General features: G+C 52.4%; 47 protein-coding genes (2 of these 47 only partly in view). 35 read left to right on the top strand and 12 right to left on the bottom strand.

Going from position 1 to position 57,671, the window contains the following annotated elements:
• The 3 genes in view from H7F20_RS02540 to H7F20_RS02550 are tightly spaced (at most 7 nt apart) and all read right to left on the bottom strand, a layout consistent with a single transcriptional unit that may run on beyond the window.
• Positions 1-4,780, bottom strand: partial view of a T9SS type B sorting domain-containing protein gene (locus H7F20_RS02540; RefSeq protein WP_185784564.1) — the 5' portion only. Its footprint begins 3,563 nt before the window's first position; 4,780 of the gene's 8,343 nt are visible here — the first part of the coding sequence; the start codon lies at positions 4,778-4,780; its stop codon lies off the left edge, out of view.
• Positions 4,780-6,930: a type IX secretion system membrane protein PorP/SprF gene (locus H7F20_RS02545; protein ID WP_255443958.1), complete on the bottom strand. Its 2,151-nt coding sequence runs from the start codon at positions 6,928-6,930 to the stop codon at positions 4,780-4,782. The genes H7F20_RS02540 and H7F20_RS02545 overlap by 1 nt, the downstream gene beginning before the upstream one ends.
• A 7-nt stretch (positions 6,931-6,937) precedes the next feature.
• A complete protein-coding gene (locus H7F20_RS02550; RefSeq protein WP_255443959.1) occupies positions 6,938-9,190 on the bottom strand; it encodes a gliding motility-associated C-terminal domain-containing protein in 2,253 nt (750 codons plus the stop codon).
• Positions 9,191-9,488: 298 nt separating this feature from the next.
• Between H7F20_RS02550 and H7F20_RS02555 the strand changes: the two genes are divergently transcribed.
• The 4 genes from H7F20_RS02555 to H7F20_RS02570 all read left to right on the top strand — a co-directional run bounded on the left by H7F20_RS02555 (position 9,489) and on the right by H7F20_RS02570 (position 12,497).
• A complete protein-coding gene (locus tag H7F20_RS02555) occupies positions 9,489-11,177 on the top strand; it encodes a glutamine--tRNA ligase/YqeY domain fusion protein (RefSeq protein ID WP_185784565.1) in 1,689 nt (562 codons plus the stop codon).
• A gap of 374 nt (positions 11,178-11,551) precedes the next feature.
• Positions 11,552-11,929 (top strand): YtxH domain-containing protein, encoded by a 378-nt coding sequence (locus H7F20_RS02560; protein ID WP_185784566.1) that lies wholly within the window; start codon positions 11,552-11,554, stop codon positions 11,927-11,929.
• A gap of 9 nt (positions 11,930-11,938) precedes the next feature.
• Positions 11,939-12,289 carry a competence protein gene (locus H7F20_RS02565; protein ID WP_185784567.1) on the top strand — a complete coding sequence of 117 codons (351 nt, stop codon included), beginning with the start codon at positions 11,939-11,941 and terminating at the stop codon, positions 12,287-12,289.
• On the top strand, positions 12,282-12,497 hold the full coding sequence (locus H7F20_RS02570; protein WP_185784568.1) for a DUF6327 family protein: 216 nt from the start codon (positions 12,282-12,284) through the stop codon (positions 12,495-12,497). The genes H7F20_RS02565 and H7F20_RS02570 overlap by 8 nt, the downstream gene beginning before the upstream one ends.
• Before the next feature lie 80 nt (positions 12,498-12,577).
• On the opposite strand, the gene H7F20_RS02575 is transcribed toward H7F20_RS02570, so the two are convergent.
• Positions 12,578-13,507 carry an SPFH domain-containing protein gene (locus H7F20_RS02575; protein ID WP_185784569.1) on the bottom strand — a complete coding sequence of 310 codons (930 nt, stop codon included), beginning with the start codon at positions 13,505-13,507 and terminating at the stop codon, positions 12,578-12,580.
• Positions 13,508-13,631: 124 nt separating this feature from the next.
• Positions 13,632-15,143 carry a glutamate--tRNA ligase gene (gene gltX, locus H7F20_RS02580; RefSeq protein WP_185784570.1) on the bottom strand — a complete coding sequence of 504 codons (1,512 nt, stop codon included), beginning with the start codon at positions 15,141-15,143 and terminating at the stop codon, positions 13,632-13,634.
• 218 nt (positions 15,144-15,361) lie between these two features.
• Between gltX and H7F20_RS02585 the strand changes: the two genes are divergently transcribed.
• The 5 genes from H7F20_RS02585 (at position 15,362) to H7F20_RS02605 (ending at position 22,845) form a co-directional block, all read left to right on the top strand.
• The gene (locus tag H7F20_RS02585) at positions 15,362-18,883 is read left to right on the top strand and encodes a DUF4175 family protein (protein ID WP_185784571.1); all 3,522 of its coding nucleotides are present in this window, start codon (positions 15,362-15,364) and stop codon (positions 18,881-18,883) included.
• Entirely contained in the window at positions 18,873-19,295 is a 423-nt protein-coding gene (gene ybeY, locus H7F20_RS02590) for an rRNA maturation RNase YbeY (RefSeq protein WP_185784572.1), read from the top strand. The genes H7F20_RS02585 and ybeY overlap by 11 nt, the downstream gene beginning before the upstream one ends.
• Before the next feature lie 2 nt (positions 19,296-19,297).
• Positions 19,298-21,166, top strand: a complete 1,869-nt coding sequence (gene mnmG, locus H7F20_RS02595) for a tRNA uridine-5-carboxymethylaminomethyl(34) synthesis enzyme MnmG (protein ID WP_185784573.1) — start codon at positions 19,298-19,300, stop codon at positions 21,164-21,166.
• Positions 21,167-21,480: 314 nt separating this feature from the next.
• A complete protein-coding gene (locus H7F20_RS02600) occupies positions 21,481-22,104 on the top strand; it encodes a class I SAM-dependent methyltransferase (protein WP_221898679.1) in 624 nt (207 codons plus the stop codon).
• A gap of 234 nt (positions 22,105-22,338) precedes the next feature.
• The gene (locus H7F20_RS02605) at positions 22,339-22,845 is read left to right on the top strand and encodes an OmpH family outer membrane protein (protein WP_185784575.1); all 507 of its coding nucleotides are present in this window, start codon (positions 22,339-22,341) and stop codon (positions 22,843-22,845) included.
• 49 nt (positions 22,846-22,894) lie between these two features.
• On the opposite strand, the gene H7F20_RS02610 is transcribed toward H7F20_RS02605, so the two are convergent.
• On the bottom strand, positions 22,895-23,293 hold the full coding sequence (locus H7F20_RS02610; protein ID WP_185784576.1) for a DoxX family protein: 399 nt from the start codon (positions 23,291-23,293) through the stop codon (positions 22,895-22,897).
• The gene (locus tag H7F20_RS02615; RefSeq protein WP_185784577.1) at positions 23,290-24,456 is read right to left on the bottom strand and encodes a DNA polymerase III subunit delta'; all 1,167 of its coding nucleotides are present in this window, start codon (positions 24,454-24,456) and stop codon (positions 23,290-23,292) included. Before H7F20_RS02615 ends, H7F20_RS02610 begins: the two co-directional genes overlap by 4 nt.
• Before the next feature lie 108 nt (positions 24,457-24,564).
• Here H7F20_RS02615 and pgk point away from each other — a divergent pair, with 108 nt between their 5' ends.
• The 3 genes from pgk (at position 24,565) to H7F20_RS02630 (ending at position 28,473) form a co-directional block, all read left to right on the top strand.
• Positions 24,565-25,755: a phosphoglycerate kinase gene (gene pgk, locus H7F20_RS02620; RefSeq protein ID WP_185784578.1), complete on the top strand. Its 1,191-nt coding sequence runs from the start codon at positions 24,565-24,567 to the stop codon at positions 25,753-25,755.
• 138 nt (positions 25,756-25,893) lie between these two features.
• Positions 25,894-27,471, top strand: a complete 1,578-nt coding sequence (locus H7F20_RS02625; protein WP_185784579.1) for a LysM peptidoglycan-binding domain-containing protein — start codon at positions 25,894-25,896, stop codon at positions 27,469-27,471.
• 15 nt (positions 27,472-27,486) lie between these two features.
• Complete coding sequence (locus H7F20_RS02630) at positions 27,487-28,473, top strand: DUF4837 family protein (protein ID WP_185784580.1); 987 nt, start codon at positions 27,487-27,489, stop codon at positions 28,471-28,473.
• A 135-nt stretch (positions 28,474-28,608) separates the two neighbouring features.
• Here H7F20_RS02630 and H7F20_RS02635 read toward each other — a convergent pair whose 3' ends face one another.
• The 4 genes from H7F20_RS02635 to tatA form a co-directional block, all read right to left on the bottom strand.
• Positions 28,609-28,779, bottom strand: a complete 171-nt coding sequence (locus H7F20_RS02635) for a DUF6747 family protein (protein WP_185784581.1) — start codon at positions 28,777-28,779, stop codon at positions 28,609-28,611.
• A 181-nt stretch (positions 28,780-28,960) separates the two neighbouring features.
• Positions 28,961-29,131 (bottom strand): DUF6747 family protein, encoded by a 171-nt coding sequence (locus H7F20_RS02640; RefSeq protein ID WP_370588461.1) that lies wholly within the window; start codon positions 29,129-29,131, stop codon positions 28,961-28,963.
• A gap of 12 nt (positions 29,132-29,143) precedes the next feature.
• Positions 29,144-31,693 carry an OmpA family protein gene (locus H7F20_RS02645; protein ID WP_185784582.1) on the bottom strand — a complete coding sequence of 850 codons (2,550 nt, stop codon included), beginning with the start codon at positions 31,691-31,693 and terminating at the stop codon, positions 29,144-29,146.
• A 265-nt stretch (positions 31,694-31,958) separates the two neighbouring features.
• Positions 31,959-32,141 (bottom strand): twin-arginine translocase TatA/TatE family subunit, encoded by a 183-nt coding sequence (gene tatA / locus H7F20_RS02650; RefSeq protein ID WP_185784583.1) that lies wholly within the window; start codon positions 32,139-32,141, stop codon positions 31,959-31,961.
• A gap of 109 nt (positions 32,142-32,250) precedes the next feature.
• Between tatA and H7F20_RS02655 the strand changes: the two genes are divergently transcribed.
• The 12 genes from H7F20_RS02655 (at position 32,251) to H7F20_RS02710 (ending at position 45,316) form a co-directional block, all read left to right on the top strand.
• On the top strand, positions 32,251-33,120 hold the full coding sequence (locus tag H7F20_RS02655; protein WP_185784584.1) for a M23 family metallopeptidase: 870 nt from the start codon (positions 32,251-32,253) through the stop codon (positions 33,118-33,120).
• A gap of 4 nt (positions 33,121-33,124) precedes the next feature.
• Positions 33,125-34,621 carry a GH3 auxin-responsive promoter family protein gene (locus H7F20_RS02660; protein WP_185784585.1) on the top strand — a complete coding sequence of 499 codons (1,497 nt, stop codon included), beginning with the start codon at positions 33,125-33,127 and terminating at the stop codon, positions 34,619-34,621.
• Between the two features lie 187 nt (positions 34,622-34,808).
• Positions 34,809-36,476 carry a hypothetical protein gene (locus H7F20_RS02665; protein ID WP_185784586.1) on the top strand — a complete coding sequence of 556 codons (1,668 nt, stop codon included), beginning with the start codon at positions 34,809-34,811 and terminating at the stop codon, positions 36,474-36,476.
• 3 nt (positions 36,477-36,479) lie between these two features.
• Positions 36,480-37,472 (top strand): hypothetical protein, encoded by a 993-nt coding sequence (locus H7F20_RS02670; protein WP_185784587.1) that lies wholly within the window; start codon positions 36,480-36,482, stop codon positions 37,470-37,472.
• Between the two features lie 11 nt (positions 37,473-37,483).
• Positions 37,484-38,494, top strand: a complete 1,011-nt coding sequence (gene rfbB, locus H7F20_RS02675; RefSeq protein ID WP_185784588.1) for a dTDP-glucose 4,6-dehydratase — start codon at positions 37,484-37,486, stop codon at positions 38,492-38,494.
• Position 38,495: 1 nt separating this feature from the next.
• On the top strand, positions 38,496-39,362 hold the full coding sequence (gene rfbA / locus H7F20_RS02680) for a glucose-1-phosphate thymidylyltransferase RfbA (protein WP_185784589.1): 867 nt from the start codon (positions 38,496-38,498) through the stop codon (positions 39,360-39,362).
• Between the two features lie 7 nt (positions 39,363-39,369).
• Positions 39,370-39,915: a dTDP-4-dehydrorhamnose 3,5-epimerase gene (gene rfbC / locus H7F20_RS02685; RefSeq protein WP_185784590.1), complete on the top strand. Its 546-nt coding sequence runs from the start codon at positions 39,370-39,372 to the stop codon at positions 39,913-39,915.
• Positions 39,912-40,709 carry a dTDP-4-dehydrorhamnose reductase gene (gene rfbD / locus H7F20_RS02690; protein WP_185784591.1) on the top strand — a complete coding sequence of 266 codons (798 nt, stop codon included), beginning with the start codon at positions 39,912-39,914 and terminating at the stop codon, positions 40,707-40,709. The genes rfbC and rfbD overlap by 4 nt, the downstream gene beginning before the upstream one ends.
• On the top strand, positions 40,706-41,851 hold the full coding sequence (gene wecB, locus H7F20_RS02695) for a non-hydrolyzing UDP-N-acetylglucosamine 2-epimerase (protein WP_185784592.1): 1,146 nt from the start codon (positions 40,706-40,708) through the stop codon (positions 41,849-41,851). Before rfbD ends, wecB begins: the two co-directional genes overlap by 4 nt.
• Positions 41,838-43,049 (top strand): UDP-N-acetyl-D-mannosamine dehydrogenase, encoded by a 1,212-nt coding sequence (wecC, locus tag H7F20_RS02700; RefSeq protein ID WP_185784593.1) that lies wholly within the window; start codon positions 41,838-41,840, stop codon positions 43,047-43,049. The genes wecB and wecC overlap by 14 nt, the downstream gene beginning before the upstream one ends.
• Before the next feature lie 24 nt (positions 43,050-43,073).
• A complete protein-coding gene (locus H7F20_RS02705) occupies positions 43,074-44,447 on the top strand; it encodes a flippase (RefSeq protein ID WP_185784594.1) in 1,374 nt (457 codons plus the stop codon).
• A complete protein-coding gene (locus H7F20_RS02710; protein WP_185784595.1) occupies positions 44,438-45,316 on the top strand; it encodes a sulfotransferase domain-containing protein in 879 nt (292 codons plus the stop codon). Before H7F20_RS02705 ends, H7F20_RS02710 begins: the two co-directional genes overlap by 10 nt.
• Here the strand turns inward: H7F20_RS02710 and H7F20_RS02715 are convergent.
• Complete coding sequence (locus H7F20_RS02715) at positions 45,308-46,396, bottom strand: glycosyltransferase (protein WP_185784596.1); 1,089 nt, start codon at positions 46,394-46,396, stop codon at positions 45,308-45,310. The two genes, H7F20_RS02710 and H7F20_RS02715, sit on opposite strands and share 9 nt — an antisense overlap.
• Positions 46,397-46,505: 109 nt before the next feature.
• Between H7F20_RS02715 and H7F20_RS02720 the strand changes: the two genes are divergently transcribed.
• From H7F20_RS02720 to purD, 11 genes are all read left to right on the top strand, one after another.
• A complete protein-coding gene (locus H7F20_RS02720; protein WP_185784597.1) occupies positions 46,506-47,699 on the top strand; it encodes an O-antigen ligase family protein in 1,194 nt (397 codons plus the stop codon).
• Positions 47,692-48,927, top strand: a complete 1,236-nt coding sequence (locus tag H7F20_RS02725; RefSeq protein WP_185784598.1) for an O-antigen ligase — start codon at positions 47,692-47,694, stop codon at positions 48,925-48,927. Before H7F20_RS02720 ends, H7F20_RS02725 begins: the two co-directional genes overlap by 8 nt.
• Positions 48,920-49,432, top strand: a complete 513-nt coding sequence (locus H7F20_RS02730; protein ID WP_185784599.1) for a DapH/DapD/GlmU-related protein — start codon at positions 48,920-48,922, stop codon at positions 49,430-49,432. Before H7F20_RS02725 ends, H7F20_RS02730 begins: the two co-directional genes overlap by 8 nt.
• A 179-nt stretch (positions 49,433-49,611) precedes the next feature.
• Complete coding sequence (locus H7F20_RS02735) at positions 49,612-50,361, top strand: hypothetical protein (protein ID WP_185784600.1); 750 nt, start codon at positions 49,612-49,614, stop codon at positions 50,359-50,361.
• Positions 50,358-51,560, top strand: coding sequence for an O-antigen ligase (locus H7F20_RS02740; RefSeq protein ID WP_185784601.1), 1,203 nt, complete (start codon positions 50,358-50,360; stop codon positions 51,558-51,560). The genes H7F20_RS02735 and H7F20_RS02740 overlap by 4 nt, the downstream gene beginning before the upstream one ends.
• On the top strand, positions 51,538-52,524 hold the full coding sequence (locus H7F20_RS02745) for a hypothetical protein (RefSeq protein ID WP_185784602.1): 987 nt from the start codon (positions 51,538-51,540) through the stop codon (positions 52,522-52,524). Before H7F20_RS02740 ends, H7F20_RS02745 begins: the two co-directional genes overlap by 23 nt.
• On the top strand, positions 52,521-53,276 hold the full coding sequence (locus H7F20_RS02750; protein ID WP_185784603.1) for a WecB/TagA/CpsF family glycosyltransferase: 756 nt from the start codon (positions 52,521-52,523) through the stop codon (positions 53,274-53,276). The genes H7F20_RS02745 and H7F20_RS02750 overlap by 4 nt, the downstream gene beginning before the upstream one ends.
• A gap of 50 nt (positions 53,277-53,326) precedes the next feature.
• Positions 53,327-54,637, top strand: a complete 1,311-nt coding sequence (locus H7F20_RS02755) for an undecaprenyl-phosphate glucose phosphotransferase (protein WP_370588462.1) — start codon at positions 53,327-53,329, stop codon at positions 54,635-54,637.
• A gap of 209 nt (positions 54,638-54,846) precedes the next feature.
• Positions 54,847-56,148 (top strand): UDP-glucose/GDP-mannose dehydrogenase family protein, encoded by a 1,302-nt coding sequence (locus H7F20_RS02760; protein ID WP_185784605.1) that lies wholly within the window; start codon positions 54,847-54,849, stop codon positions 56,146-56,148.
• A 34-nt stretch (positions 56,149-56,182) separates the two neighbouring features.
• Positions 56,183-57,169, top strand: coding sequence for a UDP-glucuronic acid decarboxylase family protein (locus tag H7F20_RS02765; protein WP_185784606.1), 987 nt, complete (start codon positions 56,183-56,185; stop codon positions 57,167-57,169).
• A 125-nt stretch (positions 57,170-57,294) separates the two neighbouring features.
• Positions 57,295-57,671, top strand: the start of a protein-coding gene (gene purD / locus H7F20_RS02770; protein WP_185784607.1) for a phosphoribosylamine--glycine ligase. It continues 901 nt past the right edge of the window; only the first 377 of its 1,278 coding nucleotides appear in the window; the start codon lies at positions 57,295-57,297; its stop codon lies beyond the right edge, outside the window.

Consider the following 57,671-nt stretch of genomic DNA (forward strand, 5'->3'; position numbering starts at 1 on the left):
GGGCACTAATGCCCAGTGGGGTTTCAATATACACGTTGACGGTGTATACGCACCCATTTGCGTCCCGGACAGTTATGGTGTGGGCCCCTGACAATACACCCGAATAGGGATGCGTGTCTCCGGCATTTGCCAGGGAAGTCGTCTGGAAGGCTCCGCCATCCAGGCTGAGGGCATGGGGGCCGATGCCTGCACCATCCAGAGTGACAACGATTTCAAACCCGCCTTCAGTTGCAACGCACTGGTTGTTGGCCACAGCCGAGATCAAAGGCTCGGGGTCCGTTGCAATGGTCAGGTCTACCGGACCGGCCATACACCCGCTGGAATCCATTGCATAGGCATCCCAATCGGTGCTGACCGCCGGGTCGAGTTCTTCATACCCGTTGGAAGTAAAGTCTCCCGGTACGGGGGCCACCCCATCCTGCACAAAGGCATAGACAAAGGACCCGCTTCCACCGGTAGCCCGCACGGTAGCCTGGGCCAGTTCATTACAGTTGGCATTGTTGAGGTCTACCAGGGAGAGGTTGATCGGCGACGGTTCGAGGATCCTGAATGCATAAGTGTTGGAACAGAATGGGCTCTGGTCTTCCTCAAATTGCAGAATATAATCGCCTGGGTCCAGACCTGTAACTGTTACCACAGACGTCGGATCGCCCAGGGTGGCGTCAATGCTGCCTGTAAATCCGGTTGGGTTATTGGTCAGGGCCTCCAAGATGCTGTAGGAAAGGGTCGATACGCCGGGGTCAAACCCGGTAAGCTGGAAGGCGATGGAGCCATTTGTGGCACCGAAACAGGTAACGTTTGTTACAACGGGTTCCGGAACCACGTCCAAACTGGAAGGGGCGGGAATTGTCACTTCCTGGTAACTCGTGCAATTGGTGTCGTTGTCTGTAGCTTCGAAGACATAGGTCTGGCCCGGGTTCAGGTTGTAGAACTCGGCAATTTCCTCCAGAGGGCCACCGGCATATTCAGCATCCGGAGGCGTCCCGATCCCGTAAATATTGAAGGTGTAGTCGCCGGAACCTCCGTCGGCGGAAAGAATAACGGTTCCTCCGTTGATACAATCCGAGGAAGTGTTCGAGATCAGGTTCAGGAACGGGTTGGCCCTTACACGCACTGGGCTTTCATAATATTCGCAGCCGTTGTAGTCGATAATCCGGATGTAGTAGTCCCCGAATTCGAGCCCGCCGAAACTGGCCGTGGTGCTTGAAGTATTCACGATCGGGTTCGGACCAGTTGTAGCCACGATATTGTTCTGGTTGTCGTACAGGGTATACGAGTACGTCGGGGTGCCCGGGCTGGTCAGGGTTACGTCGATCTGGCCCGGGATATTACCCCCGCCGGGAGTTCCCGAACAGGAGACATCGGTCACCGTTACATTTGCATCCAGTAAAGGCGGGTCCGTCAGGACTGCGGTGTCGGTAAAGATACAGCCGTTGATGTCCCGCACTATGTACGGATAAGAACCTGCTGCGAGGCCCGTATAAACGGTTTGCGCGCTGAATCCGGACCCGTTGAAATCCACCTCAAAGGGTGCCTGCCCGAAATTCGGGTCGATATCGATTTCAACGATGCCATTGGCATCCCCGAAACACGTCGGGTCAGTGGTTGTGGCTATCGCTTGCGGGTTGACGGCCGGGGTGGTGGTAACCACATTGGTTTCGGCGGAGCACCCCTGACTGTCCGTAATCCGAAACTGGTAGGTGCCTGCAGCAGTTGCGGTATAGGGAAAACCTCCTGCAAACGGGGTGTATCCCGAACCGTTGAAGTTAAGTTCATACGTAAAAGGTCCTGCACCCCCTACGAGTGCCAGGTCGATGACGGCATCGGGGGAGATGCTGCAATCAAAATCCTTGGTCAGCACGGCATTTCCGGCCAGTTGCTCCGCGATGGTCACGCTGACGTCGTCCGTACAGCCGTTGGCATCCATCAGGATAAAGGAATAGGTCCCCGGTAGGAGCCCACCGAAGGTGTTGGAGCTTTGGAAGGGCCCTCCGTCGATATTGTAGAAATACGGGGCCGTGCCTCCTGTGCTTCCCAGGATTATAGTGGCCGGTGCACCGGACTGGTAGCACAGGATGGAAGCCGGGTCGATACTGGCAACGGGCTCCGGCGTATTGACGACATCAAAGGTGTCGGTTACTTCGCATCCGCCGGCATCCCGTACGGTGATCGTATAGGTTCCCAGTTGGGTAAGTCCGAGGAAAACTGCGCTGTTCTGGGGTCCGATCACACTGTTGTCCGGCTGTTCGATTTCGTACTGGTAGCTGCCCCAGCCGCCACTGGCCGATATTTCTACCGAACCGTCTGAAACACAGGACGGGGGCGTCAGGTCAAAGCTGAAATCCAGGGGTGATACCGGCCCTTCTACCGTTACGGTCTCTGTGTCCGTACACCCGGTTGTTTCGTCGGTTACGACAATCGTGTAATTCCCGGCGTCCAGGTTGTCCAATGTGATGGTGCCTGTGGACTGCCCCGTTACGGGAGCCCCTCCGTTCAGGGTATAGCTGTAAGTGGTGTCGAAATCACTGACGTTGAACAGGGCAGTCCCGTCCGTGACCCCGAAACAGCTTACGTTGCTGGTCAGGGAACCGGAAACCTGAACCGGGATCAGGCTAGGGATGGTATGGTTTTCCGTGTATTCGCACCCGCTGTCGTCGGTTACCCGGAAGGTGTAGGTGCCGGAAGGCAGGTCGCTGAATGTTGCGGTGTCCCCGGCAATGGCATCCGCAGGTATGGACGAGGGCGCAATAATCTCGACCACAAACGGTTGGGTCCCATTGGAAACGGTGACCGTAACGTCCGAGGTCATTGCCGCACAGGACATATTCGTATTGGCGAAGGTCAGGTCGTCCGGGGGGTTGGCCGGGCTGATGGTGATGGGGTTTGTTTCCACCACACATCCGTTGTCATCCCGTATGGTAACCGTGTACGTGCCGGGCAGCAGGCCGGTAAAGGTCTCGGCCCCGGCCCCGGAGGTAAAGTTGCTCCCGTCGATGCTGTATTCGTAAGGGGCCGTTCCCCCGCTGACGTTTTGTACTTGTACGGTCCCGTCCTGCAGGCAGGTATAATCCTGGATCAGGGCCAGGTCCCCTTCCAGGGCGGTTGCCGGGCCGTCAATGGCATAAAACTCGTAGAAATCGCAGGAAGCGCTGCCCTTGCGGAAATTCAGGTGGACGAGGTAATCGCCCGGGGGCAGACCGGTAAAGTACCCAGAGGAGTTGCTCGCCACCAGGACATCGGCGGGGTCAAGCTCATCCAGGGTGCCGTAATCCTCGTACAGGTTAAAGGTCAGTTGGTACCCGTTCCGGTTGATAACGTCGTAGATGATGGCGCCGTCCGAAGCCCCGAAACACTGCACGTCCACAATGGAATCCAGTACGTAATCCACCGGGGGTACGAAGTATATGGTAACCGTGTTTGAGATGTCAAAACAACCAAAGCGGTCCACGACCACAAATGTGTACCGGCCGGGATCCCAGATATCGAAGATCTGGCTGGTCTGGAACTCGGATTGAGGAATGTCGTCAGTTGTGGCATAGGATATCTGGGCAACCCCGCCTTCATCAATGTATTCCCAGATGGCATAGGTGTGGGGTACCTTGCCGCCGTTAGATTCCATCAGGATGTTTCCCTCTTTACAGGTAATGTGTTGGGAAACCCGCGAAAACAACTCCAGGTCGGAGCTGTCGATTATGGTCGCCTGTTCGGTATAGGTACAGCCGTTTTCCAGGTTGACGGTTACGTCATAGGTCCCCGGGTTGATGTTTGCAAAGGTGTAACTGGTATCTGTAGTGGGCCCGTACATATCCACGAGGGTCCCACCCTGGGAGATCCGGAACGTGAACGGCGCCTCCCCTTCCGTGATGGCGACGGAGAGGTCCCCGAGGCCGGTACAACCGGCTTCCGTCGTGGTGATGTCAACGGCCACGTTTTGTTCGGCAATTGCAATGTTGTCCAGGAAGAACACGCATCCGCCGCTGACGCCTTCCTGCCGCATTTCCACGGTGTAATTCCCGGCAATGCTGATGTCGAAGTCCGGGTCTGCCTGGGCACCGTAAGGCACCAGGATGCTGCCGGTATCGGCGTTTAGGAGTCGGAATTCGTAGTCTTCCGGGATGTTGGTCACCGTGATGTTCCCGGTGGTCCCGCAAATAATGTCAGTGGCTATATGTTGCGGCTCATAGGGGTTTTTGTACACCTTGAAGTAGTAGCGCTTGAAGCAGCCGTCGTCAAAGTCCACTTCCAGGCGGTATTCCCCTGCGCTGGTCAGTTGATATGTGTCGCCGGAACCTACATTGTTCCAGCCGCATGTGGAATTCTTATTAGCGCAATCCTCCACCTGGGAAGGGCAACTTCCCTCGTTGAGTTGCTGCCAGTTGATACTGGTGGCTCCTGGGATACTGACCTGGAGTGGCTCGATATCATTCAACCCGCAAAGGAATATCTTGGCCAGCTCTTCCCCGTCGTTTGGGCAGATTACCACCTCCCCATCGATGGTATTAGCCGTGTTGTTGACGAGGACTGAGATCGGGTTGGGTTGGGTATCGCAGTTCATGGCCCCGGTGGTTATCTCCGGACGCGCAGCGACAAAGCCCCCTGGATTTACCAGGTAGGAATGCGGGTCCGCGTATTCCGGACCGGACACATTGAGAGCAGTCAGCGGCTTTTCTGCGGCGACGGCCCCTTTATCCGGTAAGGAACCAGGTAATGCGATTCCGTATGCGATGCTTATAAGGCCTGTCAGTACGAGCAGGGCCCATGTCGGTTTGTTGGTTCTCATCAAGCAATAAGATTTGGGGTAACACGCATGATCCACATTTTGTCGTCATACATGTTGTTGAGCTTTGAGTAGTAGGAAATAAGCGCGCTGTTCCAATTCTGGTGGCGCTTTACATAGACATATCGGTATTTATTGGCAGGGTTGATAAAGTAACTCGCACTAAGCCCCAGTGAGTTGAGATATTTTACGAACCGATTTGCATTTTTTGGATTTGCAAACACGTTGGCAATCAGGTAGTAGCTCGTACCCCCCTGCCCTGCGACAAAGCGGTCGTCGGCTTCCGCGGCGGCCACCTTGTCCTGGGCCACCACGTTTTTCTGAAGCACATCAGCCTGGTATTGTTCGGACTTTTCCTCGATCCGGCGGGTGTTGTCGGCATACGCCTCGTTGCTGTAGCGGTTGGCGACATTCATGACCCAAAGGTCACCCTGGTAGGCGCCGTCAACCCCGGAACGTACGGCCCGGGCAGCATCTTCCCAGTTGTCGAACCGGGTCAGGTACACGTATTTCAGCCCGTTGTTCTTGTTGTCGATATAATCCGCCTGGAAGCCATCCTGGTTGAGGCGGTCCATGAATTTGTCCATGTAGGTGGTACCCTTGTACACATTGGCCACCACGTAGTAGCCGTCCTGAACGCCCTGCAGGTCGCGGAATTTCCGGCTCCTGACCTGGGTTTCCCCTGTTTGGGCAGCAGTGCGTTCCCCGTCCCGGGTTTCCTTTACATCCGCGGCAGCTACGGCCGTCCGGTCATTGGCGCGGGCAGGCAGCTTCCGCGCTTCTTCCTGCAGGTTGGCGGCTGCGTCCCGGTCAGTTTTTGTCTGCCGGTCTTCCAGGTTGCGGTCAATGCCTGCCAACTGGGTTTTGTCAGTTCGGTTTTCAGGAGAAATACCAGAAGGTATATTCGTTGAATCATTTGCGGCCAGGCGGGTTTGGTCGTTGTTCACAAAATAGACCTGGCGCGCTTTTTCCTCCAGGTCTGCCCGGTCACCGCCGGTTTCCTGGCGGACCATGCGCATGACCATTTCAAAGCGCTGCTCCAGCTCCCGCTGGCGGCTGTTTTCCAAAGAATCCTGACGAAACATCAGCTCCGCGAGGATGGCGTCGTTTTCGGCCAGGCGTCGCTTGAGTTCCGCGATCTCCGTATCCTTGTCCGTCACTTCAATGGGTTCTTCCCCGGCCTCAGCCAGGGAGTCCTCCATCTCGTTCTCGAGCATGACCCGGTCTTCGGTCAGGTTGGGCGTAAAGGAGTAGGCAAAGGAGATCTCGTGGGTCAGGCCCAGGTTATCGAAGGAATTGGACAGGCCTTTCTCCATGGTATATCCGATCGAGAGCCTGCGGTTGATGTTGAAACCGATACCGGCAGAGGCCCCGTAGAAGCTGTCGTAGCCTCCCTGCAACCATCCCAGCTTGGGCAGGTCCAGGATCAGGTTACCCCCGAGGACGGTCTCGTCCTCCCCCACTTTCCTGACCCGTGCCAATGGCATCAGGCGGCCTTCTTCAAAGATGCCGGAGGTTGCAGGAAACTGATGGGTATATTGCAGGTGGCCCGAAAAGGTTTTGTCCTTGAATTCCGTAATAAAATCACTGGCCTTCAGGTTATAGTCAATGAGGTTTTCCGCATAGACCCCAAAGTCAAAGGGGCCGTAGGAAATATTGAAACCGGGCTGGAACGTCAGGAGTGAACTGTTCTGGAAACCGCTCAGGAACGGGTCTTGCTCCACCGGGTTGGCAATGCTTTCGTCAAACCCGCTGCTGTAGTAGGAGAGGTTTGCCCCGAATGTAAAATTGCTCTTGTCGCTCAGTTTCACCCCGTAGGCGTAGTTGGCCAGGACACCGTAGTTGCTCAGGGTGCCTTCGCGCTGTGTATACAGGCTCAGCCCCAGGCCCGAGCGGTCCCCGATCCGGCCGCTGTAGCTCAGGAAGTACATCTGGTTGTTGTCGTCAAATGATACCGATTGGTTTCTGTGCAGCAAGTTAATGTACGACTTGTCTTCCCGTACCGTGGAAAAGGTCGGGTTGATCAGGAAGCGGTTGTATTTCAGCAGGTTCTGTGAGGGCACTTCGTAGGCGAGGATCGGGTTCTCCTCCTGGGCCCGCAACAGGGGACCGGTAGTGCACAACAACAGTACGAACATTAATATGCGTTTCATCGGGTATTTAGCGTATTACGGTAATGGTACCTTGTTTGAGTACTTTTCCAGTATCCCGGATCTTGTAATAGAACACCATGTTCTGTCTTGGGAAACTGGTGGCCGATGACGGCCAGTTATTCTGGTAACTGTTTTCATTCAACACTTCCTCCCCCCGCTCGTTGTAGATGATCACGTTGACATCCGGGCGGTTGGAATAGGTATTGGGCAGGATCCACTGGTCGTTGATGCCATCGCCATTCACGGAGATGACGTTGGGCACGCGGAAGGTATCCAGGTAGGAGACCGTCACGGACCGCGCCACTTCGCATCCGCCAATGGTGGCAATCAGGAGGTAGTCACCGGCTTCTGTAAAAGAATAGGAAGAGGTACTGCTAATTTGGATATTGTTGCTGTCGATCCAGCGATAGGTTTCCCCACCGGAGGCGGTAACCGTCCGGGCACTGCCCTCCGGTATCCGGATATCCGTGCCGGGATCCAGGGTGATCAGGTTTTCATCCAGGCTGTTGAGCACCAGGTCGTTGGAAGGCACCGGGCAACCGCTGCGCATGACGACCAGCTGGTAGGTACCGGGAGCACTGACATCGATGGAGGCAGTTGCCAGGTTCAGGTTCACCCCGTCCCGGTACCAGTCAAAGGTGGCGCCGGTCAGGTCGGTGGAAGTGGAGATGGATATCGGTTCGGACGGACCGCACACGGTCGTTTCACTTCCCGCAATGGTGATGAGTTCGTCTACCCGCAACTGTACGCTGAGGGTGTTGGAAGCGGGGGTAAAGGAGGAAATGCTGCCTTCCAGGCGGTAATCCCCGTTTTCAGAGATATCAGCCAGGCTGATGGCGGATGCGGTGGCCCCGCTGACGGCCGTGCCGTCATGGAACCACTGGAAATTCATATCGGCCATGAGTCCGGCGGTAACGTCCGTGGATCCGCCGCTGCCGTCAAGGGCGCGGATGGCGGATACTTCCAGGACGATGTCCGTGTTGGTGCAGGCCGCATAAGAACCGTTGTAGGCAATGTCGATTTCAAGGGACGCAGGAATCACTACCTGGGTGGGATCCGAGTCAATGGAGGTAGCGGAGCAGGCGCCTCCTGAAAGGGAAACACGGGCAAAATAGGTCCCGGTCTCGGTGTCTGAAACGGTCAGTGTGGACCCGGTAGCTCCCGAAACCGGGGCTCCGTCGCGGTACCATTGGATGGTCGCACCGGTCGCATCCGTGGATACGGAAAGATCCTGGGTCTGTCCCGGCAAAACCACTACAGACGCGGGGTTGTCCCGCGTGACGGTAAAGTTGCCGGAATTGGTAATGGCAACCGCAGGGGATTGTTCCACACAGGCACCGGTCCCGAAGATCTCCACGGAGTAGGCCCCTTCAAAACCGGCAACGGAGGCGTCCACCGTATAGGTGTCATTGTCCACGGCCGGGGAGGTGATAGCGGTTCCATCCCGGAACCAGGTATAAGTAAGCCCCTGGCCGGTGATATTGGCGGTCAGGTCCAGGGTTTCGCCCGGACAAAGCGTTGTTTTGGCGGGCGGGTTGATGGCAATCCCAAGGCTATTGCCCACTGTAACGTCGATAAGCCTAGATAGGGTGTTAGACGAACCCGAGCAGGAACCGTAATCGATTTCGACGTTGTACATTCCTGAATTTGAAACCGTTATTGACGATCCTTTATCAGAGAGCAGCGTACCGCTTCGGTACCAGTTGAACTGGTAGGTGTCTGCATTGGCAAGGTTATAGACCTCTAGTGAGATTGCGTTTCCGTCGCATACCTGCGCGATACCATCCCCGTAATCCGTTTTTCCCTGTTGACGTATACTTATGCTATTGTTTACATCGATAAAATACATGGGATAGGCTGCCGAGGCGGGGCTGGTCTGAGACGGGCTGGTGCTCTTGACACGCAACCGGTACCCTTCGCCCCGCGTTCCGGCAGGCACTGAGAACTGGAAATAAAAGTCAAATGTGGTATTCATGTCGGCGACGCGCGCCAATTCCTGAGGACTGTCAAAGGCGCCATCGGCGTCGGACAGTTCCAGGACAAATTCGTTATCAGCATTGACCAGGGGCGGACTCCAGGTGAAACTCACCCAATAATCGTTGAAAGAATCGGACGAACAGGCCGCTGACCAAGGGGTGTTCCCTATGGGAGGTGTTTGGTTTGGGGCTGCCTGGGGGGCATTGAGTACCTGTGCCATCCCGGAATGGGCGCACAGCAATCCCCACAGTAGGGCTGTGGCAATACGTAATTTTTGGTTCATGGCTCTCATGTTTACTTATTAGCTACTTGGTGATTGCCCTACTTAGTCCGGTTTTTGAGGCGCTGCCTATGCCGATCCCCGCTCAATCTGAGCAGGTGGCAGACCTGTGCAACCTGACTTTACCTAACAAATATGCTCTTTAGGCGCCCCACAGGGAATTTATTGTTGTCGCATGGACTATTTATGTTGTGAAATGGGGGGATTTGTATGAATGCCGTGCAATACATCTATTTAATTGAGCCTTTAATCGGTCGATGAACCGCATTTTTTCTACCTTTATCCCCCTAAAATCTTGTCGATGTCAGAGGCTTCCCGATCGCTGAATTTTATCGAACACATCATCGAAGACGATCTCTCTGCGGGCTTCCCCAAAAAGCAGTTGCGTTTTCGGTTTCCCCCGGAACCCAACGGGTACCTGCATATAGGACACGCGAGTTCCATTTGCCTGAATTTTGGACTGGGACTCCGCTACGATGCACCTGTAAACCTGCGTTTTGACGATACAAACCCGGCCAAGGAGGAATCTGAATATGTGGAGGCCATCAAAAGGGATGTGGAATGGCTGGGGTTCCAGTGGGCCGAAGAGCGGTATGCTTCCGACTATTTCCAGCAACTCTACGATTGGGCGGAGCAACTGATCCGGGACGGCAAGGCCTATGTGGACAGCCAGACCTCAGAAGAGATCGCGGCACAAAAAGGTACCCCTACGGAGGCAGGCACTGAAAGCCCCTTTAGAAACCGATCGGTATCAGAAAATCTTGAGCTCTTCAGGGGGATGAAGGAAGGTAAGTTTGCCCAGGGGGAACACGTATTGAGGGCCCGTATCGATATGGCCTCCCCCAATATGCTGCTCCGGGACCCGGTGATGTACCGGATATTGCACCGGGCGCACCACCGAACAAATACCGATTGGTGTATTTATCCGCTCTACGATTGGACCCACGGGGAAAGCGACTATATCGAGCAGGTATCCCATTCCCTGTGTACACTGGAGTTCAAGCCTCACCGACCCCTTTACGACTGGTTTCTGGACTGCGTGACGGAACCCGACAAACTCCGTCCGAAACAGCGGGAGTTTGCCCGCCGGAACCTCAGCCATACGGTTGTGAGCAAACGAAAACTGCTGGAGTTGGTCACAGGTGGCCATGTTTCTGGTTGGGATGACCCGCGCATGCCCACTATATCAGGACTGCGTCGCAGGGGTTGCACCCCCGAGGCCATCCGCAACTTTGCGGATACTATCGGCATTGCGAAACGGGAGAATGTGGTGGATGTGGCCCTTTTGGATTTCCATATGCGGGAGCACCTGAACAAGGTGGCACCACGGGTTATGGCCGTCCTGGACCCGATTAAGCTGGTGATTACCAATTACCCAGAAGGACAGGAGGAATGGCTGGAAACGGAAAACAATCCTGAAGACCCGGAGGCGGGAACCCGGGAAATCCCATTTTCCCGTGAGCTTTATATTGAACAGGAGGATTTCCGGGAAGAAGCCAACCGGAAATTCTTCCGGCTGAAACTAGGGGGAGAGGTCCGCCTTAAAAGCGGTTATATCATCAAAGCAGAGCGAGCGGTTAAGGATGATAAGGGACGGGTGGTTGAGGTGCATTGCACTTACGACCCGAAAAGCCGCAGCGGAAGCGGTACGGAAGAAAGTATGCGAAAGGTCAAGGGTACGCTGCATTGGGTCTCGGCAAGTCACGCCATCCCTGCGGAGGTACGCCTGTACGACCGCCTGTTTACAGACCCGACCCCGGACCAGCATAAGGACCGGGATTTTATGGAATTCATCAATCCCGACTCCCTGGAAGTTGTACAGGCCTGGTTGGAACCCGGCCTCGAGACCGCCCAACCTTCCGATCGTTTCCAGTTCCAGCGGCTGGGGTATTTCTGTGTGGATCCGGATTCCACCCCTGCAAACCTGGTTTTCAACCGCACGGTTACCCTCAGGGATACCTGGGCGAAAATCGAGCAAAAGGAGGCCTGACCATTATGCATAGAGTTCTTCTATGTAGTTGAATATACCGATTGATATATACAATTCAAAACCCTTCCAAACCAACGTTTTTAAGGGCATTTTAACCTGCTTGCCATAGTATTGGTCGATCACCAGGGTTTGGATACGCTCCAGGGCTTCCAATGCGTTTTCCGGCGAAAACCGCGCCCAGGGGGGTGTCTTTTTTGCTCCTGCGGGTCAATTGGGTGCTCTATGCGTCCGCAACCCCCGAATTAACGACCTCTTAACGGATATTCTAGTGAAATTCCCTTATACTGTTAATGGATCATGATTGACAGGGGGTCGTGACCGATCCCAAATATCGATACTGGTCAAAACCTAAGTTTAACATCAAATTTCAAATTATGGCATCTAACGATACTGGATCTGTACTAATTGCACTACTTACAGGAGCTGCAATAGGCGCAGGGGTAGGCATCCTCTACGCTCCCGAAAAGGGATCCAAAACCAGAAAAAAAATTAAAAGGAAAGCGAATAAAGCCAAGGATGATATTTCGCACCGGGTTTCCCGGGCCACGGAAGAACTAAGCCGGACGGCCGAAGCCAAAAAGGAAGATTTTGAGCGGCGCCTGGAAGATACCATCTCGACCATGAGCTACAAGGCAGATGACATCATCGAAACCCTGGAGCGCAAACTGGCCGACCTGAAGGAGAAAAACGCCAAATACCAGAAGGATTCCGAGGCCGATTCAGCCCGGAAGCCGAAGGTAGTAGCCAAATAAGGTCCCTGAATGGCATTTGAAGAATTGAAGGAACGCGCCGCGGACGCGGAGCGGGAATTCCGGCAATATACCGAGGCCACCATAGCCTATTACAAACTCCGGGCCTTCCGCCTGGTGATGAAGAGCCTGCTCTACCTCACCAAGGGCATTGTACTGGGATTTGTCCTGCTGCTGGTCCTTATTTTCGGGTCTGTTGCGGGAGCTTTTGCCCTGGGCGAGGCTTTCGACTCCGTAGCCCTGGGCTTCCTGGTCATTTCGGGAGGCTACCTGCTGCTATTCCTGCTGGTATACCTGCTCAGGGATTCGATGAACGCTCCCCTGCTCAGGAAATTTTCAGAATATTTCTACGAGGATGAGTAAACGCTATACATCATTCAAGGAGATCGACAAGGATCTCAAAATCCTGAATTTGCAACGTGAAATTGCTGTTGAGGATTTAAAGTTGACCTATTCGGAAACCAGGAAGAGCCTCTACCCTACCCATTTACTGGGAGGATTTTCCGGGATCATCCAGAAGCTGGCTATTTCGTTCCTTGCCAAGAAAATCATGGAAAGGCTGAGCCGCTGACCGGCAAGTGTCCCAATATCAAAAATAAAAACCCCGGCATATGCCGGGGTTTTATGTTTCTAAAAAGCACCGTTTCCCTGTCAGGCTTTCTTATCCCTGTTCTGTTTCTTCATCGCCTCCCCAATCTGGTTGCTGGCAGTAAAGCTGGCGACCATGTTGTTAAGCATATCGCTTCCGGCCTGGGGGGAATTCGGCAGGAGGATGAGGTTCGTGTTGGTTGCCTCCCCGATAGCCTGTAGCGTATCGTAATGCTGGGTGACCACGATCAGGGCAGATGCCTCCTGGGAATTGATCCCCACCTTGTTCAGCACTTCGACGGATTCCTCCAGGCCCCGGGCGATCTCCCTACGCTGGTCGGCAATTCCCTGCCCCTGCAGCCGCTTGCTCTCCGCTTCAGCCTTGGCTTTTTCGACAATCAGGATCCGCGCGGCATCCCCTTCGAACTGGGCGGCGATCTTCTCCCGTTCCGAGGCATTGATCCGGTTCATGGCAGCTTTTACCTGGGCATCCGGGTCTATATCCGTCACCAGGGTTTTGATGATGTCATACCCGTAATCCAGCATCGCATCCTGCAGTTCGGATTTGACGGCAATCGCAATATCGTCCTTCTTGACAAAGACATCGTCCAGTTTCATTTTGGGCACCTCGGCCCGGACCACATCAAATACATAGGAGGTAATCTGCTCATGGGGGTATTCGAGTTTATAGAATGCCTCATAGACCTTATCCCTGATGATCACGTACTGTACGGAGACCTTGAGCTTCACGAATACATCGTCCAGGGTCTTGGTTTCCACGATCACGTCGAGCTGCTGGATTTTAAGGCTCACCCTGCCGGCGATCCGGTCCACCAGCGGGATTTTCATCTGGAGTCCGGAATTCCGGATACTCTGGAAACGACCGAAACGCTCTACGATAACCGCCGTTTGCTGCTTGACGACGAAGAATGAACTGAAGAGGATGACCAGCCCCACGAGCAGGACGGGTATCCAGAAGAATAGTGTTCCCATAATTATACGTTGCTACTGATAGGTGAAGATACGAAGTATTGCCCTATGAGTCGCAAGGGAAATACTTTTGTTACAGCCAGGGCACAGCCTTCCCGGTGCGCGGGTACCGCCCGCTTCCGGCGAGTTATCCATCCAGACGTGTCAGCGCCGTACGGATCCTGCCCAGGGTTTCCTCCCTGCCGATGAGCTCCATGATATCGAAAAGGTGCGGCCCCTGAAGGGAGCCAACCAGGATCAGGCGCAGGGGGGCCATAACCTGCCCGAAGGAATAACCATGCTCCTGTATCCAGGCCTTGACGGATGCTTCAAGGCTGGAAGAACGAAAATCGTCCGTTTTCTCAAGCAGGCGGAGCAGGGCAGCCATCAATTCCGGGGTGTCCGTTTTCCATTGTTTGCGAACAGCCTTTTCATCGTAGGATTCAGGCGACCGGAAAAAGTAATCGCCCAACTCCCACAAATCGCTTACAAAATCGGCGCGTTCCCGCAGCAGCGAAATCACCTTTTCCAGATAGGTATCCTTCAGGCTGGCAGAAAGCGGGTGGCTCCTGCGCAGGACCTCTCGGAAATCGGGGATGAGTGCTGCAGGGGGCTTCTGTTGTAGGTATTGATGATTATACCATTTGGTTTTATCAGGGTCAAACCGCGCGCCCCCCTTGTTCACACGGGCCAGGTCAAATGCGGCCACGAGTTCGTCCAGGGCAAACAGTTCCTGTTCAGTCCCCGGGTTCCATCCCAGTAGCGCCAGGAAATTGACCACAGCTTCCGGGAAATATCCGGCTTCCCGATACCCGGGGGTCCCTTTCCAGCTGAGCGGAAAAACCGGGAACCCCCCTTTCTCCCCATCCCTCTTGCTGAGTTTACCTTTGCCGCTTGGTTTCATGATCAGGGGAAGGTGCGCGAATTCCGGCGGGTTCCACCCCAGGGCCTTGTAGAGCTGGATGTGCAGGGCCAGGGAGGGCAACCATTCTTCCCCCCGGATGACATGGCTGATCTCCATCAGGTGGTCGTCGACGATGTTGGCCAGGTGGTAGGTAGGCATCCCGTCACTTTTATAAAGGACCTTGTCGTCGAGCGTATTTGTATCGATACGGATAGTGCCCCGGATCAGGTCATGGAAGCCGAGGGTTTCATCCACAGGCCATTTGAAGCGGATCACATAAGGTTCCCCGGACCCAAGCCTTTCCCGGAGTTCCCCGGCGGGCATCCCCAGGGAATTGTCCAGTTTTTCCCGGTTGTGCCAGTTATAGATAAAGGTTTTCCCCTTTTTTTCGTGGTCGGCCCGGTGGGCATCCAGGGCTTCTGCCTGGTCGAAGGCATAATAGGCCCATCCGCTATCCACCAACTCCTTTGCGTACTGCCGGTAGAGTTCCTTCCTCTCGCTCTGTCGGTAAGGCCCGTATCCGCCTTCCCTGCCGGGGCCCTCATCATAAGGGATCCCGAGCCATTCCAGGGATTCGGCAATATACGCCTCCGCCCCTTCTACAAACCTGTTCTGGTCCGTATCTTCAATGCGCAGGATAAACGTCCCCTGGTGTTTCCGGGCAAACAGGTAGTTAAACAGGGCCGTACGGACCCCGCCGATATGCAGGGGCCCTGTGGGGCTGGGAGCAAAACGCACGCGTACAGGCTGCTTCATGGGATAAAGGTTATAGGCGCAAAGATAGGCAGTAAGGCCGGGATGGCAAGAAGGTATGGGAAGGGATGCCAGACGTTCCTACAGTGTGCCGAAAGATCCGGGGCGACAGCTGCCCCGCCTGGGAGTCACGCACAGAAAGGCCTGTACCGGGGGCTTTTAACATGTTTTTGGCCGGAGGATTCCCCGATCCATAGTATCTTGGCATAAAAGAAGTTGTTTTGGAACAGTATGAGTTGATCATTAGGAAGTTAGAGAAGTTCCTCAACCGGTACTACCTGCGGCAATTGCTCAAAGGGAGTTTCCTGTTTCTTTTCTTCGGGGGCCTGCTGCTGCTCCTGGTAAGCGGACTGGAGTATCTGCTCTGGATGGGAAGCGGGCTCCGCACGGTCTTGTTCTGGATATTGGTTGGAGTAGAGGTTGTATTGTTCCTTCGCTACCTGGTGGTTCCCGCCCTGCAACTTTTCAGGCTACGCCGCGGGCTGAGCTATAAAGAGGGCTCTGCGATGATCGGCCGGCATTTTCCGGAGGTGGATGACCGGCTGTACAACCTGCTGGAACTGGCCGAAAATCCTGCGAAATCCGAATTGCTGCTGGCCAGCATCGAACAACGGTCCCGGAATTTAAGGGAAATCCCTTTTTCCCGGGCAGTCAATATGCGGGAGGGCCTCCGCTATGCCCGGTATGCAGCCCTGCCCGTGGGCATTGTCCTGGTTTTGTGGCTCACGGGAAAAGGACTGGATTTCTTGCAATCCTACCAAAGGGTAGTGGATTACCGCACGGCATATGAGCCCCCCGCCCCCTTTCAGTTCCGGATAATGAATGCAGGCCTTGAAACACGTGAAAACCTTCCCTTTACGCTCAAGGTTAGAACCGTAGGTGATGTGCAACCGGAAAATGTAGAGCTCGTGGCGGGGAGTCGCAGGATCCTTCTCGAAGATAAGGTCACCCATTTTGAATACACCTTCAGGCCACCCCTGGAATCCACGGAATTCCATTTGGAGGCAAACGATATCCGTTCCATGGATTATCAGCTGTCCGTGATCCGGGTACCAGTGATCGATCGTTTCCGCATGGATTTGGAGTTTCCGGCTTACCTGGGGCGGGCGGCCCAGCAGGTGCAGGGTACGGGGAGTATTACTGTGCCGGAAGGAACCCGGATCCGTTGGAATATTCGTGCGGTACACACAGATACTGTTCGGTATGAAGATCAGGACACCGTGTTGATGGCCCTGCCGGATAATGATGAGTTCATCCTTAACAAACGGATTTTCAAGGAGACGGCCTACCAGTTGAGCACATCCAACAGGCAGGTGAGCCGGTTTGACGAATTGAACTACCGGATCGATGTGATCCGCGATGAGTATCCCAGGATTGCCGTACGGATGGTCCGGGATTCCCTGGAACCTAACCTGGCCTATTTCTCCGGCGAATTGACAGACGACTACGGATTAAGGGAATTAAGCGTCCGCTGTTTCCCTGTGGGGAATAAGGATGAGGTACAGGAAGTGGTCCTGGAGGCACCTACCGGCTCCTTCCAGACATTCTACTATACCTTCCCATCCGGCTTGCAATTGGTGAGCGGACAGGATTATATGTTGGAATTCCGGGTACGGGACAATGATGGGATCCGGGGGGGCAAAGTAACCTCCAGTGAAACCTTCCGCATCTCCCAGTATACTCCGGAGGAACTCAGGGACCAACAGTTGCAATACCAGAATTCCCTGTTGGACGGACTCGGAAAAACGCGGAAGGAGCAGGAACGTTTGCAGGAGGAGCTGGACGCCTTCAAAAAGGAGCAGCAGGAAAAGGAAAACCTGGAATACGGGGACCAGCAGAAATTGAAGGAGGTATTGAACCGGCAATTGAAACAGGAGCGCCTGATGGAGAAATTCAGCCGGGAACTGGGAGAAAACCTGAAATCCGACGAGGAAACGGACGATGAGTTTAAAGAGTTGCTGGAAGAACGCCTGGAAAGACAGGAGATAGAGGCACGGAAAAATGCCCAATTAATGGAGGAGATGCAGAAGATACTGGATCAGCTGGACAAAGAGGCCCTGAAGGAACGGATGGAGGAAATCGGTAAACGGCAGGAAGGAAACCGGCGGAGCATGGAGCAATTACTGGAACTCACTAAGCGGTATTACGTACAGGAAAAGTCCAGGCAATTGGCTTCAAAGCTCAAAATGTTGTCCGAAGAACAGGAAGTGCTTTCCGAATTGGAAAGGATGGTGAAAGATTTCTCCGAAGAGCAACAGGAAAAGCTGAACGGGAAGTTCGAGGGCTTGCGCAAGGAATTAGGGGAATTGGAAAAGAGCAATCAGGATTTGAAAAAACCGCTACCCTGGAGCCGGGACCAAAAGAAGGAGGAAGGTGCGGCCGGTGATCAACAGGAGGCCCTGGAAATGCTACAAAAAATGCAGGTACCTGAAACTTCGGAGTCGGACCAGTCAGGTTCGGAGGCTGAAGCTTCCAAAAAGAAACAGAAGTCTGCCGCCCGTAAGATTCAGGAGCTTTCAGAAGCACTGCAACAGGGGGCAGCCTCGGGGGGAGGCAGCGGGGATGCGGAGGATGCGGAGATGCTGCGGCAAATCCTGGATAACCTGGTGGTATTTTCCTTTGAGCAGGAAGAACTGTTTGATGCCGTACAGGGACTGGAGGAAGGTGCCTCCTCCCTAAGCGGGGACCTCCGCCAGCAGCAGGAGCTGCGGAAGATGTTCGAACATGTGGACGACAGCCTGTTTGCCTTGTCCCTGCGCAGGCCGAACATAGCGGAGGACGTGAACAAACAGATTACGGAAGTGTATTATAACATAGATAAGGGGTTGGAAAGCCTGAGTGAAAACCAATGGTATCGCGGGGCGTCTTACCAACAGTATGTAATAACCGCGTCGAACGAACTTGCAGCCATGCTGGCTGTTTCCCTGGAAAACATGCAGGAGTCCATGCAACCGGGTTCCGGTCAGGGCTCCGGGGACTTCCAATTGCCGGATATCATCCAAAGCCAGGAGCAATTGCGCCAAAAGATGCAGGGGAGCCAGCAAGGCGAATCAGAATCCGGTTCACAAGGGAAAGAAGGGGAGTCCGGTGAAGGGGAGCAGGGCCAACAAGGCCAACAAGGGCAACAGGGCCAACAAGGGGCGCAAGGGCAGGAAGGAAACTCCGGCGGGCAATCCGGCAAGGGCAATGAAGGCAATGACGGCGGGCAGGGTAGCGGGTCTGAGGGTCAGGACAACGGAAATTCCGGCAGGGATGGGCAAGGTGAAGGGAATGGCGGTCAGGATGGATCCGGGAGTGAAGGTTCCGGCGAAGGGAATGAAGAGATGAGTTACCAGGAATTGTTTGAGATCTATAAGGAACAGCAGATCATACGGAACCGTCTGGAGGAACAATTAAAGGATATGATCGACAATTCGGACAGGGAACTAGCCAAACGGATTGCACGGGATATGGAGCAATTCGAAGAAGAGTTGCTGCGAAGCGGGATTACAACACGTACGGCCGATCGGATCAACAAAATACAGCAGCAATTGATGAAGTTGGAGAACGCTTCTTTTGAGCAGGGGGAAAAGGAGGAGCGCGAAAGCCGCACCAACAGGACGCGTTTTGTCAATCCGATCACAACACGGCCGGAAGTCTTTGAAAATGAGGAGGAGAACATTGAAATATTGAACAGACAAGTATTACCTTTGCGCCGCATTTATAAAACCAAGATAAAGGCGTATTTCCAGGATGAAGATTGAGTACCACTCGGAGACTGATTTCCAGTTATTGGAGCCCCGAAAATATACCGAATGGATTAAAAAGGTTGTTGCCTCCAGGGGCATGTACATCGAGGAACTCAGTTTTATTTTTTGTTCCGATGATTACTTGTTGGACATGAATCAAAAGTACCTGGGCCACGACTATTTTACAGACATCATTACGTTTCCAAATGCGGAAGGCTCCGGAGTTGGAGGCGATCTGTTTATTTCGGTAGACCGGGTGCGCGATAATGCCCGGGAGTACGGGGTCGACTTTGACCATGAATTGGCACGCGTAATGATTCATGGGGTATTGCATTTGTCTGGTTTAAATGATAAGACAGCAGCAGAGCAACAACAGATGCGTAAGGAGGAGGACCGTTGCCTGGAAATGTTCCACGTGAAACAATAGCGATGTTTGAAGGAGAATATGATGTAATCGTAGTAGGTGGCGGCCACGCTGGTTGCGAGGCGGCCGCGGCCGCGGCCAATATGGGTTCCAGCACCCTGCTGGTTACCATGAACCTGCAAACCATTGGGCAGATGTCCTGCAATCCGGCCATGGGGGGGATCGCCAAGGGACAAATTGTCCGGGAGATTGATGCCCTGGGGGGATACAGCGGAGTAATAACCGACCGGTCTGCCATACAGTTTAAGATGCTCAACAAATCCAAGGGACCCGCCATGTGGAGTCCGCGCGCCCAAAGTGATCGGATGCGGTTTGCGGAGGAATGGCGGATGGCACTGGAACAAACGGAAAACCTGGATTTCTACCAGGAAATGGTGAGTGATCTGTTGATTAGCGGAGACCGGGTCGCAGGTGTGCGTACCTCCCTGGGCCTGGAGATCAGGGGACGGAGTGTGGTCCTTACCAACGGCACCTTCCTCAATGGGTTAATTCATATTGGGGACAAGCAGTTCGGTGGGGGTCGAGCAGGCGAAAGGGCAGCTAGGGGCATTACCGAACAGCTCACCCAGGTTGGTTTTGATTCCGGGCGGATGAAGACGGGTACCCCCCCTAGGGTAGACGGACGAAGCCTGGATTATTCGAAGATGGTGGTGCAACCCGGGGATGATGAACCCGGTCGTTTTTCTTATTTGGACACACCTTTGCTGAAACGGCAACGGGATTGCCATATGACCTACACGAGCCCCGAGGTGCATGACCTCTTACGGGAAGGATTTGACAGGAGCCCCATGTTCAACGGGCGTATAAAAAGTATCGGACCCCGTTATTGCCCATCCATCGAGGACAAAATTCACCGGTTCAGCGACAAGGACCGGCATCAGATATTTGTAGAACCGGAAGGTTGGAGTACCGTAGAGGTGTATGTGAATGGCTTCAGCACCTCCCTGCCGGAAGATGTGCAATACCGCGCCCTTAAATCGGTCGCAGGTTTTGAAAAGGTCAAATTTTTTCGCCCGGGCTATGCCATCGAATACGACTATTTTCCCCCAACCCAGTTACGGCATACACTGGAGACAAAATTGATTTCCAACCTCTATTTTGCCGGTCAAATCAACGGGACAACGGGCTACGAGGAAGCTGCTTCACAGGGGCTCATGGCCGGCATCAATGCGCACCTTAAATTACAGGAAAAGGAGCCTTTTATACTCAGGCGGGACGAAGCTTACATTGGCGTACTTATCGACGACCTGATCACCAAAGGCACGGAAGAACCTTATCGCATGTTCACCAGCCGGGCCGAATACCGGACGCTGTTGCGCCAGGATAATGCGGACCTTCGCTTAACAGAAAGAGGGTATCGTATCGGGCTTGCCTCAGAGGCCCGATTGCGTGCCGTGGAATTAAAGAGATCCCAGGCAGAGGAACTGGTAGGATTCTTTAAACAGACCAGTTTTGTGCCTGAAGAAATCAACCCGATCCTGGAAACAGTAGGTTCCAAAAAAGTAAAACAAGGGGATAAGCTTTTTAAGGTTTTTGCAAGGCCCCAGGTGGCAATGAAACACATGCTGCAACTGGACAGCGTTTCGGATTATATACGGGAAAAGGACCTGGGGTCTGAGGTGCTGGAACAGGCGGAAATCGAGGTGAAATATTCAGGGTACATCGAAAAGGAAAAGACAAATGCCGACAAATTGCAACGCCTGGAGAACATCAAAATCCCCGAGCAATTTGATTACACCCAGGTCAGATCCCTTTCTTATGAGGCGCGGGAAAAGCTGGGCAAAATCCGCCCGGCAACCCTTTCACAGGCTTCCAGGGTAAGTGGAGTGTCGCCGAGCGACATCAGCGTTTTGATGGTTTTCCTGGGACGATAGTTCCACGTGGAACAATAGTGCCAAGCCGTAAATATTCCATAATAAGAAGCATCACCAGCATGTCCTTAAAGCCCCAGCCAGCTATTCTAGATCCGGTCCTTTCAACAAAGGATTACATGGTTAGCGGGGAAGAGTTTCGCATCTGCAGGCACCCTGCATTCGAGGGCTTGCTTTATACGCATCCTTTGCCGGATCAGCTGGATCCCTATTATGAATCCGAGGAGTACCTGTCCCACCAGGATCGGCCCGAAACATTTCTCGGCAGGCTTTATCGATCCGCACGAAATTGGAATATCCGCTGGAAGCTTTCCCTTTTGAAAGACTACATCCCTGCTTCGGCATCCCTGCTGGAGGTTGGATGTGGACAAGGAGATTTCCTGGAGGCAGCCGGAAGGGTTTGGGAGGTAACCGGGGTGGAACCGAATGCAGGCGCCAGGGGCCGGGCCCGGAATAAAGGACTCGAGGTATATGCCGGACTTGGCGATGTACCTGCAGGATCCAGGGAAGGGATTGTCCTGTGGCATGTGCTCGAGCACATCCCGGACCTCGAAGGCACCATTGTCCAAATACGATCCCTTTTGCGCCAGGGCGGCTACCTGTTCCTGGCCCTTCCCAACCATCAATCCGGGGATGCAAAATTCTACGGGGAATACTGGGCGGGATATGATGTGCCTCGTCATGTTTGGCATTTTACAAAGGAACCCGTCAAACAGCTTTTTGGCGCCTATGGTTTTGAAGTAGTGCAAATGAAGCCCATGTGGCTCGATGCATTTTATGTGTCCTGGCTTTCCGAAAAATACAGGGGTAACCGATGGGCTCCCTTTGCGGGGGCATACCGGGGTTTGGTTTCCAACTTGTCCGCCCTGAGGACCAGTCAGCCCTCCTCCCTGGTTTATATCCTTCGGTATGCAGGCCCCAGCAGCCAACAAGCCAAATAGGGCAGTTCAGAGCCACGATCTCCTCCGGAAAGTACTCAGCTACGTCTTTGCCCGAAACAAGCCAGCAGCGCTAATTCCAGGCAGCCGGATTAAATAGGCAAAACAGATCAAAGAGCCAATAAATAATAGACATAATCAATGGCTGTGAGGTGGTCCTGAAAATATATCAGCAGTCGGTTAATAGCGAACGATTGAAAAGTCCTATTTTTGCCCCTCAATTGAAAACCCGTACGCATGAAAAAATTGATGATCCTGGCGGCCGTTGTACTGTTCAGCAGTTGCCAGCAAAATAAGATAGGCTTTGTAGACTATACCACCCTAATGGATGGGTATAGCAAAAAACAGGAACTGGAAACCAGTTACAACTCCCGTGCCGAGGCCTATGCCCGGAAGCGCGACAGCATCTCCCAGGCTTTCCAGATGGAAGCCCAGAGCCTACAGAACAAATCCAAGAGCATGTCCCAGCAGCAGGCACAGGAAGAGTACGGTGCCCTCCAGCAACGCGGACAGGTTATCGGCAACCAGTTGCAGCAGGAGGAACAGCGCATGCAACAACAGGGCCAGCAGAAAATGGACAGCCTGATCACGGAAGTCAGGGAGCGCATCAGTGATTTTGGGAAGAACAACGGCTACACCTATATACTCGCCGCAGGAGAAGGCGGAAGTGTACTATATGGAGCTGAAAGTCAGGATGTTACGGAAGAAATACTGAAAGTCCTGAACGAGGAAGCCAAGAAGTAATACCCTGGTTTTCCATAATTACAGACCCGGCCCCCTGCGGCCGGGTTTTTTATTGTTGCAGGAGGAAGACCAGCAGGACGGCGGGGATAAAGTATACGGCAATGGTCTTGGCCCCCTCATAATCCTTGGCCAGGCGCTGGCCAAATAGCAGCATGAGCAGGGCGATACAGGAAAGGATGGCCCCGTAAAGCGCCAACACCCGGGAGCCGCCAAGCAAGAGCTGCACCAGGCCAAGGGCGCACAGCAGACCAGCAGCAACTTCAGTTGCCAGGACCACGGTCAGCAAAAATGGCACCAGGCCCTGTAGCGGGGTTTTTTCGAAATGGGACTTCAGCCAACTAAGGTTTCCTTTCCAGTCCACGACCTTATCGATGCCGCTCTGCAGGAAGGTAATGATGAGGAATAGCAGGATGAGGATTTCTGCGGCGTTTGATAGCAGGGTGTTCATGAATTTTGATTTTCGGCAGCGCGGGTATGCAGCAACCGGGTTAACTTAATGGAGAGGTCCGTGAAGATGATTTTTGCGTTTCCGTTTCGTTCGATATGGTAGATGGCATCCTCCAGTTCGCGGAACATGGGCAGGATGTTGTTTTCGTGTATAAAAGGGGCAAACTTGCTCAGGTCAAAATCGGGTTGTCGCATTTTCATGTAGACCAGCGCCTCTGCCCGGTAGTTCATCAACAGCGCCTGGCGGATCACCGATAGGCAGTAGGCCAGGAATTTTTTCTGGGTTTCCCGACCCGTTTTGGCGATTTCCTCGCTCCACTGGATCAGTTCGTAAACGGCTCCTTTGTTTCCCTTCGCCTTGAAGGCGGTCCGCGTCCACTGTACAAACCATCGCTCAAAAACCAGGTCTTCGCTGTCTTTCAGCATCAGGTCCAGCGCTTTGTTAAAGTTGCCGTTCGCCTCCTGGGCAATCTGGGTGGCTTCCTCCCGGTTGGCCCCGCGGTCGACCAGGGCGTCCGTGATGGCTGCCTCGGGAAGGGGCGGGAAATGCAGCATCTGGCAGCGGCTCCGGATGGTCTGCAACAGCAATTCCTCGTCTTCGGCCAATAGCAGCAATACGGTTTTGGGTGCGGGCTCCTCGATGAGTTTGAGCAGTTTGTTGGCGGCTGCCGTATTCATTCGTTCGGCCATCCAGACAATCATGATCTTATACCCGCCCTCATAAGGTTTCAGGCTCAGTTTTTTCACGATATCGTGGGCTTCGTCCACCCCGATCTGCCCTTGTTTTTTTTCGATCCCGATACTCCGGTACCAGTCAAAGAGGTTGCCGTAGGGTTGCTCCCTTATAAACTCGCGCCATTGCGGCAGGTAGTGATCGCTCACGGCATGGCTCTTTGCCGAATCGGAATTGGCCACCGGGAAGGCAAAATGCAGGTCCGGGTGGGTAAGGTGGTCGCACTTGGTGTTACAGGTTTTGTCGCCGTTCCCGTTCTCGCCCCCGGTATTGGCACAAAGCAGGTACTGGGCATAGGCAATGGCCATAGGCAGCGTCCCGCTTCCCTCCGGCCCGATGAAGAGCTGTGCATGCGGAATCCGGCCTCCGTCCGCACTGGAAGTCAGGTGATTCTTGATGTGGGCCAGGCCCAGGATCTCTGAAAACCGCATGGACCAAAGATAGCACTTTTGAGTCCCTGCCCCGAAATTAAATGGCTTCCGGGCTGTAGGGCAATGCATTATATCTTATTTTTGGGTTGCCAAAAAAACAGCAACACCATGACGATCGACGATTTTGACTTTAAGGACAAGAAGGCGCTGATCCGCGTAGACTTCAACGTGCCCCTGAATGACGCTTTTGAAGTGACTGACACCAACCGCATCGAAGCGGCAAAACCCACCATCATCAAGATCCTCGAAGATGGGGGCAGCGCAGTGCTGATGAGCCACCTGGGCCGTCCCAAGGGCAAGGCGCAGCCGGAATTGTCCCTCTCCCATATCGTGGATACGGTCTCCGAGATTATCGGCGTTGAGGTAAAATTCGTTCCGGATTGTATTGGGGACCAGGTGGAAAAAGCGGTTTCCGAACTGGAAAGCGGTAAGATCCTGCTGCTGGAGAACCTCCGGTTTTACGATGAGGAAGAGGCCGGCGACAAGGCCTTTGCTGAAAAGCTTTCCCACTGGGGGGATATCTATGTGAACGACGCATTTGGGACCGCCCACCGCCCGCATGCCTCCACCACGGTGGTCGCCTCCTTTTTCCCCGGCAAAAAATGTTTTGGCTACCTGCTTGCCAATGAAATCAAAGCCATAGAAACCGTGATGGAAACCGGGGAGAAACCGGTCACGGCTATATTGGGAGGGGCCAAGGTCTCCTCCAAGATCACCATCATCGAGAACATCCTGGACAAGATCGACCACCTCATTATCGGCGGCGGGATGACCTACACCTTTGTCAAGGCCCAGGGCGGTTCGGTAGGGGATTCCATTTGCGAGCCCGATAAAACAGACCTGGCATTGTCCATCCTGGAGAAGGCCCGGCAAAAGGGCGTTTCGGTTCACCTGCCGGTTGACGTCGTGGCTGCAGACGCCTTTGACAACGATGCAAACACCCGGGTCATGGCGGTGGACGCCATTGAAGACGGCTGGCAGGGACTCGATGCCGGCCCCCGGACCCTGGAGCTTTTCCGGAAAGTGATCCTGGAATCGAAGACCATCCTCTGGAATGGCCCGGTAGGCGTATTTGAGATGCCCAGTTTTGCCCAGGGGACCATTGCCATAGGCAACGACATTGCAGAAGCCACTGCAAGCGGGGCATTCTCCCTGGTAGGCGGGGGCGATTCTGTGGCCGCGGTAAAGCAGTTCGGCTTTGACTCTAAGGTCAGCTATGTATCCACCGGGGGTGGGGCCATGCTGGAAAGCCTCGAAGGGCGCACCCTTCCGGGGATTGCCGCTATACAGGATCAATAGTTCCCTCAACAAAAGGGGCATTGCAACTGGTTCCCTCAACCAAAAGGGGCATAGGCGCACTTTAACCGCAAAAATTTCGTTCTTATTTAAAATTGTGCGATTTTCGCTTATCCCCACTCCAAACATGCTGTTAATCAAATGAAAAAGCTCTTTGTTGCAGGTGCGCTGACCTTTCTTGGCGCAGCTTTCGGCCAGCAGGAATCCATGGATTCCGGGGATGCCCGGGACACTGTGGCACAGGCGGCCGTGGCAACCCAACCCCTTGGCCTTGCCGACATACAGGAAGTCTCTTTTAGCCGGGCCGACAGCGCCCGCCTCAGGGACCACAAACTGGCGGCCCGATACGACAGCCTCTGGATGCACGAACTCCGGCAGGCTGCCGACCGCTACCCCCAGATGTATGCGGAAATCCAGCTGGCAGGCTCCGACAGCCTCACCGACAGCACTGGGGGCTTCGATACCGAACTATTCAAGCAGCGACTCGTCCTGCTCAACCAGAAAACACCCTTTAACATTACGTATAGCGCCTCCCTGGAAAGCGTCGTAAAAACCTTTCTGACCCGGAAGCGCGACCTGATGGAGCGGATGCTAACCGCCAGCCAGTTCTATTTCCCCATGTTCGAGGAAACCCTTGACAAGCACGGGTTGCCTTTGGAGATAAAATACCTGGCCATCGTGGAGTCGGCCCTGAACCCCAAGGCGCGTTCCCGGGTGGGCGCCACGGGCCTCTGGCAGTTTATGTACAGCACCGGCCGCATGTACGACCTGGATGTAAGCAGCTATGTGGACGAGCGGAATGACCCCATAGAGTCTACCGAGGCGGCTGCGAAATACCTGAAGCGCCTGTATGAAATATTCGGGGACTGGGACCTGGCCCTGGCAGCCTACAATTCCGGCCCCGGCAATGTGAACAAGGCCATCCGGCGTTCCGGCGGATACACCAACTACTGGAACCTTCGGCCCTTTTTGCCGAGGGAAACCGCGGGCTACGTGCCGGCCTTCTTTGCCGCCATGTATATTTTTGAATATGCCGCAGACCATGGCCTGAACTTTACCCCCGCCGAGAGGCCCTATTTTGAAACGGATACCGTTTGGGTAAAATCGACCATTACCTTTGACCAGATTTCCAGGGCCACCGGGATACCCGAAGCGGAAATCGCCATGTTGAACCCGGCCTACAAGCTCAGTATCATCCCGAAGGTGGATGGCAAGAACTATGTGCTCCGGTTGCCCCGACGGGCCGTAGGTTCCTTTGTGGCCAACGAGGAGGCCGTCTATGCCATGGCCCGCGAAGAGATTGCCAAACAGGAAAAGGCGCTGCCCCAGATGGTGGAGGCTGAAGACCGGATTCGCTACCGGGTCCGCAGCGGGGACTACCTCGGGAAGATCGCGGAGCGATACGGCGTCGGTGTCAGCCAGATCAAACGCTGGAATGGCCTCAGGAGCAACGACCTGCGCATTGGCCAGCGACTGACCATCTACCCCAGGAAGCCGGTCACTTCAACCGCAACCCCGTCGGCAAAAACGGGTTCCGGGGTGGCGCAAAGCTCCGGGGACGGCCCGACGGTCCACGTGGTCCGGGAGGGTGATTCCCTATGGACCATTTCCCGGAAATACCCGGGGGTTTCGATTGAAAATTTGCGAGAATGGAACGGAATTCGCGGGAATAACCTGCAGCCGGGCACCCGGTTGAAGCTGTGTAATTGTTCCTCCTAATCCCCCACTTAGAAAATGAAAAAACTCCGAATCCTCCTTTTTTGCTTTTTGGCCCTGGGGGCCTGCGATGACGGGCCCAAGAAAAAGTACAAACCCGCCTCCATAGGTGCGCTCAATACCGTGGCTGTCGTCATGAACAACTCCCTGTGGGAGGGCCCCGTGGGGGACAAGGTCAGGGAGAACTTTGCCGCCCCGTTGATTGGCCTAACCTGGGACGAACCCAGGTTTAACCTGGAACATATGCCCCCATCCGTTTTCACGGGGACCACACGCCACCGCAGGTCGGTGCTTTACGTATCCCGGGACAGCATCACGGGCGCCCAGGTTAGGGAGGACCTGTACGCCTCCCCCCAGGTGGTCGGAGTCATCAAGGGCACTTCCGATTCCGCCCTGATCGGGGCCATCGAAAGCTACGCCGGCCCTATCATGGACAGTATCCGGAAAATGGAAATGGAAGAAGCCCAGGAGCGTTTTTTGCGGTCCCTGAGCAAGGAAACCATCCTGGAGGAAAAATTCGGGATATCCCTGCGCCTGCCATCCATTTACAAGGTGGGTAAACAGGAGGATAATTTTGTGTGGATTGACCGGGAAATCCAGAAAGGCAGCATGAACCTCATTGCCTACGAATTACCAGGGGATAGTTTTGATGCGGACTCCACCTTTGTCCGGGATATAGTCCGCGTGCGGGACTCCATTGGAAAACGGTATATCCCGGGCCCCGACGTGCCGGGTAAGATCACTTATATGGGCACGGAAAAGGCCTTTGCGCCCTCGGTCTTCCCCGCTGAAATAGGTGGCTACAATGCGGCTGAGGTACGCGGGATCTGGGAAATCGTCAACTATCCCATGGCCGGCCCTTTCCTGACATATATTATCAACGATCCTGCCAACAACCGCAAGATGGTCCTGGAGGGCTTCACCTTTGCACCTGCCACGAACAAGCGGGATTATATGTTCGAACTCGAAGCCATCATGCGGACGGTCAAGTTCCAGGACCCCTAAACCCCCGGATACCGAACTTTAGGTCTCCTGGATGCCATGGTCTTCACGCGCCAGAGGGAATTTCGACACGTACTCAAAACATCAAAAAGCCCCGCAACTGCGGGGCTTTTTTTACTAGTTATTATCGCCTGGGCCTCAATCGAAGGCATATCCGGTGGAAACCCGGAAAATAAAGGCGTACATGGTAATGATCCAAAGGGCAAAACAAAACCAGGAGAAGGCCTTGAAATACCGTTGCAAGATCATATTTGTCCAGTTCTTGAATGCTTCTAGATAGATTTCTTTTACGAGTAATAATTTTTCCATAGGGGGCATATTAGAGTTTGTTCTGCCCCAAATATCACGGGTCTTATTCGGAATCCCGCATAAATCAGGTGAATCACGGAAAAATCAGGCGTAAGCGGACCGGATCGTATACGGGTTCGACAAACGCCCGGAATACTCGGTAAACAGGGCTCCTGGGGATTCCCGGCATGCGACGGGCGGCTCAGTCAAAGGCAAACCCGGTGGCTACCCGGTATACGAATGCGTAGAGGACTACCAGGTAACAGGCAAAACAGAACCAGAACAAGATCCGGTAAAGGTTGCGCAACACCCAGGATCCAATGGCCTGGAAGGCTTCCTGATAAAGTTCTCTCATAAGTATCAAGGTTTTCATGGCGGGTTGGTTTTACATGTCTACAATAATGAATTCGGACCTCCGGTTGAGCTGGTGCTGTTCGGCTGTGCAGCGTATGCTTCCGTCACAGCCGTTCAGCAGGCGGTCTTCGCCATATCCGGTAGCGCTCTGGATGCGCTCCGGGGCAATGCCTTTTTCGATCAGGTAGGCCCGGGTGGATTTGGCGCGGAGGTCGGAGAGGTAGCGGTTGTATGCACTGGCCCCCCGGGAGTCCGTATGGGACTCGATGGCGATCACCATGTCCGGGTATTCCTGCATGACGGATACCAGCTTGTCGAGCTCCGCGGCTGCATCCGGCCGGATGTCGTGCTTGTCAAAATTGAAATAAATGGCCTCTGTTTTGAGCTTTTTCACCCCATCCTCTACCACGATCCGTTCCTGGAGTTTGCGCATGGGCATTTCGAGGTCAACCTGTTCGTTGTCCCGGGTGGTCACTTCCTGCTGCATCTCGAAATACGCTTTCTTGTCTATTACCACCCGGTAACGGGTATTGCTGTCCAGGTCCTGGAAGACAAAACTTCCCTCCCGGTCGCTGACCACTTCTTTCAATTTCCGGTTGTTGGCGTCGAGCAGGGTCACCAGGGCCTCGGGGATGGCCTCCCCGCTCACCAGATCGGTGATCACCCCGGCAATTGCATTTTCGTTGGTTTCTTCCGGCAGCAGGCGCTGGAAAGAGTACAGGTCATCATCCCCTTTTCCGCCTAAGCGGTTGGAGGCGAAGAATCCCTTTTGAGTCTCCTCATCGACGATATAGGAGAAGTCGTCTTTTTTGCTGTTGATCGGCTGGCCCAGGTTTTCCACCTCCAGGAAGCCTTCGGTCTCGTCAAATGCGACCTGGTAGATGTCCAGACCCCCAAGGCCCAGATGCCCATTGGAGGAAAAGTAGAGTTTCCGGTTGTTGATATACGGGAATAGCTCCTTTTGGGGGGTGTTGATCTCAGGGCCCAGGTTCCTGGGCTGGGAAAATGTCCCGTCCCCGAGTACGTCCACTACGAAAATGTCTGTTTCACCAATGGTGCCGGGCATGTCGGAAACAAAGTACAACTGTTTGCCATCCGGGCTCAGGGCCGGGTGCCCGGTGGAGTAATCCTCCCCGTTGAAAGGCAGTTCCTCGGCCTCGGACCACTCGTCCCCCACCTTGCGGGAACGGTAGAGTTTCAGGTGGTTCACCCCGTTCTTATCCCGGCGCAATTTTTTTCCATAGTTGTTCCGCGTAAAATATACCGTTTGGTTGTCGGGGGAGAAAGTCACCCCGGCCTCGTGGTATTTGGTGTTGAGCTTTTTTGAGAATTTCACCGCGTGTTGCAGGTTGTCGGCTTCGGCGTTCAATCGGGCCACATAGAGGTCCAGATAGGGCTGGTCATTCCACTTATACCTTCTGGTATGAAAAAAGGCTGAATCCACAGACGAAGCAAAGACGATGGCGTCCTCCCCATAGAACATGGGACCGAATTCCGAATACTTTGTGTTCACATCCAGGTTCCGGACGGCGAATGCATCCTCCCGGTTCAGGATATTGTCCAGTACGGTTTCGCGAAGCAGGCGGTCCTCCCGGATGCCGGCCGACATCCCGGCCGCTTCTGTTTTCTCGTCGTAGAGCCGCATGATCCGGCGGGCCCGGCCGTATTTGCCGTTTCCTTTCAGCGAATGGGCGTATTTGAACAGGTTGGCGGCGCTCATCTGGTCTTCGTACCGGTCGTACAGGATGCCATACCAGTGGTAGGCGCGCTCCATATTGGTGTTGAAATAATGGGAATCCGCAGCCTTGCGGATGATCTCGAAGGAATATGCGGAGGCGCCCTTTGACAGGATTTCTTCATAGAGCCGTGCAGCTTCCGCATACCACATAATTTGAAAGTACCGGTCCGCCTTCTGCAACAGCATGGAGTGTACCTTCGGCGGATCTGCCTCCTGGGTCCCGGAGGGGCCGGACTGAGCCGCTGTAATGGATGCCGGTACAACGGTGCCGCTTGCCGGTTCGGCAGGGCTGCCTGTATCCTTCCCTACCGGACCGGATAAGAGGCCATGGGCCGTATTGGCTTCGGACCCGGCCGCTGCGAATGGGGCAATGACCCCGTTGATTAGGATCCAAAGGTCCCCGCTATAGGCGCCCTCAAACCTGGTAGTGGCGGCGCTCAGGGCATCTTCCGGGTCTGTAAAATGGCCCGCGTAAACGTAATTCAGTTGGTTTTCCGGGTTGACAAAGCTTCCAGCCGCGAGACCTTTACGGTTGAGCTTGCGAATAGAACGTTTGAGGTTTTTCCCTTCCTTGAACACCCCGACTATGAGATAAAAGCCATTTCCGGTGGGTGCCGGTTGGTCGAATCGCCTGACCGGGATGCCCCCGGTCCGGGCACGCTCCCGGAACGATGCTTCATCAAAGGCAGCTACGATTCCCCGGGCATTTCCCTGCCCGGTTATGCCGGTCCCGGAATTGCGGTTTACCGCAAGGAGGTCCGCTTGTGGGGATCCCTGTGCGGCAAGCCCTGCAGCAAGCAGGAGGCTGTATACCAGGAACCGGATTTTTAGACGGGTATTCATTTGGTCGGGTCTTGGAGCCGGCGGGAACGAAATCCTGCCAGTCCATGTATATGCCCCGAAAATAGGGCATGCCCGGGCCTGGGATAACTTTTTGTTGTGAATCCGGTCAAAACTGTCGTGAACGCCCTTTTACTGTGGTCCTGAGGGGATTATATCCTGCTGAAATTCAGGGTTCGCGGGGGTTCCGCGGAGCTTTAAGTCCCGGGGAAAGGGCAAAAAAAAGGCACCCGTATGGGTGCCTGAGTATTTTGTATGAAAGGGGTTTTTAGTCCTTCTTTTCGTCGAGTTTGTCGTCCTCCTTGGAGGCATCCTTGAACTCTTTGATCCCGCTGCCCAATCCGCGCATCAGTTCGGGGATCTTCTTTCCTCCGAACAGCAACAACACCACCAAAACGACGATGGCGATCTGCCAGGGGCCAATTGCTAAGATAATTTGAAGTGCATTCATGGCGACTTAATTTTAGGAATGTAAAGGTAGTGAAAAAACAGTTTCCCACCCGGATTATTGTATGAGAAGCCGTATTTTAGGCAAATCGTTATTAATTGATTGCCGCGAAATGGCGAAGAAAGACAAACGAAGGAAGGAAATCAAGCGGAAGCTGTTGCATAAGTACCGGCTTGTTATTCTGAACGAAAGCACTTTTGAGGAAAAAATATCCTTTAAACTAAGCCGGCTCAATGTCTTTGTATCGGGTTCCCTGGCCGCCATCGGGCTGATAGCGTTCACGACCTTGCTGATCGCATTTACGCCCCTGAGGGAGTACATTCCCGGATATTCTTCCACGGCCCTGAAAAGACAGGCCACGGAGCTCACCTATACCACGGATTCCCTGGTGACTGTCTTAAATTATACCAATCGTTATTTGGACAATATCCGCAAAGTCCTCCGGGGGGATATTGAAAACAACCAGATGAATCGCGATTCGGTTTTTGAGCCCTTCAAATTAGACCCGGCCCAGGTGGACCTGAGTCCGATCCGGGAGGACAGCGTGCTCCGGGCTCAGGTAGCTCTCGAGGACAAATACAACCTGTTTGAGCGCCCGAGCGCCGACGGCAGCATCCTGTTGTTCGCCCCCCTTACAGGCACAGTAAGCCAAGGGTATGACACGAAGCACCAGCATTATGCCGTGGATGTGGTCGCCCCAAGGGATACGCCGGTCAAGGCGGTTGCGAACGGCACGGTGATTTTTTCCGAATGGACGGCCGCTACCGGGTATGTCATCATCATCGAACACAAAGATGGCTTGCTGTCGGCCTACAAGCACAACGGTTCCCTGGCCAAGGAACAAGGGGCTGTGGTCCGGGCCGGGGAGGTGATCGCTTCAGTGGGCAATACGGGGGAACTGACCACCGGGCCGCACCTGCATTTCGAACTCTGGAAAAACGGCAACCCGATCAACCCGCTGAATTATATCGATTTCAATTAATCCTATGTCCCTAAAGGCCCTGGCAGCCAGGATATTCGCTGCAATCGTACACTACAGGTCCCGACGCTGGATCCGCAACCCACAGGCAGCCCAACTGAAGGTCTTCCGGGAATTGCTCCGGCAGGGACGCAAGACCCGTTTCGGCAGGGAGCACGGCTTTGAAAGCGTACATACGTATGAAGATTTCGCCTCCCGGGTGCCCATCCGGGACTACGAGGAGCTGAAACCCTGGGTACAGGCAATCCTGGAGGGTGAAGAAGATGTGCTCTGGCCAGGAAAACCCCAGTATTTCGCAAAAACCTCCGGGACTACATCCGGCGCCAAATACATCCCGATCACCCGGCTGTCCATAGCCGAACAGGTAAAGGCATCCCGGAATGCCATCCTGAACTATATCCACCGCACCGGCCGGGCGTCTTTTGTGAACGGAAAAATGATCTTCCTGCAAGGCAGCCCGGAACTCCACGAAAAAAACGGGATAAAAATCGGCCGGCTGTCCGGGATCTCCGCCCATTTTGTGCCGGGTTACCTGCAGAAAAACCGGCTGCCCAGCTGGGAGACGAACTGCATCGAAGACTGGGAAACCAAGGTAGACCGCATCGTGGATGAAACGGTGGGGGAGAATATGACGGTTATTGCCGGCATCCCCTCCTGGGTACAGATGTATTTTGAAAAGTTGCGGGAACGCACCGGCAATGAAATCGGGGAACTCTTTCCGCAACTGGAACTCTTTATTTACGGGGGCGTCAATTTCGAACCCTACCGGGGCCGTTTTGAACACCTGATCGGCCGCCGGGTCAGCAGCATTGAACTTTTTCCGGCCAGCGAGGGGTTTTTTGCCTACCAGGATACGGATTCGGGAAAGGGCTTGCTCCTGTTGCTGGATGCCGGGATTTTCTATGAATTTGTGAAGGCTGAGGAGTTCTTTGAACCCGGGGCCCGCCGATATACGATCGGGGAGGTCGAGAAGGGCGTGAACTATGTGATGGTCCTCTCCACAAACGCCGGCCTGTGGGGATATAACCTTGGGGATACCGTTCAGTTTATTTCCCTGGACCCCTACCGGGTCATCGTTTCCGGCCGGATCAAGCACTTTATTTCGGCCTTTGGGGAACACGTGATTGCCAAGGAGGTGGAATACGCCATGGAACAGGCCCTGGAGGGCACCGGTGCCCGCGTCGCCGAATTTACTGTGGCCCCCGTGATCGAGCCGGAGGGGGAGGAACTTCCCTACCATGAATGGCTCATCGAATTCGAAAAGGAACCCGCAGACATGGAGGCGTTTATCGCATCCCTGGATACCCGACTTCAGGAACAGAACAGCTATTACTACGACCTGATTTCAGGCAACATCCTGCAGCGGCTCAAAATCACCCGGATTGCCCGGGACGGTTTCCGCGACTATATGAAGTCCGTGGGCAAGCTGGGAGGGCAGAACAAGGTACAGCGCCTGGCGAATGACCGCAAGCTTGCAGACGGCCTCTACGCGTTCAGGAAATAGCTTCCGTCCGCAGGGGTCGCCCAATGCGTACACGCCCGCCCGAGGCGGCTAACCCAGGGTGCGCTGCGAATTTTACCCTAACATGCTAACGACAGCCCTTTCCCGTCCCCCTGTCAATGGGCGAAACCCCCCAAATCCTTGACGGTGTACAAAAATTAAACGTAAATTTGCCGCAGGATCACTACCTATGGAGACAACCCGTGCCCAGGAATCCACAAACGCCATCGAGCGCATGTACATTACCATGCGGCACCTGTTCAACCGGGGCTTTTACAAGCCCATGGGCGTTTCAGGGGAAACCCTGCGAAATGCGCTCCTGCAGCTGCGGCCCGAGATCTACGGTTCCATAGGGGAAGACAAGGCAGAGCTAGAAGGGCTCACCTATGTGCTGGAACGCCTGCCCGAGGGCATCGAGCAGTGCCGGTTCATCAACCTGACCTCGGATGAGGGGTACGGCAGATCCCACTTCAAGCCGATCATCCCGCCCAAAAGGCGCAGGAATTGCTACCGCATCGATTCCGAGCAGATGAACATCGAGATCACCCGGGGCCGCTCGGATATATACGATATCCTGACCCACCTGACCTTCCTGTTCGTGGAATCCGACAAGATTGGCCGGCGGGTCCTCATCGACGAGGGCAAGAAGACCATCCGGGACTGGCAGAAGCTCGAAAGGGCGATTTCCAAAGAAAAATTATCCCAGGCCGACCGGGAGACCGCCCTCATCCACACGGCGAATATCCTGGGACGCTCGTTTACCGACGTGGCTGCCCTGTATGACAAGCTGGCCACCAAAAAGAATCCGTCCCGCTTCCTGCAGATCATCTACTGGATGGGCAAGCTCGCCATTGAGGAACGCACCACGGGTGAAAAGCGGACCATCACCTTCAGCACCCTGTTGCGCGAACGCCTTGGCCACCATATACACGGGGAGCGCTGGGCGAACAATATCAAGAGCGTCCTGCAGCGGGAGCAGCTGCTCCAGCGCCCGCTGCACATCATCAGCAGCAACATGCACAGCGTGCTGAATTCCCTCTTTGCCCGTAAGGCCCTGGCAAAAACGCTCCCGGGGAAAACCGACCTGGAGATCTACGAGGCCCTGAGCGACACGGGAAGCCGGAAGCTCCGGGAACTGGTGACCTCCCGGGCCCTGAAAAACGGTATGATACAGATCGATGACCTCTCCGGCACCAACATCGACGTGCAGCTCTTCGACACGGCCCGCCTGGGACCCGACGCCTGCTGTTATGAACCGGCGGCCAAAAACGACGCCGATAAACCGGTCATCCTGGTCATGGACTACGCTTTCGGGGAGCAGGCCTTCGAGACCATAGACGAACTGCTGAAACCCTATGCCACAAAAGGGGACCTGCACTATATGCCCGTTGCCTCGATTTCCATTATGGGCAAGGCGGGCATCCTGGATGGGGACAAGGGCGACCTGATGATCCCATCTGCCCACATCTTCGAGGGCACCGCCGATAATTACCCCTTCTACAACGAATTGAGCAAAGAAGATTTTGAGGGGAACGGGCTCAAAGTCTATGAAGGCACCATGGTCACGGTCCTGGGCACTTCCCTGCAGAACAAGGACATCCTCAGTTTTTTCCACGACTCCACCTGGAATGTCATCGGGCTGGAAATGGAGGGGGTCCATTACCAGAAAGCGATCCAATCCGCCTCCCGAATACGTAAAAGCATACGGGAGGATGTCAAGGTACGCTATGCCTATTACGCCTCGGACAACCCGCTGAAGACCGGGCATACCCTGGCATCCGGCGGCCTGGGCACCACAGGCGTCAAGCCGACCTACCTGATTACCGACAAAATATTGAAACAAATTTTTAATTCATAAGCGATGAGTGAGCAGCAAGGAAACCAATCCACTTCGGATGAAATAGACCTGGGACAGTTATTCAGGCTGGTCGGCAAGGGGTTTGACAGCCTTTTCCGGGGGATACTGAGAATTTTCCTGTACTTCAAGCGCAACTTCTATTGGCTGGCAGGACTGCTAATAGTTGGTGTGGTCCTCGGGTTGGTGCTTCGGCTGGCCCTGGTGCAGAAACAAAAACTGGACGTGATCGTAACGCCCAATATGAATAGTAAAGAGTACCTGCAAGATGTCGTGGATGAATTGCAGTCCATAATCAAATCGAAGGACACCGCTGCTCTAGCGACTTTGGGGATGGATATTACAAAAATAGAGGGCTTTGAAATCGAATTAATTCCGCTTCGGAATCGGGTAGATGAGAATAATCCGGCCGAAATGGAATTTTTGGAATCATTAAAGGAGTTTGAAAACTCAGAGGCGATTGCCGACATTATCCGATCCGAATTGCAGGAACGTACCACCCGGGATCACCGGATCACCTTTTATTTTAAGGATGCACGCATTGGCGCTGAGTACAGTGAGAAAATACTTAATTATATCAACTCAAACAATTATTATTCGGAGCTTAACAACACCTACAGGAAAAACGCTGAAATCCGGATGCGAAAAAACGACTCACTGATTCGGCAGATTGATCTGCTTGTCGAACGATATAGTGAGAAAATGTCGCGGGAGCAACAGGGTAGTGAGGGCAGGCTTATTCTGGATACTGAGCAGGCCCTGGATGTGCCTTCTCTCCTAACGCTTAAAAATCGGCTGGAACAGGAAAACGAAAACAAGCGTTTGGAATTAGTTATCCGGCAAGATCCTATTAAGGTTATCAATTTTGGGAAAGCACACGTGATCCAGAAGCCTTTTTACGGCAAAAATATTGTGTTGGCCCCTGTCGTCCTGGTTGGAGGCTTCCTGCTTATTTCGCTATTAGGTTTCCTCAACCGTAAGGCATCGGAACTCAAGTAAGCCCCACGAAAATGCCGGAAAGGATACTCATAACAGGCGGATGCGGATTTATAGGAAGTAACTTTATCCGGCTCCTGATGGAGCAGAGAGATGATGTGCACATCGTAAACCTGGATAAACTCACCTATGCCGGCACCCGGGAAAACCTATCGGACCTCGAGGGATCCGGACGCTATCAATTTGTGCAGGGGGATGTTGCTGACGCAAAGAAAGTACGAGAAATATTTGATAATCGGCATATTGATGGCATCATTCATTTTGCGGCGGAATCCCACGTGGATAATAGCATCAGCGGCCCTGAACCTTTCGTGCGCACCAACATCGACGGCACTTTTGTGCTTTTGGAAGCGGCACGGAATTTCTGGACGTGTAGCCTGGAGAAACCTTCGTCCCGTCGATTCCTCCATATCTCCACCGATGAGGTTTTCGGTAGCCTGGGGGCGGAAGGGCATTTCGATGAGAACAGCTGCTACCGGCCGAACAGCCCTTATAGCGCTTCCAAGGCAGCGTCTGACTTACTCGTACGCAGCTATCACAAAACCTATGGCCTGAATACGGTAATTTCCAACTGTTCCAACAATTTCGGGCCCTACCAGCATCGCGAAAAACTGATCCCCACGGTGATCCGAAAGGCCCTGGCCGGGGAGGGGATTCCTATTTACGGGGAAGGTAAAAATGTCCGGGACTGGCTCTATGTCGAGGACCACTGTGAAGCCCTGCTCCGTATTTACTACAACGCCCCTGCAGGGGCAAATTACGTGATTGGCGGGGGAAATGAGTTGAGCAATATCGATCTGGTGCGTCGGATCTGTGGAATACTGGATAGGCTCCAACCCCTTGAATCCGGAAAATCCTATACGGATCAGATCCAATTTGTGGCTGATCGGCCTGGTCATGATTTCAGGTATGCAGTGGATGACAAAAAGGTTCGCAGGGAACTGGGGTGGGCTCCAAGGACACGATTTGAAAAGGGGCTTGAAGCAACAGTTGGTTGGTATATTGACATTATAAAATCGGCTTGATATGAAAGGGATCATTTTGGCAGGAGGATTGGGAACGCGCTTATATCCGTTGACCCTTGCCGTAAGTAAACAGCTAATGCCTGTTTACGACAAACCCATGATTTATTATCCGCTGTCTACCCTGATGAGCGCCGGTATCCGGGAGATCCTCATTATAACCACCGAAAGGGATACACCGATTTTTAAATCCCTTTTGGGTAAGGGGGATAAACTCGGGTGCAGGTTCGCCTACGCCTCTCAGGTGGAGCCCAGGGGAATTGCCGATGCTTTCCGGATCGGTAAAGACTTTATCGGGGGAGAAAATGTGGCTCTCATCCTGGGGGACAATATTTTTTACGGTACCGGACTCGCACGGCAATTACAGGCTAATAGTAATCCGGACGGGGGCATTATCTACGGATACCACGTAAACAATCCGGGCCGTTACGGTGTTGTGGAATTTGATCGGGATGGCCGGGTACTTTCCATTGAAGAAAAGCCCCAAAAGCCGAAATCCAACTACGCAATTCCAGGCATCTATTTTTACGATAATGACGTGGTGCGCCTGGCAGAAGAATTACAACCCAGCGCACGTGGTGAACTTGAAATTACCGATATAAACAAAGCCTTCCTGGAGGCTGGCAAGTTACAGGTCAGCATCCTTGACAGGGGGACTGCGTGGCTGGATACCGGCACCTTTGAATCCGTCATGCAAGCGTCTCAATTCGTCGAGGTAATCGAAGGACGTCAGGGGCTCAAAGTCGGCTGTATCGAAGAGATTGCCTACCAGATGGGTTATATAGACGGGCCCCGGCTTCGGAAACTTGCCCAGCCCCTGCGGAAAAGTGGTTATGGAGAATATCTGTTGAATTTGTTGAAACAGCGCTAGGGAAATCGTGAAAACAAGGAACACAAAAATAGCCGGTTGCCTGATTGTCGAGCCCGAACGATTCGAGGATCAACGCGGTTGGTTTTACGAAGGGTACCAAAAGTCAAAAATTGATAAAGCTCTCGGCCGGGCGATCAATTTTGTTCAGGACAATTATTCACATTCTCACAAAGGGGTAATCCGGGGCCTGCACTTACAGCGTGCACCTTATGCTCAGGCCAAACTCGTGCAGGTGCTTCATGGCTGCATAAGGGACGTGGTTGTAGACCTCAGGAAGGACAGTATGACCTATTTGGAACATGTGTTGATTGAACTCAATTCGGACCGCCCTGAATTGCTATTCATCCCGGAAGGCCTTGCTCATGGGTTTCTGTCCGTGGAGAATGACACCCTTTTGCACTATAAATGCAGTGCCTATTACAACCCCAAAGCAGAAGCAGGCATCCGGTTCGACGACCCGGACCTGGCTATTGATTGGGGCATTGATGCCAGCGAAATACGGCTTTCGGAGAAGGACCGGAATTTGCCGCTGTTCAAATCGATTGCGCTGTGAAAAGGGTATTGGTCACTGGCGCCGGCGGGCAACTCGGTCGAACCCTAAAAGACAAGATTCACCAGTTTCCCGGACTCGATGGGATATTCCTGGGCAGGGAAGACCTCGATATCACAGACCGCAGGGATGTTTTTGAAAAATTAGCTCAAAACGCCCCGGATTATTGTATCAATTGCGCAGCCTACACGCTTGTCGACCAGGCCGAAAAAGATCCACAAAGGGCATTAGAGGTCAATGCAGAAGCCGTGGGGTACCTGGTGGAGGCTTGCCGAGTGATGCAGGTAGTGCTCGTACATATTTCCACGGATTATGTCTTCGACGGCACCCGCAAGGCGGGCTATGTTCCTGGCGATACCCCGAATCCTATAAATGCATATGGCCGTTCCAAATTGTTGGGTGAATTACGGATTCTTGAAGGATTGAAACGTTTCTTTATTATCCGGACTTCCTGGTTGTATTCCAGACAGTACGGACCGAATTTTTACCTGCGAATCCTGGAGAAGGCGCGGTCCGGAGAGGAGCTTCACGTTGTGGACAACCAGCGGGGATGTCCTACCCTGGCTGACAACCTGGCAATTTACCTACTGAAACTGGTATCCGGAGAACCCCGTCCGTTCGGTATTTACCACTTTACGGATGGTAAAGCGATGACGTGGTTTGAATTTGCTAGGGAGATACTGATAGAACACAGTTTACAACATTCCGCACAACTTGTGAAGGATAATAAAAGTCGTAGTTTTGCCCGGAGACCAGTAAATAGCATTCTGCTCCGCAACGAAGGTGAGTTCCTATGACCGTCAAGAACCTGATTATATTTGGCACAAGGCCGGAGGCCATTAAAATGGCACCACTCATCCATGAATTCCGGAAACACCCGGAACTATTTGAAACTAGGGTCTGCGTGACGGCACAACACAGGGAAATGCTAGACCAGGTGCTCAATTTCTTTCAGATCCTACCGGATTACGACCTGGACCTGATGCAGCCCAATCAGAGTCTCTTCAGCATCACGGCCGGTATCCTGACCGGACTGAAGCCTGTTCTGGAAGATTTCGCACCTGATTTCATCTATGTACACGGGGATACAACCACGACCATGTCGGCGGCAATTGCAGGCTTTTATTCGGGTGCACGGGTGTGCCATGTGGAAGCCGGCTTGCGCACCTTCAACAAGCGATCGCCCTTTCCGGAAGAAATCAACCGTTCGGTAACGGGTGTGCTGGCAGATATCCACTTTGCTCCCACAGAAACCTCAAAGCAAAACCTGCTCAGGGAAGGAAAAAGTGCAAAGGATATCGTAATTACGGGAAATACCGTTATCGATGCCCTGAATTATAGTGTTGCGCGGGTTGCCGAGCCAGATTATTCTGACGAAGAAATCGAATCTCTCAAAAACCTGATTCGGGTGCAAAAGCGTCAAATACTAATTACTGGCCACAGGCGCGAGAACCACGGAGGTGGTTTCCAGCGGATATGCCAGGCCATACGGAGGTTGGCCGAAGCATTCCCTGACGATCAGTTCATATATCCGGTACACCTGAACCCCATGGTCCAGAAACCAGTTCATGCCCTGTTGGGTGATTTGGCAAATGTGCACCTGATCGCCCCACTTTCCTATCCGGCTTTCGTTTGGCTCATGGAGAAAAGTTACCTCATCCTAACAGACAGCGGGGGGGTTCAGGAGGAAGCTCCCAGTCTGGGCAAACCCGTTCTGGTTATGAGGAATACTACAGAGCGTCCCGAAGCGGTTTGTGCCGGCACGGTTATCTTGGTTGGGACGGAAGAAGACCGCATTTACAGTGAGGTATTCCGGCTTTTGACAGATGAGGCCAGCTATCGTGAAATGGGTCGTCGGCACAACCCATACGGGAACGGCCGCGCCTGCCAACAGATTGTCGAATTTATTTCAAATATCAAATTGGATGCAAAGTCATGATGTGGTAATGATGGGGATGGGCTATATCGGCCTGCCCACGGCTGCGCTGATTGCTCAGAACGGTTTGAAGGTACACGGGGTGGATATCAACCCAGACGTGGTCCAAACGATCAATTCGGGCAAGATTCATATTGTGGAACCCACCTTGGAAGAGACCGTGGCCCGGTCCGTGGAAGAGGGCTTGCTGCGGGCGGCCATCGAACCAGTTGCAGCGGATACCTACTTGATAGTAGTCCCAACCCCCTTCAAAGGGAAGAACGAACCGGATATCTCCTTTGTAAAGTCGGCCACTGCGGCCCTATTGCCCTTGCTGAAACCCGGAGACCTGTACATCATCGAATCCACTTCACCGATCGGCACTACGGAAGCTATGGCCGATTTTATTTACTCGGAGCGGCCCGAACTCAAAGGCAAGCTGCATATTGCATATTGCCCAGAACGGGTTCTGCCGGGCAACGTGATGTATGAGCTGGTACATAACGACCGGGTTATCGGTGGGGTTGACGAAGGTGCCACGGATCGGGCTGTGGCCTTTTACAGCAAATTTGTCAAAGGTGATTTACACAAGACCACTGCGCGGACTGCAGAAATGTGCAAACTGGTGGAGAATTCCTCCCGGGATGTGCAGATCGCATTCGCCAATGAATTATCATTGATTTGCGACAAGGCGGGAATCGATGTCTGGGAACTCATTGAACTCGCCAACAAACATCCTCGGGTGAATATCCTGAAACCGGGTTGTGGGGTTGGGGGGCATTGTATTGCTGTAGATCCCTACTTTATTGTCTCTGATTATCCGCTTGAATCAAAAATTATCGGCACGGCACGCGAGATAAACAACTATAAGTCATTCTGGTGTGCAGAGAAGATTCAGAGTGCCCGTTTGCAATTCCAACTGGATCACGGGCGCAAACCCAAAATTGCGCTTTTTGGGCTGGCCTTTAAGCCCAATATTGACGACCTAAGGGAGTCCCCAGCCAAATATATTGCTCAGAAGGTTTTGCAAAATGCTAACAACGAGGAGTATTTCATTGTGGAACCCAACATAAGCAAGCACAATGTCTTTAAACTGACAGATTACCAGATGGCCTATGAACAGGCGGATATCCTGGTGATGCTTGTAGCTCACGACGTATTCAAATCGCTGCCATACAGCCGGCAAAAGGTAGTCCTTGATTTTTGCGGGGTTACCAGATAACGGTTTTGAAGGAGGAAATATTACATGGCCGAAAAAGGAAATCACAACGGTTCTGAACAATTTCGCAAACGCTCTGATAAATCCTTGTCCTTGCGGAGCATCCTGGCCGATAGCGATTTTAGAGAAATTCTAACGAAGGGCTTTGGTTTTGTATTGTTTAAGGCAGGCGGGATGTTGCTTGCGGCCTTATTTACGTTGTTAGTTGCCCGTTTTTATGGAGCTTCGGTTAATGGTTTGGTTTCGCTCGGGTTCACACTCCTCTTATTTATCAGTGTCATTGGACGACTTGGCATTGATATCAATCTTGTCAAGTTTTATTCGGAGGAAGAAAATCTCAGGAAGCATCCCGGGCTCTTTTTCCGGGTACTGGCCAAAGGCATATTGATTTCAGTTGTCTTGGCCATCATCCTGTATTTTTTCCGTGACCTGGTCGCCATTGATCTTTTTTCAAAGCCTCAGTTCCGGCCTTATATTGCCTGGACAGCCCTTAGTATTCCCTTGTGGGTAATTACTCTTATATGCTCAGGCTTTCTCCGGGCAAGAAAGCAAACAAATTGGTTTGCTTTTCTAAATACCCCCGGGCGGTTCTTATTCACGTTGTTCGCCCTTCTTGTAGGGAAGCTTTTGACAGAAGATCCCTTACTGGCCATCCAAGCCCACTTTGTTGGGTTGGTTATACTTGCCATACTAGCTTTGGCCGAATCAATCAGGCAGATTAAACGGGTTTCCTTCCGACCCACGATTAGTTCCTGGATTTTCCTCAAACAAGCATTCCCGATGATGTTATCGGGAGCGATAATTGTATTTCTGGGATGGATGGATATTTTTGTCCTGGGAATATTTGCCACAGATGATGTGGTTGGCGTATATAATGTAGTACTCAAAATAGCCACATTAACCAGTTTTTCCCTTCAGGCCATCAATGCGATCCTTATGCCGAAAGTGGCTGCGAATTACCATAATGGAAACCACCGACAGGTTGAACGATTGATACAATTCTCGACAACGCTCAACTTTTTCCTTACCCTTTTAAGCGTAGCCATTATCATCTTGCTGAAAGATTGGCTTTTGGGTCTTTTTGGACCTGAATTCCTAACCGGGGGCTTTATTTTGATAATACTGTGCCTAGGTCAGCTTGCCAACTCAATTTCGGGTTCTGTTGGTGTCATTCTTCAAATGACGGGATATCAGAAAATGTATCAGAATATAGTCTTTGTGGCATTAGTCATAAATATTTTACTGAATGTCGCACTAACTCCGCTTTATGGCGCCCAGGGGGCAGCTATTGCCACGGTAATCAGCATTTCGTACTGGAATATTTCCGGTGCCATTATCATTAAACGCAAGCTAAATATTGAATCATTTTTTAATCCGGTTAAATTTATGAAGTGGAGATAAAGCTGAATTTTCTGATCATTGGGGCCGCCAAGGCAGGAACTACTACCCTGCACGCATTATTAAGTGGCCACCCCGAGATATTTATGCCTGAAGAAAAGGACTTTAAGTATTTTGACAATGACGAGAATTATACGAAAGGGGACGATTGGTATAAGGCGTTTTTCAGGAATTACAATGGTCAGAAAATAGTAGGCGAAGCCAACTCGGAATATATGTTCAGCCAAGCTGCGGTTTCACGAATTTATGAAAAGGCAGGCCCCCGAACCCGACTTATTGCAATTGTCAGAAACCCGGCCGAGAGGAGTTATTCGGAATATCTGCATCAGGTCCGGTATGCCCGAACAGATTTGGATTTTGAGACCTTCATGAATACCGCAGTCGAGACTGGCGGGGATTCCGAGGACGAATTGTCCGGAATTATTTTCGGGCGGAGCAGGTATGCCGGTCACCTCAAGCCTTTTGTCGAAAAATTTGGCAAGGACAATGTATTGCTAGTTGTACTGGAAAAACTAAAGAGAAACCCGGATCAGGAACTTTCGCGCATTTTTCGCTTTCTTTCCGTAAATGAAAGCCACAAAAGCAGGCTTTTAAGGGCGAACAAGGCTTACCAACCAAGGTATCATTGGCTGAATAATCTGATTTTACAGCCAAACAGCCTTCGGAGGATGGCCCGAAAGATGATCCCCTTTTTCAGCCTTAGAAACAAAATACGGAAAAAGATAAAGAGCCTGAATACAGCAAATGATTCTGCGAATTTGCAGTTGGGCGAATCCAGAAAAAAAATACTGATGGAACAGGTCTTCCCGAATGAACGGAAGGAATTGGAGCGGCTGTTTGAATTGCGTATCGAGGAATGGATCTCAGATTAGCTGCTCAAGGCGTTTATAAAGTCGTTTTGCAACGGCCGCATCATCAAAATATTTTGCCGTCTCAAGGCATTCCCGCCGCATATGTTCCCGCTCTTTCGATCCGATAGATCGGTACTGCAGAATTTTCTGATAAAGGTCTTTTGCGTTTTGGGGTTCAAAAAGGTAACCATTTTGTTTTTCCCTTATGTAGGTCATTGGTCCTCCCGACTCGCAAGCAACCACAGGGACACCGCAAGCCATAGCTTCCAGCCCCGTCAACCCAAGACTTTCTGCTTTTCGGTAGGATGGAAAAACAAAAAGGTCCATCCGACCATAAACCTGGCCTAGATCTTTCTGAGGAACAAGTCCGAGAAAGTCCACCCGATCACCGAGTTTGTGTTCCGAAAGATGCTTCTTTATCTTTTCTTCATCCGGCCCTTTACCTGCGATTACGGCGCGATACTGCGGTTCGGACTGCAGGAGTAACTCGAGAGCGTCAAGGAAGGTCTCCCATCCTTTTTCACGGATAAAGCGCGAAACATATCCTAGGACAAACGGACCACCTGGCTCTCTTGTTGTAGGGAAGAACCGTTTTGCATCTATACCCCCTGATGGTGAAATAAAGACTTTTGACTGTTCCAAAAAGGGATAGCGGGCTATAACCAAATGCTGGAAGTAAGTTGTAGGAACGATTAACAAGTCTATTTTCCGCATTATGCTTTGAGAAACAGACCAGAGGAACCCCGACGTGGGTAATTCCACAATATCCGATCCATGTACGTTGACCACAAGTGGCTTCTTCTTTAACGTGAGTAATAACCATAGTATGGGTATGTGGTGCATCAGGTAATGCACATAGATCAGGTCGTAATTGCTGCCTAAGGCTGCACGAAGTATTCGGAGGTAATGGAGCAGGTAGATGAAAAACTTCCTAAAAGGATTTCCCGATTTCCCACGAATTAGTGCATGTGATGGAAATTGGACCCCTAATTCCTCAAGCTTCGTCTTGAAATTCTTGACAAATATTCCAAAGAGCGGATCTTTTTTGGAGGGAAACATATTGGATATCAGCAATATGTGTAATTTTTCAGGTGTCTGCATTTATATCATCAATACCGTTATAATTAGTAGTTTTGTCTCCAGCGATTCCTAAATGATCCGACTCTTGATAATCCCAGCTAAAAGCCTTGACAAGTTCATTCTCCTTCTTATGGGATATATCATTCTCATTGATATGGTCAACGGTTTGTTTTTGATGCAGGATTTTGCATTACCGATAAGCCAAGGTATCAAATTTATTCTTTTACTTCTTTTTCTGGTTCGATTGTCGCCAACCGGGGATTTCACTTTTGCCATTTTGCTGATTGTCTTCTTTCAGCTTAGCCCGGTAGCCGGACTGATACGCAACGGGGATTTCTCCGCCTATTTCGGGGATGTCGTTTTTGCCGCAAAATGGATCAATGTACCCTTGAGCTACCTGTATTTTAAGTGCCTTTTTCAATCCGCTTATGCCGATACAATCCAATCGTCCATCAAACGAATGGTGGGCAGGAATTTCATCTTTTTGTGCGTGAATATGGCGCTGGGAGCTTTAGGGCTCGGTATGTCGTTCTACTTTCACGGTTATGCAAATGCCGTCGGGACCAAAGGCTTCATTTATGCCGGAAACGAGTTGACGATTCTTGTGCTTTCGCTTCATTTTATTATCGGTTCCTATTGGTATTACAAACAGGAGTACCGGAAATACCTAGGTTTATTCCTGGTTTTTCTGGCGATTTCGTTCCTGATCACTTCAAAAACGGTCCTCATCGGGGTCCTGGTAGTAGGCGCTATCCCGATTATCGCATCGTTAAGACAAAGGATTCACAAAAAATGGATCAATAGGATTTCTGCCCTGGTCCTTTTTGGGACGCCAATATTCCTGGCACTTATCTACCTGGGGGTTACCAGGTCGGGGGTCATCGATAAAATTCAATACTCCCTTGAACGGAATAACTTCGACCTGCTGACAGTAGTCCTCTCGAATCGGAACAGGTTTGTAGCAGAGGGGTGGGATGTGTTTTCCCGGGATTTTTCGTGGTTTGGACAACTCTTTGGATTTGGACAACACCACCACCTATACCTCAGCGGCCACTCTGCAGAGGTGGATTTTTTCACGATCCTTTTTGCATCCGGCCTACTCGGGCTGTTGTTCCTCCTCATCCTCTTGCTGTTTTGGTTGCTAAATGCACAGAAACTCATGAAAACCTCTGGCTATGTACTGGCAAAGAATACCTGGTTATTCCTGCTTTTCCTGATATTGGTCGCCAATCTTGCTGGTCATATATTCGGTTCCGGTATTGCCGGTATTTTTATTGGACTTTCAATTGCCCTGATGCATTTCAAGCCTGTCAGCCATGGTTAAAAAAAACAACATCCAGGATCTGATGACTTCGTTTTTCCTGTTTTCTGCGGTATTTTTTTTGCCTCTGAAAACGGGACTGAGTAATTTCGGTATTATCGGCTTGCTGACCACCACGTTTTTTGCCTTTTACCGTTCCGGGCTGAGACCGCTCCGCGCATTCAGACCCTGGATTTACATGGGCCTTCCCTGGCTACTATTTTTGCCATTGCTTGTGGGAGGCCTCTATACGCCTTTCCCAGAAAATCTACCAGGTCAACTGGTAAAATTGGTTTTTTACATTTTGCTCCCGCTGGTAATTTTCCGAAAGGACCTGTTGAAAAATCGTGCAAAGCGTATTGCGGCCAGTGGCATGATCTTAGGAGCAGTTGCCAGCGCCACGTATCTTCTAATACGCAACACCATTGAATTTATGGACGCGGGAGTTGCCTTCAGGGGGCTCTTGAGTTACCAATTTACTGGAAAAAACTTTGTGGAGCCCCTGGCAGAAATGCATCCGGTTTACCTGGGCTCATATTACCTTTTTGCAGCAGTATTGGTCTGGTTGTCCGACCTGCACTTGTCAATTAGGCTCAAATGGGTAGTCACCGTGTTGCTTGTGGTTGCCATCTTCTTCGTGAATTCGCGTAGCATCCTGGCACTTACCGCTCTAATGAGTTTCACAGTGGTGTATCGGTTATTGGGGCGGAAATATGTGCTAGGAGCAATTCTGGCCTGTATTGCAGCCCTTTTGTTTGCCCTTCCCGTAATCCGTGACACCTATGTATTTAAGAAATTTTCGGATGGAACAATATGGGAACTGGAAAAAAATGTGGGAATTAGTAATACCGATGCTGATAACCCCTCGGATTCCCGGATGTCCCGCTGGCTTGCCAGTTGGGAGATTTACATTGACAAACCCTATCTGGGCCACGGAACGGGAAGCGCACGGGAGCTGTTGCTAAAGGCCTATACAGAGAAAGGGATGGACGCATCCCTGCGCCAGCAATACGATTCCCATAACCAATTTCTGGCCTATGCGATGGAGTTTGGGGTTGTTGGAATCCTTTCCATTCTCTCGTTTTTCCTTGTGAATCTATTTTGGGCCCTTCGCCACGGGGATGGGCTTATGGGAACCTTTACCTTCCTGGTTTTTGTCATATGCCTAACAGAGAATTATTTAATCCGGAATATGGGGGTTAATTTTGTGGCGCTCTGGATAGTGATTTTTCATTTGAAAACGGATGATTAAAAAAGTAACCTTTCTGATCTATTTACTGCTGTTCAGGAACACGCCCGAAGACTACCGGCCCTACGCCCTTTTCTTTCCGGCCATCAGGTCTTTCCTAGTGAGATCCTATCTGAAAGAATGCGGTAAAAAGCCACGGGTAAAGAATCGGGCCGAGATTTCTCTGAATGCCAGTCTTGGAGATTTTTCGGAACTGGGTACGCGTTGTATGATACAGGGCAATGTATATATAGGAAACCATGTCATTATGGGTCCTGATGTCAAAATATATGCCCGAAACCATCGGTTCGACAGGCTGGATATGCCCATCCAGGAACAGGGGAAAGATTATTTTGAGACATACATCGGTGATGATGTATGGCTGGGGGCAAATGTTGTGGTCACCGCCGGCTGTAAGATTGGCAACCATGCCGTGGTGGCAGCTGGGGCTGTCGTAACCCGGGACATACCGGATTATGCTGTTGTCGGCGGGGTGCCGGCGAAAGTCATTAAATTCAGGAATAAATAGGCGCGCGGATGCTGAAGTGCTATGTTCATGCGCAGCGGGCTTTGGGGATATAGCCTTGAAATCTTATTAAATTGACTGAAAGAGGAACTGTTTTATATTTATTGGGGGCAGGACGGAGCGGGACAACGCTGATGGCAACGGTTCTGAATGCATTTACTGGGATTCGTACAATTGGAGAGATGCACCAGTTCTTTGACTACTTGTCCATGGATGGATATTGTTCCTGCGGCAACCAAATAAGCACCTGTGAATTCTGGGCACCGATCCTGGCAAGGCTTTCAATTACCGGTGATCAGGTACGGCAATATGGCGACTTCTGCAATTCCCGGGAGGCACACAGAAAGATCCCTGCATTACTCCTGGGCCGGAAACCGGATTCACGCTACCTGTCAATTCAGGAGCAGGTGTTTCTCGTTGCACGCGAAGCTTCTCCGGAGCCGATCCTGTTGGATTCTTCAAAATACATCGCCCGTTTTCTGTTGCTTAACCGGAGCCGTGCTTTTTCCCTAAAGGGCATCTATATGGTCCGGGACATACGGGGGGTCATCGAATCTTTCAATAAGAAGGTCCAGACGCCGAAAAAGCCCCTGGCAACGATTGCCTATTACTTATTGATCAATTTTTTCGGGGAACTGGTCTATCGGATCTACCCGAATATTATCAAGGTTCGCTATGAGGATTTTATCCGGAATCCTCAATCTGTGGTACTCAGGATACTTCGGCAGGCTGACCCTTCTCGCTCCTGGCCCGAAACCCTGCCTGACACCTTTGAAATGCCTCATATCATAGGGGGCAACCGAATGAAGTCTAACCAGGTAATTCGCATTGATCCCAGGGTCAAATGGCGGGAGAACACACCGGCCTGGAAGCAACTAATTTATTATTTTGCCGCTTTGCCCACCATGCTGGCTAACCGTTACAGACCATGATGAAATCCAATAGCGTTGCCCTATGGCTATTTTATGCAACCGTATTTACCCTGCCAATGTTCATGCGGATAAACAACCTGTTGCTTGGGGCTTTCATCCTCGTGGCGATAGTGGGGAACCTGCGCAGGGGCCTGCTGTCCAAAATGAAAAGAAACCTGATTTTCGGATTGCCGGTCGTTGCGTTTTTCGGCCTGGCCGTTCTGGGGGCTTTCCGGGATACATCCCTCGAAAATTTGGGTTTTTTGGAAAAGCACTGGTCGCTTTTGTTGGTTCCGCTGGCCATGCTCCCGGATCCGCAACCCTTTATGGAACGGAAAAGGGCAATTTTCCTGGCATTCATGTGGGGCTGCACGGCAACCCTGCTTATTTGTTATACCCAGGTAATCTGGGAAATGATATCCGGGGGGGAACCCCCGAGTTATTTTTTCCGTTGGAGGCACTTGGGATCGCGATTCACCAAAGGAGCTGACACCCACCCCACTTATCTGGCAGTATTCGTGGTTGTCTCCGTGTTTTTCCTGATACAGGACAAGAAATCCTCAATTACACTCAAGAGCATACTGATCCCCATTCTGATTTTGGGGCTATTTCAGCTTGCCAGCCGGATCGCCTTATTTTTATGTATTCTGTTATTGCTCTTCCTAATCGTTGAACGAGTCCGGAGGAATAACTGGCAGCTGGCTTCGCTGGTGTTTGGCCTGGTCCTGGGAAGCCTGTTGGTTAATTATTATGGCAGCGATTACCTGAAGCAAAGGATATTTGCGAGCGATGTCATTACGGATGAGCGCCGGTTTGCCCGATGGGAAGTGTCCTATGAAATCTTCAAGGACCAACCGGTGCTGGGGGTTGGATATGCCAAGATTGAACACCTGCGCCGCATAGGGTACCTCGAAAAGGGACTGGACCGAGCGGCCTCCGACAATGACAATGCGCATAACCAGTTCCTGGAGTATCTTAGTACCCAGGGAGCAGTCGGGGGGATCGTGTATGTCCTGTGCCTGATGTACTTATTCCTGCTGGCAATTTTCCGAAGGGATATCCTGTTCGCGATTGTGTTTTTTGCTCTGCTGGTGGCTGGTTCCACCGAATCCATGCTCGTGAGGATTAAGGGGATCGAGTACCTTGCTGTTTTTGGCACGTTACTAATGTGTATTGTTTCTTCCAATAAAACCGGACATGAGGATTTACATCACGCTTGATTACGAACTCTTTTTCGGTCCCAGGACAGGAACTCCCGAGCATTGTATGCTGCGTCCCACCGATGAGCTCATACGGTTAGCCGCCCCCCTCGGGATTCGATTCACATGTTTTGTAGATTCCGGATACCTCCTGGCGCTTAGGCGCCAACAATCCGAATTCCCCATTCTTGGCGAGCATTTAGCGATGGTTTCATCCCAGCTGCGGGAACTCGTGGTCAAGGGTCACGGCGTGGAACTCCATATACACCCCCATTGGGAAGACACCTATTTCGACGGGCAGGTTTGGAATACGGATACCAGTCGCTATAGGCTTGCCAATTTTTCAGAAGAGGAGATTCGGGATATTGTTGGGCGTTATTCAGACGTGCTCAAAGAAATTACAAGAAGGCAGCCGGTTGCATACCGTGCCGGAGGCTGGAGTGCTCAACCGTTCCCGCCAATTGGCAGGGCCCTTGGTCGTCAGGGGATCTTCACGGATAGTTCGGTATATCCCGGGGGACATTACCAGTCGGAAAACCAGGCTTTTGATTTTCGCGATGTTCCGCCCTTTAAGACGGAATACCGATTTTCCGAAGACCTGACCCAAGAAGACCCGGCCGGCCCTTTTACGGAAATCCCAATCAGTGCCCAGCGGGTATCCCCGATATTTTACTGGAAATTTGCCTGGACCAAAATAAACAGACTTTCCCGCCACCAACCCTTTGGCAATGGTAAAGCCATAATCCTTTCCAGGGAAGGTATGTTCAGGAGCCTTACCCGACCGACCGTCAGCGTGGTCTCCATGGACGGTTACCGCAGCGGCCTTTTAAAAAAGGCTTTACGGACCTACCAGAAAAAAACCGGTAATCGTGGTAACTTTGTGATCATCGGCCACCCGAAAGCCTTTACCCCATATTCCCTGCATACTGTAAAGAAGTTCATGGAGGAAACCAGCACAATCCATCAATACAGCACATTCCAATGAACCGCATTCATATCCTGAACACGCAAATCGATAACTATTCGATGTCGGAGACGCTGGATACTGTCCTGGAAACCATCGAGCAAGGGCGCCAGATCCACCACGTGGTGGTCAATGCGGGAAAAATAGTCGCCATGCAATCCGACAGCAAACTCCGCAGTTCGGTAAATGCCAGCGACCTGATCAACGCGGATGGCCAGGCAGTGGTCTGGGCATCCCGCTTCCTCGGGCAGCCGCTTAAAGAACGGGTAGCCGGAATTGACATCATGGAAAACCTTGTATCCCTGGCGCATAGCAATGGTTACCGCATTTTCTTTTTTGGTGCCCGGGAGTCTGTCGTCTCCAAGGTGGTAGACTTATATAGGGAACAGTACGGGAACGATCTGGTTGCCGGTTATCGGAATGGCTACTTTGACCCTTCCGAGGAGGCGGCAATTGCCCGTGATATTGCTTCGAGCGGCGCAAATATCCTGTTTGTCGCAATCAGTTCGCCAACAAAGGAAAACTTCCTGTATACGTATCGCCAGGAATTGAGAGACGTCAATTTCATCATGGGGGTCGGTGGGAGCTTTGATGTGGTTTCTGGCCTAGTGAGACGAGCCCCGAGGTGGATGCAGCGCGCTGGCCTTGAATGGTTCTACCGTCTGATCCAGGAACCGCGCCGGATGTGGAAACGCTACCTAGTGGGGAATACCCGCTTTATTCTATTAGTGCTCCGGGAACGATTCCGGTGGCGTTCAAAAAGGACTGCCTGATGCCAGAAATCTATTCCAACCAAACAAGTTTTCGATTTCTTGCGCATTATATGTCGTTTCTGGTCGACTTACTGATCGTCAACCTGTTCGTATATTTTTTCCCGTTGCAGTTTGAGTTGCCGATACTCTTCCACTGCTATATAACCCTCGCTTGGCTACTGATTTCCCTGAGCATATCTTTTTACCGGATTTTTCCCTATACCAAAGTCACACAGGTTCTACGGCTGTTGGCCCGGCAGTTTTTCTTTTATTTCCTTATTCTCTATGCTTTTATAGGGTTTTTCAAACAACCCAGTATGAGCAGGTTGGCCCTGGCACAATACGCGGCCCTTGTTTTCTTTTCAATCAGCATCATCAAACTGATCATTTATTTCCTGCTGTTGAGTTACCGCGAAAAATTTCGGAGCAGTTTGCAGAATGTTGTGATTATCGGCAAGAATAAAAAAACCGACCAGTTGATCCACGTCTTTAACACCCGCAAGGATTATGGGTATAATTTTCTCAAACAATTTTTCCCCAACGAAGAAGGGTTTGATTTGCGCCAGTGCTTCGAGTATATCGTGTCCAACAATGTGAATGAGATTTATTGCTCGGTTTCAGAGTTGCGAAACAGCGAGATCGTGGAGATTATCAATTTTGCCGATAATAACCTCAAGACCCTGAAGTTTCTTCCGGACAATAAGAACATCTATGCCAAGAAACTCAAGCTAGAGTACTACGACTACCTACCCATCCTCTCCTTGCGCGACATTCCTCTGCATAACCCAATCAATGCCTTTGTCAAACGCTCTTTTGACATTGCCTTTAGCCTGGTCATGGTATTTGGGGTGTTGATCTGGTTAACCCCGCTTTTGGCCATCCTGATCCGCTTGGAATCTAAAGGGCCGTTGTTCTTTGTCCAGAAACGCACCGGATTGGACAACAAGGAATTCTACTGCTATAAGTTCCGCTCTATGGCAATGAACAAGGATGCGGACCGGATGCAGGCAGGGAAAAACGATATGCGGGTCACCCGTATCGGGAAGTTTATCCGGAAAACCAGCATCGACGAGCTGCCTCAGTTCTACAACGTGTTGTTTGGGAATATGTCCGTGGTGGGTCCCCGGCCTCATATGCTGAAACACACGGATGAGTACGCGAGCAAGGTGGACAAATACATGGTCCGTCATTTTATCAAGCCCGGGATAACGGGCCTGGCCCAGGTGCGCGGTTACCGGGGGGAGATCGAACGGGATTCGGATATTCAGAACCGGATCAAATTCGACATCTTCTATATCGAGAACTGGTCTTTCCTGCTAGACCTTAAGATCATCGTACAGACGGTCCTGAATCTGTTCAAGGGGGAGGACAAGGCGTATTAGACGCCTTTATTCCGCAAAACTTTACATCGGGGGTGGTCCGGGAAGCAGTAGAAGGCAAGATGGGATGCCCGGCATGGCCCGAAGGCGGAAAACGAGTACTTTTATCCCTTAATTGAGTTGTTAGTCCAAAACTGTTGGCCGATAAGGGCGGATGTTGCTAATATTGCGCCTTCAGGAAGTACCTTTTAATAAAATTAGTACTACAATAAATGAAAGTATCAGTAATAGGAACCGGTTATGTTGGCTTGGTAACCGGAACGTGCCTCGCAGAGACGGGAAATGACGTGGTCTGCGTGGATATCGACGAGCTCAAGGTCAAGCGGATGCAGGACGGGGAAGTCCCGATTTACGAACCCCATCTGGACGTGTTGTTTGAGCGGAATATCAATGCGGGCCGGCTCACTTTCACCACTTCCCTGCAGGAAGGCCTGGCGCACGGCGAGATTGTGTTCCTGGCCCTACCTACCCCGGAGGATGAGGACGGATCTGCCGACCTGAAATATGTGTTGGGGGTCGCCGATGAAATCGGGAAACTGATCACCGACTATCGCGTCATCGTGGACAAGAGCACCGTGCCGGTAGGGACCTCGGACAAGGTCCGGGATGCCATCGCCAAAAATGCAAAATGCGATTTCGACGTGGTATCCAATCCGGAATTCCTCCGCGAGGGATTTGCCGTCGACGATTTCCTGAAACCCGAGCGGATTGTGGTGGGCTCCAGCTCCCCCCGTGCCACGGAACTCATGGAGAAACTCTATAAGCCTTTTGTGCGCTCTGGGAACCCGGTGATCATCATGGATGAAAGGTCTGCGGAACTGACGAAATACGCGGCCAATTCCTTCCTGGCCACCAAGATTACCTTCATGAACGAGATCGCAAATTTCTGTGAGCTTGTCGGTGCCGATGTGGACAAGGTCCGTATCGGTATGGGGACTGACTCGCGGATCGGGAAACGGTTCCTCTTCCCCGGTATCGGATACGGGGGATCCTGTTTTCCCAAGGATGTGAAGGCGCTTCATAAGTCCGGCAAGGACTCCGGCTACGATTTCCAGATCCTGGAATCCGTCATCGATGTCAACCAGAAGCAGAAGACGGCCCTCATCCCCAAGATCCTGAAGTATTTCGGCGACGACCTCAGCGGGAAGCGCATCGGTATTTGGGGGTTGGCATTCAAGCCGGAAACAGACGATATCCGGGAGGCCCCTGCCCTTTATATCATTGATGAGCTGCTGGCAGCAGGCGCAGAGGTAACTGCCTTTGACCCGGAAGCCATGGAAAACGTCAAGCGCAAGGTGGGGGATGCCATTTCCTTTGCCCCCGGCATGTACGGGGCAGTCGAAGACATGGATGCCCTGGTGATCTGTACGGAGTGGAGCGTTTTCCGCAACCCGAATTACGAGATGGTCAAAGAGCTGATGAAGGCACCGGTCGTATTTGACGGCAGGAACCTGTATGATGTTGGGGAAATGAAGGAACGCGGGTTCCATTACGAATCCATCGGGCGCGCATAGTTGCGGGCCGCTCATTAACTAAATAAAAAAACAGGTGAAACGTATTCTAATTACCGGTGCTGCCGGTTTCCTCGGATCGCATTTGTGCGACCGATTTATCGCCGAAGGCTACCATGTTATTGCCATGGACAACCTGATTACCGGTGACCTCAAAAACATCGAACACCTGTTCCGGCACGAAAACTTTGAGTACTACCACCACGATGTGACCAAGTTCGTGCATGTCCCGGACAAACTGGACTACATCCTGCATTTTGCCAGCCCGGCCAGCCCGATCGATTACCTGAAGATCCCCATCCAGACACTGAAGGTAGGCGCCCTGGGCACGCACAACCTGCTTGGGCTTGCCAAGGAGAAAAACGCGCGGATCCTGATTGCCTCCACTTCCGAGGTGTATGGAGACCCCCTGGTGCACCCACAGACGGAGGAATACTACGGGAATGTGAATACCATCGGCCCCCGGGGGGTCTACGACGAGGCAAAGCGCTTCCAGGAGTCCATTACCATGGCTTACCACCGTTTCCACGGGCTGGAGACCCGGATTGTCCGGATATTCAATACCTATGGCCCGCGGATGCGCCTGAACGACGGGCGGGTAATCCCGGCATTTATGGGACAGGCCCTGAGAGGCGAGGACCTGACGGTATTCGGGGACGGGTCACAGACCCGGTCCTTCTGTTACGTGGATGACCAGGTAGAGGGGATTTACCGACTGCTGCTTTCGGACTATGAACTGCCCGTGAACATCGGCAACCCGCATGAGATTACCATCAGGGATTTTGCCGAGGAGATCATCAAGCTTACCGGTACCGACCAGAAGATCGTCTACAAGCCGCTTCCGAAGGACGACCCCATGCAACGGCAACCGGACATCACCAAGGCACGGGAGATCCTGGGCTGGGAACCCAAAGTGGGCCGCGAAGAAGGCATGAAGAAGACCTTCGATTATTTCAAGACGCTCTCCCGTGAGGACCTGGAGCGGAAGGAGCACCGGGATTTTTCACAGCGCAACCGGCGTTGAAACTGGGCTACTTCTTTTATCTTATCCGGCATGTGCATCGCCAGCCAGCAGGCGTGACAGATTTCCATCCCGAATAAGCGACCTGTTTGGGATGCATCCCCTATTTTTGCCGAAAACACCAACACATGAACATCCTGGTTCTGGGCTCAGGCGGCCGCGAACACGCCCTGGCGTGGAAATTGAGACAAAGCCCCTCCGTAAAGGGCCTATTTGTGGCACCCGGGAATGCCGGGACGGCAGCGGTTGCGACCAACCTGCCCCTGGCCGTCGATGATTTTGACGGGATCGCCCAAAAAGTCAAAGCGCATGGCATCGACATGCTGATTGTGGGGCCTGAGGTCCCTTTGGTAAAGGGGATCAGCGATTTCTTCCTAAACCACCCCGAATTGTCGGGGCTCCCCGTAATCGGCCCTTCAAAGGCCGCTGCCCAGCTGGAAGGCAGCAAGGAATTCGCCAAGGCCTTTATGAGCCGGCACGGGATCCCCACGGCTGCCTACGAGAG

Origin of the sequence: Robiginitalea sp. SC105 (assembly GCF_014243345.1) — a bacterium.
Classification (GTDB): Bacteria; Bacteroidota; Bacteroidia; order Flavobacteriales; family Flavobacteriaceae; genus Robiginitalea.

Excerpts from the sequence above, each read along its gene's own strand:
- H7F20_RS02545 (WP_255443958.1), bottom strand. The coding sequence starts at position 6,930 with ATGAAACGCATATTAATGTTCGTACTGTTGTTGTGCACTACCGGTCCC.
- H7F20_RS02550 (WP_255443959.1), bottom strand. The coding sequence starts at position 9,190 with ATGAACCAAAAATTACGTATTGCCACAGCCCTACTGTGGGGATTGCTG.
- H7F20_RS02555 (WP_185784565.1), top strand. The coding sequence starts at position 9,489 with ATGTCAGAGGCTTCCCGATCGCTGAATTTTATCGAACACATCATCGAA.
- H7F20_RS02560 (WP_185784566.1), top strand. The coding sequence starts at position 11,552 with ATGGCATCTAACGATACTGGATCTGTACTAATTGCACTACTTACAGGA.
- H7F20_RS02565 (WP_185784567.1), top strand. The coding sequence starts at position 11,939 with ATGGCATTTGAAGAATTGAAGGAACGCGCCGCGGACGCGGAGCGGGAA.
- H7F20_RS02570 (WP_185784568.1), top strand. The coding sequence starts at position 12,282 with ATGAGTAAACGCTATACATCATTCAAGGAGATCGACAAGGATCTCAAA.
- H7F20_RS02575 (WP_185784569.1), bottom strand. The coding sequence starts at position 13,507 with ATGGGAACACTATTCTTCTGGATACCCGTCCTGCTCGTGGGGCTGGTC.
- gltX (WP_185784570.1), bottom strand. The coding sequence starts at position 15,143 with ATGAAGCAGCCTGTACGCGTGCGTTTTGCTCCCAGCCCCACAGGGCCC.
- ybeY (WP_185784572.1), top strand. The coding sequence starts at position 18,873 with ATGAAGATTGAGTACCACTCGGAGACTGATTTCCAGTTATTGGAGCCC.
- mnmG (WP_185784573.1), top strand. The coding sequence starts at position 19,298 with ATGTTTGAAGGAGAATATGATGTAATCGTAGTAGGTGGCGGCCACGCT.
- H7F20_RS02605 (WP_185784575.1), top strand. The coding sequence starts at position 22,339 with ATGAAAAAATTGATGATCCTGGCGGCCGTTGTACTGTTCAGCAGTTGC.
- H7F20_RS02610 (WP_185784576.1), bottom strand. The coding sequence starts at position 23,293 with ATGAACACCCTGCTATCAAACGCCGCAGAAATCCTCATCCTGCTATTC.
- H7F20_RS02615 (WP_185784577.1), bottom strand. The coding sequence starts at position 24,456 with ATGCGGTTTTCAGAGATCCTGGGCCTGGCCCACATCAAGAATCACCTG.
- pgk (WP_185784578.1), top strand. The coding sequence starts at position 24,565 with ATGACGATCGACGATTTTGACTTTAAGGACAAGAAGGCGCTGATCCGC.
- H7F20_RS02625 (WP_185784579.1), top strand. The coding sequence starts at position 25,894 with ATGAAAAAGCTCTTTGTTGCAGGTGCGCTGACCTTTCTTGGCGCAGCT.
- H7F20_RS02630 (WP_185784580.1), top strand. The coding sequence starts at position 27,487 with ATGAAAAAACTCCGAATCCTCCTTTTTTGCTTTTTGGCCCTGGGGGCC.
- H7F20_RS02635 (WP_185784581.1), bottom strand. The coding sequence starts at position 28,779 with ATGGAAAAATTATTACTCGTAAAAGAAATCTATCTAGAAGCATTCAAG.
- H7F20_RS02640 (WP_370588461.1), bottom strand. The coding sequence starts at position 29,131 with ATGAAAACCTTGATACTTATGAGAGAACTTTATCAGGAAGCCTTCCAG.
- H7F20_RS02645 (WP_185784582.1), bottom strand. The coding sequence starts at position 31,693 with ATGAATACCCGTCTAAAAATCCGGTTCCTGGTATACAGCCTCCTGCTT.
- tatA (WP_185784583.1), bottom strand. The coding sequence starts at position 32,141 with ATGAATGCACTTCAAATTATCTTAGCAATTGGCCCCTGGCAGATCGCC.
- H7F20_RS02655 (WP_185784584.1), top strand. The coding sequence starts at position 32,251 with ATGGCGAAGAAAGACAAACGAAGGAAGGAAATCAAGCGGAAGCTGTTG.
- H7F20_RS02660 (WP_185784585.1), top strand. The coding sequence starts at position 33,125 with ATGTCCCTAAAGGCCCTGGCAGCCAGGATATTCGCTGCAATCGTACAC.
- H7F20_RS02665 (WP_185784586.1), top strand. The coding sequence starts at position 34,809 with ATGGAGACAACCCGTGCCCAGGAATCCACAAACGCCATCGAGCGCATG.
- H7F20_RS02670 (WP_185784587.1), top strand. The coding sequence starts at position 36,480 with ATGAGTGAGCAGCAAGGAAACCAATCCACTTCGGATGAAATAGACCTG.
- rfbB (WP_185784588.1), top strand. The coding sequence starts at position 37,484 with ATGCCGGAAAGGATACTCATAACAGGCGGATGCGGATTTATAGGAAGT.
- rfbA (WP_185784589.1), top strand. The coding sequence starts at position 38,496 with ATGAAAGGGATCATTTTGGCAGGAGGATTGGGAACGCGCTTATATCCG.
- wecB (WP_185784592.1), top strand. The coding sequence starts at position 40,706 with ATGACCGTCAAGAACCTGATTATATTTGGCACAAGGCCGGAGGCCATT.
- wecC (WP_185784593.1), top strand. The coding sequence starts at position 41,838 with ATGCAAAGTCATGATGTGGTAATGATGGGGATGGGCTATATCGGCCTG.
- H7F20_RS02705 (WP_185784594.1), top strand. The coding sequence starts at position 43,074 with ATGGCCGAAAAAGGAAATCACAACGGTTCTGAACAATTTCGCAAACGC.
- H7F20_RS02715 (WP_185784596.1), bottom strand. The coding sequence starts at position 46,396 with ATGCAGACACCTGAAAAATTACACATATTGCTGATATCCAATATGTTT.
- H7F20_RS02720 (WP_185784597.1), top strand. The coding sequence starts at position 46,506 with ATGGGATATATCATTCTCATTGATATGGTCAACGGTTTGTTTTTGATG.
- H7F20_RS02725 (WP_185784598.1), top strand. The coding sequence starts at position 47,692 with ATGGTTAAAAAAAACAACATCCAGGATCTGATGACTTCGTTTTTCCTG.
- H7F20_RS02730 (WP_185784599.1), top strand. The coding sequence starts at position 48,920 with ATGATTAAAAAAGTAACCTTTCTGATCTATTTACTGCTGTTCAGGAAC.
- H7F20_RS02735 (WP_185784600.1), top strand. The coding sequence starts at position 49,612 with ATGCACCAGTTCTTTGACTACTTGTCCATGGATGGATATTGTTCCTGC.
- H7F20_RS02740 (WP_185784601.1), top strand. The coding sequence starts at position 50,358 with ATGATGAAATCCAATAGCGTTGCCCTATGGCTATTTTATGCAACCGTA.
- H7F20_RS02745 (WP_185784602.1), top strand. The coding sequence starts at position 51,538 with ATGAGGATTTACATCACGCTTGATTACGAACTCTTTTTCGGTCCCAGG.
- H7F20_RS02750 (WP_185784603.1), top strand. The coding sequence starts at position 52,521 with ATGAACCGCATTCATATCCTGAACACGCAAATCGATAACTATTCGATG.
- H7F20_RS02755 (WP_370588462.1), top strand. The coding sequence starts at position 53,327 with ATGTCGTTTCTGGTCGACTTACTGATCGTCAACCTGTTCGTATATTTT.
- H7F20_RS02760 (WP_185784605.1), top strand. The coding sequence starts at position 54,847 with ATGAAAGTATCAGTAATAGGAACCGGTTATGTTGGCTTGGTAACCGGA.